Origin of the sequence: Ectothiorhodospira lacustris (assembly GCF_022227845.1) — a bacterium.
Lineage (GTDB): Bacteria > Pseudomonadota > Gammaproteobacteria > Ectothiorhodospirales > Ectothiorhodospiraceae > Ectothiorhodospira > Ectothiorhodospira lacustris.
Genome location: NZ_JAJNQN010000019.1, coordinates 1 through 57,671 on the forward strand (window position 1 = coordinate 1; position 57,671 = coordinate 57,671).

Annotated in this window: 52 protein-coding genes and 1 tRNA gene (1 of these 53 running past the window's edge); 31 read left to right on the forward strand and 22 right to left on the reverse strand. The window is 63.1% G+C overall.

Annotation, left to right across the window (positions count from 1 at the left end; genetic code table 11):
* From LQ956_RS12855 to LQ956_RS12885, 7 genes are all read right to left on the reverse strand, one after another.
* On the reverse strand, nt 1–224 hold a 224-nt coding region (locus tag LQ956_RS12855; protein ID WP_488349799.1), incomplete at its 3' end, for an aspartate-alanine antiporter-like transporter.
* Nucleotides 225–450: 226 nt separating this feature from the next.
* The gene (locus tag LQ956_RS12860; protein WP_238630102.1) at nt 451–1,335 is read right to left on the reverse strand and encodes a metallophosphoesterase family protein; all 885 of its coding nucleotides are present in this window, start codon (nt 1,333–1,335) and stop codon (nt 451–453) included.
* A gap of 104 nt (nt 1,336–1,439) precedes the next feature.
* Nucleotides 1,440–2,276 carry an energy transducer TonB gene (locus tag LQ956_RS12865; RefSeq protein ID WP_238630103.1) on the reverse strand — a complete coding sequence of 279 codons (837 nt, stop codon included), beginning with the start codon at nt 2,274–2,276 and terminating at the stop codon, nt 1,440–1,442.
* A 4-nt stretch (nt 2,277–2,280) separates the two neighbouring features.
* Complete coding sequence (gene tolR / locus LQ956_RS12870; protein ID WP_238630382.1) at nt 2,281–2,682, reverse strand: protein TolR; 402 nt, start codon at nt 2,680–2,682, stop codon at nt 2,281–2,283.
* A 44-nt stretch (nt 2,683–2,726) separates the two neighbouring features.
* On the reverse strand, nt 2,727–3,413 hold the full coding sequence (gene tolQ / locus LQ956_RS12875) for a protein TolQ (RefSeq protein WP_238630105.1): 687 nt from the start codon (nt 3,411–3,413) through the stop codon (nt 2,727–2,729).
* Between the two features lie 81 nt (nt 3,414–3,494).
* Nucleotides 3,495–5,330, reverse strand: a complete 1,836-nt coding sequence (locus LQ956_RS12880) for a phytase (protein ID WP_238630106.1) — start codon at nt 5,328–5,330, stop codon at nt 3,495–3,497.
* Nucleotides 5,331–5,541: 211 nt separating this feature from the next.
* Nucleotides 5,542–8,016: a TonB-dependent receptor gene (locus tag LQ956_RS12885; RefSeq protein WP_238630107.1), complete on the reverse strand. Its 2,475-nt coding sequence runs from the start codon at nt 8,014–8,016 to the stop codon at nt 5,542–5,544.
* Between the two features lie 389 nt (nt 8,017–8,405).
* On the opposite strand from LQ956_RS12885, the gene LQ956_RS12890 reads away from it, so the two are divergent.
* The 5 genes from LQ956_RS12890 to LQ956_RS12910 all read left to right on the forward strand — a co-directional run bounded on the left by LQ956_RS12890 (nt 8,406) and on the right by LQ956_RS12910 (nt 13,052).
* Nucleotides 8,406–9,323, forward strand: coding sequence for a GGDEF domain-containing protein (locus LQ956_RS12890; protein WP_238630108.1), 918 nt, complete (start codon nt 8,406–8,408; stop codon nt 9,321–9,323).
* Nucleotides 9,320–10,366: an AraC family transcriptional regulator gene (locus LQ956_RS12895; RefSeq protein ID WP_238630109.1), complete on the forward strand. Its 1,047-nt coding sequence runs from the start codon at nt 9,320–9,322 to the stop codon at nt 10,364–10,366. The genes LQ956_RS12890 and LQ956_RS12895 overlap by 4 nt, the downstream gene beginning before the upstream one ends.
* Before the next feature lie 426 nt (nt 10,367–10,792).
* Nucleotides 10,793–11,947: a baeRF3 domain-containing protein gene (locus LQ956_RS12900; protein WP_238621674.1), complete on the forward strand. Its 1,155-nt coding sequence runs from the start codon at nt 10,793–10,795 to the stop codon at nt 11,945–11,947.
* Between the two features lie 10 nt (nt 11,948–11,957).
* Nucleotides 11,958–12,275: an HPF/RaiA family ribosome-associated protein gene (locus LQ956_RS12905; RefSeq protein ID WP_238621675.1), complete on the forward strand. Its 318-nt coding sequence runs from the start codon at nt 11,958–11,960 to the stop codon at nt 12,273–12,275.
* 21 nt (nt 12,276–12,296) lie between these two features.
* Nucleotides 12,297–13,052, forward strand: a complete 756-nt coding sequence (locus tag LQ956_RS12910; protein ID WP_238621676.1) for an aminodeoxychorismate lyase — start codon at nt 12,297–12,299, stop codon at nt 13,050–13,052.
* A gap of 220 nt (nt 13,053–13,272) precedes the next feature.
* Here LQ956_RS12910 and pufA (LQ956_RS12915) read toward each other — a convergent pair whose 3' ends face one another.
* The 12 genes from pufA (LQ956_RS12915) to rsxA all read right to left on the reverse strand — a co-directional run bounded on the left by pufA (LQ956_RS12915) (nt 13,273) and on the right by rsxA (nt 24,142).
* The gene (pufA, locus tag LQ956_RS12915) at nt 13,273–13,446 is read right to left on the reverse strand and encodes a light-harvesting antenna LH1, alpha subunit (protein WP_238621677.1); all 174 of its coding nucleotides are present in this window, start codon (nt 13,444–13,446) and stop codon (nt 13,273–13,275) included.
* Nucleotides 13,447–13,527: 81 nt separating this feature from the next.
* Entirely contained in the window at nt 13,528–13,686 is a 159-nt protein-coding gene (gene pufB, locus LQ956_RS12920; protein WP_008933205.1) for a light-harvesting antenna LH1, beta subunit, read from the reverse strand.
* Nucleotides 13,687–13,994: 308 nt separating this feature from the next.
* Nucleotides 13,995–14,071: transfer RNA gene (locus LQ956_RS12925), tRNA-Arg, on the reverse strand.
* A gap of 43 nt (nt 14,072–14,114) precedes the next feature.
* Nucleotides 14,115–17,294, reverse strand: coding sequence for an efflux RND transporter permease subunit (locus LQ956_RS12930; RefSeq protein ID WP_238630110.1), 3,180 nt, complete (start codon nt 17,292–17,294; stop codon nt 14,115–14,117).
* On the reverse strand, nt 17,282–18,361 hold the full coding sequence (locus LQ956_RS12935; RefSeq protein WP_238621679.1) for an efflux RND transporter periplasmic adaptor subunit: 1,080 nt from the start codon (nt 18,359–18,361) through the stop codon (nt 17,282–17,284). Before LQ956_RS12935 ends, LQ956_RS12930 begins: the two co-directional genes overlap by 13 nt.
* 312 nt (nt 18,362–18,673) lie before the next feature.
* Nucleotides 18,674–18,940 carry an RnfH family protein gene (locus LQ956_RS12940; RefSeq protein ID WP_238621680.1) on the reverse strand — a complete coding sequence of 89 codons (267 nt, stop codon included), beginning with the start codon at nt 18,938–18,940 and terminating at the stop codon, nt 18,674–18,676.
* Nucleotides 18,941–18,970: 30 nt separating this feature from the next.
* Nucleotides 18,971–19,666, reverse strand: a complete 696-nt coding sequence (locus LQ956_RS12945) for an electron transport complex subunit E (protein ID WP_238621681.1) — start codon at nt 19,664–19,666, stop codon at nt 18,971–18,973.
* The gene (rsxG, locus tag LQ956_RS12950) at nt 19,663–20,331 is read right to left on the reverse strand and encodes an electron transport complex subunit RsxG (RefSeq protein WP_238621682.1); all 669 of its coding nucleotides are present in this window, start codon (nt 20,329–20,331) and stop codon (nt 19,663–19,665) included. The genes LQ956_RS12945 and rsxG overlap by 4 nt, the downstream gene beginning before the upstream one ends.
* Nucleotides 20,328–21,434, reverse strand: coding sequence for an RnfABCDGE type electron transport complex subunit D (locus tag LQ956_RS12955; RefSeq protein WP_238630111.1), 1,107 nt, complete (start codon nt 21,432–21,434; stop codon nt 20,328–20,330). Before LQ956_RS12955 ends, rsxG begins: the two co-directional genes overlap by 4 nt.
* Nucleotides 21,435–21,437: 3 nt before the next feature.
* Nucleotides 21,438–22,988, reverse strand: a complete 1,551-nt coding sequence (rsxC, locus tag LQ956_RS12960) for an electron transport complex subunit RsxC (protein WP_238630112.1) — start codon at nt 22,986–22,988, stop codon at nt 21,438–21,440.
* An 11-nt stretch (nt 22,989–22,999) separates the two neighbouring features.
* Nucleotides 23,000–23,539, reverse strand: coding sequence for an RnfABCDGE type electron transport complex subunit B (locus LQ956_RS12965; protein WP_238621685.1), 540 nt, complete (start codon nt 23,537–23,539; stop codon nt 23,000–23,002).
* A 21-nt stretch (nt 23,540–23,560) separates the two neighbouring features.
* On the reverse strand, nt 23,561–24,142 hold the full coding sequence (gene rsxA / locus LQ956_RS12970; RefSeq protein ID WP_090207743.1) for an electron transport complex subunit RsxA: 582 nt from the start codon (nt 24,140–24,142) through the stop codon (nt 23,561–23,563).
* Nucleotides 24,143–24,432: 290 nt separating this feature from the next.
* Here rsxA and nifL point away from each other — a divergent pair, with 290 nt between their 5' ends.
* The 13 genes from nifL (at nt 24,433) to LQ956_RS13035 (ending at nt 40,210) form a co-directional block, all read left to right on the forward strand.
* Nucleotides 24,433–26,010, forward strand: a complete 1,578-nt coding sequence (gene nifL / locus LQ956_RS12975) for a nitrogen fixation negative regulator NifL (RefSeq protein WP_238621686.1) — start codon at nt 24,433–24,435, stop codon at nt 26,008–26,010.
* A 20-nt stretch (nt 26,011–26,030) separates the two neighbouring features.
* Entirely contained in the window at nt 26,031–27,593 is a 1,563-nt protein-coding gene (nifA, locus tag LQ956_RS12980; protein ID WP_238621687.1) for a nif-specific transcriptional activator NifA, read from the forward strand.
* Between the two features lie 75 nt (nt 27,594–27,668).
* On the forward strand, nt 27,669–28,301 hold the full coding sequence (locus LQ956_RS12985) for a phosphoribosylanthranilate isomerase (protein WP_238621688.1): 633 nt from the start codon (nt 27,669–27,671) through the stop codon (nt 28,299–28,301).
* Complete coding sequence (gene trpB, locus LQ956_RS12990; protein ID WP_238630122.1) at nt 28,288–29,508, forward strand: tryptophan synthase subunit beta; 1,221 nt, start codon at nt 28,288–28,290, stop codon at nt 29,506–29,508. Before LQ956_RS12985 ends, trpB begins: the two co-directional genes overlap by 14 nt.
* The gene (gene trpA, locus LQ956_RS12995; protein WP_238621689.1) at nt 29,505–30,329 is read left to right on the forward strand and encodes a tryptophan synthase subunit alpha; all 825 of its coding nucleotides are present in this window, start codon (nt 29,505–29,507) and stop codon (nt 30,327–30,329) included. Before trpB ends, trpA begins: the two co-directional genes overlap by 4 nt.
* Nucleotides 30,330–30,371: 42 nt before the next feature.
* Nucleotides 30,372–31,355 (forward strand): acetyl-CoA carboxylase, carboxyltransferase subunit beta, encoded by a 984-nt coding sequence (gene accD, locus LQ956_RS13000; RefSeq protein ID WP_238630113.1) that lies wholly within the window; start codon nt 30,372–30,374, stop codon nt 31,353–31,355.
* Nucleotides 31,355–32,659, forward strand: a complete 1,305-nt coding sequence (folC, locus tag LQ956_RS13005) for a bifunctional tetrahydrofolate synthase/dihydrofolate synthase (RefSeq protein ID WP_238630114.1) — start codon at nt 31,355–31,357, stop codon at nt 32,657–32,659. The genes accD and folC overlap by 1 nt, the downstream gene beginning before the upstream one ends.
* A gap of 112 nt (nt 32,660–32,771) precedes the next feature.
* A complete protein-coding gene (locus LQ956_RS13010) occupies nt 32,772–33,242 on the forward strand; it encodes a Dps family protein (protein ID WP_238621692.1) in 471 nt (156 codons plus the stop codon).
* Nucleotides 33,243–33,576: 334 nt separating this feature from the next.
* Entirely contained in the window at nt 33,577–34,602 is a 1,026-nt protein-coding gene (gene bchI, locus LQ956_RS13015) for a magnesium chelatase ATPase subunit I (RefSeq protein WP_238621693.1), read from the forward strand.
* Nucleotides 34,599–36,386, forward strand: coding sequence for a magnesium chelatase subunit D (locus tag LQ956_RS13020; RefSeq protein WP_238630115.1), 1,788 nt, complete (start codon nt 34,599–34,601; stop codon nt 36,384–36,386). The genes bchI and LQ956_RS13020 overlap by 4 nt, the downstream gene beginning before the upstream one ends.
* Nucleotides 36,387–36,395: 9 nt before the next feature.
* On the forward strand, nt 36,396–37,274 hold the full coding sequence (gene bchO, locus LQ956_RS13025; RefSeq protein ID WP_238630116.1) for an alpha/beta fold hydrolase BchO: 879 nt from the start codon (nt 36,396–36,398) through the stop codon (nt 37,272–37,274).
* Nucleotides 37,275–37,553: 279 nt separating this feature from the next.
* Nucleotides 37,554–39,092 (forward strand): phytoene desaturase, encoded by a 1,539-nt coding sequence (locus LQ956_RS13030; RefSeq protein WP_238623095.1) that lies wholly within the window; start codon nt 37,554–37,556, stop codon nt 39,090–39,092.
* Nucleotides 39,089–40,210 (forward strand): phytoene/squalene synthase family protein, encoded by a 1,122-nt coding sequence (locus LQ956_RS13035; protein WP_238623088.1) that lies wholly within the window; start codon nt 39,089–39,091, stop codon nt 40,208–40,210. The genes LQ956_RS13030 and LQ956_RS13035 overlap by 4 nt, the downstream gene beginning before the upstream one ends.
* Before the next feature lie 60 nt (nt 40,211–40,270).
* Here the strand turns inward: LQ956_RS13035 and LQ956_RS13040 are convergent, their stop codons facing one another.
* Both LQ956_RS13040 and crtD read right to left on the reverse strand, forming a co-directional pair.
* The gene (locus tag LQ956_RS13040) at nt 40,271–41,185 is read right to left on the reverse strand and encodes a carotenoid 1,2-hydratase (RefSeq protein WP_347402086.1); all 915 of its coding nucleotides are present in this window, start codon (nt 41,183–41,185) and stop codon (nt 40,271–40,273) included.
* A complete protein-coding gene (gene crtD / locus LQ956_RS13045) occupies nt 41,179–42,681 on the reverse strand; it encodes a 1-hydroxycarotenoid 3,4-desaturase CrtD (RefSeq protein ID WP_238623089.1) in 1,503 nt (500 codons plus the stop codon). The genes LQ956_RS13040 and crtD overlap by 7 nt, the downstream gene beginning before the upstream one ends.
* 110 nt (nt 42,682–42,791) lie before the next feature.
* On the opposite strand from crtD, the gene LQ956_RS13050 reads away from it, so the two are divergent.
* The 13 genes from LQ956_RS13050 (at nt 42,792) to LQ956_RS13110 (ending at nt 56,585) form a co-directional block, all read left to right on the forward strand.
* Entirely contained in the window at nt 42,792–43,661 is an 870-nt protein-coding gene (locus LQ956_RS13050; RefSeq protein WP_238623090.1) for a polyprenyl synthetase family protein, read from the forward strand.
* Between the two features lie 7 nt (nt 43,662–43,668).
* Nucleotides 43,669–44,826 (forward strand): acetylserotonin O-methyltransferase, encoded by a 1,158-nt coding sequence (locus LQ956_RS13055; protein WP_238623091.1) that lies wholly within the window; start codon nt 43,669–43,671, stop codon nt 44,824–44,826.
* Nucleotides 44,827–44,925: 99 nt separating this feature from the next.
* Nucleotides 44,926–45,885 (forward strand): chlorophyll synthesis pathway protein BchC, encoded by a 960-nt coding sequence (bchC, locus tag LQ956_RS13060; protein ID WP_238623092.1) that lies wholly within the window; start codon nt 44,926–44,928, stop codon nt 45,883–45,885.
* 50 nt (nt 45,886–45,935) lie between these two features.
* On the forward strand, nt 45,936–46,907 hold the full coding sequence (locus LQ956_RS13065; RefSeq protein WP_238623093.1) for a chlorophyllide a reductase iron protein subunit X: 972 nt from the start codon (nt 45,936–45,938) through the stop codon (nt 46,905–46,907).
* A complete protein-coding gene (gene bchY, locus LQ956_RS13070) occupies nt 46,900–48,528 on the forward strand; it encodes a chlorophyllide a reductase subunit Y (RefSeq protein WP_255722515.1) in 1,629 nt (542 codons plus the stop codon). Before LQ956_RS13065 ends, bchY begins: the two co-directional genes overlap by 8 nt.
* Complete coding sequence (gene bchZ, locus LQ956_RS13075; RefSeq protein WP_238623094.1) at nt 48,528–49,982, forward strand: chlorophyllide a reductase subunit Z; 1,455 nt, start codon at nt 48,528–48,530, stop codon at nt 49,980–49,982. Before bchY ends, bchZ begins: the two co-directional genes overlap by 1 nt.
* Before the next feature lie 388 nt (nt 49,983–50,370).
* On the forward strand, nt 50,371–50,529 hold the full coding sequence (pufB, locus tag LQ956_RS13080; protein ID WP_008932826.1) for a light-harvesting antenna LH1, beta subunit: 159 nt from the start codon (nt 50,371–50,373) through the stop codon (nt 50,527–50,529).
* A gap of 91 nt (nt 50,530–50,620) precedes the next feature.
* Complete coding sequence (gene pufA / locus LQ956_RS13085; protein WP_008932825.1) at nt 50,621–50,806, forward strand: light-harvesting antenna LH1, alpha subunit; 186 nt, start codon at nt 50,621–50,623, stop codon at nt 50,804–50,806.
* Between the two features lie 149 nt (nt 50,807–50,955).
* Entirely contained in the window at nt 50,956–51,780 is an 825-nt protein-coding gene (gene pufL / locus LQ956_RS13090) for a photosynthetic reaction center subunit L (RefSeq protein ID WP_238622445.1), read from the forward strand.
* 15 nt (nt 51,781–51,795) lie between these two features.
* Nucleotides 51,796–52,773 carry a photosynthetic reaction center subunit M gene (pufM, locus tag LQ956_RS13095; RefSeq protein WP_238622446.1) on the forward strand — a complete coding sequence of 326 codons (978 nt, stop codon included), beginning with the start codon at nt 51,796–51,798 and terminating at the stop codon, nt 52,771–52,773.
* A gap of 5 nt (nt 52,774–52,778) precedes the next feature.
* Nucleotides 52,779–53,876: a photosynthetic reaction center cytochrome PufC gene (gene pufC, locus LQ956_RS13100; protein WP_238630118.1), complete on the forward strand. Its 1,098-nt coding sequence runs from the start codon at nt 52,779–52,781 to the stop codon at nt 53,874–53,876.
* 196 nt (nt 53,877–54,072) lie between these two features.
* Nucleotides 54,073–55,125, forward strand: coding sequence for an AI-2E family transporter (locus LQ956_RS13105; protein ID WP_238630119.1), 1,053 nt, complete (start codon nt 54,073–54,075; stop codon nt 55,123–55,125).
* A 47-nt stretch (nt 55,126–55,172) separates the two neighbouring features.
* Complete coding sequence (locus LQ956_RS13110; RefSeq protein WP_255722516.1) at nt 55,173–56,585, forward strand: mannose-1-phosphate guanylyltransferase/mannose-6-phosphate isomerase; 1,413 nt, start codon at nt 55,173–55,175, stop codon at nt 56,583–56,585.
* An 18-nt stretch (nt 56,586–56,603) separates the two neighbouring features.
* Here the strand turns inward: LQ956_RS13110 and mfd are convergent, their stop codons facing one another.
* Nucleotides 56,604–57,671, reverse strand: the 3' end of a protein-coding gene (gene mfd / locus LQ956_RS13115; RefSeq protein WP_238630120.1) for a transcription-repair coupling factor. It continues 2,409 nt past the right edge of the window; 1,068 of the gene's 3,477 nt are visible here — the last part of the coding sequence; its start codon lies beyond the right edge, outside the window; the stop codon is at nt 56,604–56,606.

Consider the following 57,671-nt stretch of genomic DNA (forward strand, 5'->3'; position numbering starts at 1 on the left):
CCACTGGCCAGGCCCACCAGATAGACGAATAGGGCCAAGCCCAGTTGCAGGACGAATTCCGGCAACCGCAGGGCTGGGTCCAGGGCGCCGAAGCCCAGTCCGGCAAACAGCACGGCGGCCATCCCGATGCGGGTGCCCAGCAGTCGGATGCTGCCCAGCAGCATCCCCGTGGCGGCCACGGCAAAGAGCAACAGCAGTGGATTGTCGGCGAGGATCTCGATCATGGCGCGGTCCGGTGTTCGTGGATTACAGACTCATCGGGTGACGCCCCCGCGGCTTGACCCGGTAGAGGACTTCGTCCGTGATAGGTGAATATGATGCAGTGATACTCTGGCCTGTTTTGCAGTTTGCGAAGATGGGATAGTGATTTCTGTTTCAATTGATCCTTGTTTCGCGCTGGCGGACCTTTGTGAACGCCCGCTTTCAGGTCACAGTTCAGGTTGATGTGGGTTACTCGAACAAGGTAAAGCGGTAGTCATGCCGCTCAAGTGGCGTATTGCCCGCACCGGCTTCATAGGTATCCACGACAACCTTGCCATCGGCGTACAGAGAAACCACGCGAAACATCGTGATATGCCTGGTTTCGTCCGGAATCTTGGTGCGTTCCAGGGCGGGAATGTGCAGATAGTGCACATGGCCAATCTTCTTTGAGTGTTGGACGCGATCCATATCCATGTGCAGATCACCGGAAATGATCGCGGCCAGATTCTCCTTGCGGGTGACGCTGTCAAAAGTCGTGTTGCGGATGCCCTTGTCCGCATTCTCCGGAAAGATACCCACCTGGGCGCCATGCACGACCAGGAAAACCGGCTTGGGATGCAGGTGGTCGATCTGTTCGGCGATCCATTGCACGCCGCTGTTGTCGAAGTCGCGGCCGTGATCCGGTGAGGCAAGGACCAGCGCCACCTGCTCTTGCTCTATGACGTAGCGGGCGTTGCCGATATGGGCCTTGTCGGCGTTCCAGCGATTGGCGTAGTGCAGGAAGCGGGCGACGCTGGCGTGGTGCTCTTCGTTACCCATGATCGGATAGAAGGGCAGGCTGAGACGTTCCAGCTCCAGGCTGGCATTGTCGTACTGGATCAGGGTGCCTTTGTGGGCAATGTCACCGACGCCGATAACGAAGTCCATCGGTTGCTCCGCGAGCAGCGTATTGACGTGATCGACGGTACTGGCCAGGCCTGGGAACTCGGCCAGGGGCTTGGGTTCGGCGTCGCCGAGCACGGCAAAACGCAGCACGGGTTCAGCGTCTGCGATCGAGCCGGCCTGCAGTGTGACCGGGCCGATCATCAACAGGAAAGCGGCCGCATAGGCTCGCGAATACGTAAAAATAGTCATATAACACCTTGTTTTCAATTTCATTCAGGTAGGGATGATTGAATCGGTGGTTGGTGAGGTGGATTAGGTCAGACGGCGAGGCCGCCTTTGCTCTGGAGGCATCTTCATTGCTCCAAACGAAAGCGGAAGGTGTTGCGCACGCCGGGCACCGCGACCGCCACGCCGTCGACCATCCGCGGCTTGTAGCGGAAGCTCCTGGCGGACGAAAGGGACGGACGGGCAAAAACCGGGTCATCACAACCACCCTCGACCACCACGGGGTTGTGCACCGTGCCCTGTGCGGTCACGGTATATTCCACGGTGCAGTCGCCTTCCTTGCGCTGGTCCAACGCGCGTTTCGGATAGGCTGGCGGCTTCTTGCTGATGGGCTGGTACTGAGTGAGGCGGGCGGCTTCTGCTCTGCGCCTCTCCTCTGCAGCCCTTTGCCGTTGTGCCTCCGCTGCCTGAGCCGCTTGTGCCGCGGCCTGTGCTGCAAGAAGCTGTTGTTGCTCCTGCTCTACTTGCTCCTGACGCCGCTGCTCGGCCATCCGGCGTTGTTCCTGGGCACGGGCCAACTCCCGTTGCTCGGCTTCCCTGGCTCGCTGGCGAGCAATGGCGCCCTGATCGATCGTCGGCTTGGGTGGCTCCGCCGGCCGTTCTACGACCGGGGCAGGTGAGGGCGTTGGTGCAGGCGCCTGTGGTGGCGGTGGCTCAACGCGCGGTATGGAAAGGGGGGCCGGCTCTGGTTGCGGGGCAGCATGGATCGTCACCCATTGTGTCTTCAGCAGTTTCTCGTTCGCCACGACCGGCTCACCCGGCGACCAGTGGCCCAGTAACAGGGTGAGGATTGCCCCGTGCAGCACCAGGGTGACGGCGGCTGGCCAGAGAAAATCCCCGAATTTTTCGGCTGGCGGTGCAGACGATGCCCGCAACGACGGGTGCGGTGGCAGCATGGCAGTCATGGTCTCAGGGCGCCTCGGTAATCAGGCCCAGCTGAGCGACGCCGCTTTGCTGTAACGCGGCCATGCCTGCCACGACCAGCCCGTAGCCAGCCTGGCTGTCTGCACGAATGAACACCTGGGTCTTGGGGTTGTCGGCGACCAGGCGGGCCACCCGTTCGGACATCTCCTGCAGATTGTCTGCGCTGTGGCTGTAACGCTCGGTATTGACCGTATCGCCCTGATTCCAGTGGAAGGTCCCGTCGACCTCGACCGATAGCGTGACGATGGTTTGTGTTTCTTGACTGGGCAAGGCCTCGCTGGCGACCTTGGGCAGTTCTATCTGAATGCCCTGGGTCAGCATGGGTGCGGTCACCATGAAGATCACCAGCAGCACCAGCATGACGTCGATGTAGGGCACCACGTTCATTTCTGCCTTCGGTTTACGTTTGTGCCTGACTGGACGCATGTCGATTACCTCTGCCCAGGGGTGTGCAGGCGACGATGCAGCTGGGTGGCCAGTTCGTCCGCCACGGTGTAATACCCAGCGATAATGTCCTCACTGCCTGCGGTGAAGCGGTTGTAGGCAATCACCGCAGGAATGGCAGCAAACAGGCCGATGGCGGTGGCAATGAGTGCCTCGGCGATGCCCGGAGCGACCGCCGCCAGGGTGGCCTGTTGAGCCTGGGACAGGCCGATGAAGGAGTTCATGATGCCCCACACCGTGCCGAACAACCCGATATAGGGGCTCACCGAGCCGACCGTGGCGAGGAAGGGCAGGTTCTTCTCCAGGCGTTTTTCTTCCCTGGCGATGGCGATCATCATGGCGCGTTGGGTACCTTCCATAACGGCCGCCGATTCGGTGGTGGCATGTTGGCTCAGCTGCTGATACTCGCTAAAGCCGACCCTGCATACCTGCTCGGCGGGATTTCTCTGCTCGGTGGGTTGGGCAAAGAGGCGATCCAGGTTGCCCTCGGCCCGAAACTGCGCCTCAAAACGTTGCAGTGAGCGTCGGGCAGAGGCCAACAGACGGCTACGCTGCACGATGACGAACCACGACGCGAGAGACGCCGCGACCAAAATCAGCATGACAATCTGCACCAGCACGCTGGCGTCTTCCACGAGTGCCCAAATGGACATACTGTCTACCGCGGTAGGCATGTTGTGTTGCTCCTGTCAGGGGCCAGGTGGAGGCCCCGTTAAGCCATTGAATGACGATCCCGTGACGCGTTAACGGGCGGGTCAATCCAGGTTCAGCGCCTCGGCAACGTCCTGCCAGGCCACATACTTGTAGTTCTGGTGACCCTCCGGCATGCGCTTGCGCCCATCCTGAAGCACCACAAGACCGCGGCTCCAGGGGCCGCCCAGGTCATGTGAGCTGACTTCCAGGCCGTCTGTTTCAGAGACGCCATCGATGCCGCGCTCGGCGTTGAGCCCGATCCGGAAGGCGCCACGCAAGGCGTAGGGGGCTTCGCCATCAAAGACCACGAAGCTGTCGTTGCCCTGACTGGAGATCACCAGATAGGGGTGCTCGGGGTGTTGATAGAAGGCCAGGCCCTCGATGTCAGCCTTGACCAGGCCGCCGATGCCGACCACTTTGTGCAGGGTGGTCGGGGCATCGGGGCCGGCGTCCAGGGCCCAGACCGCCACGTCCTCTTCACCGATAAAGAGTGTCTGGCGCTGATCATCCGCAACGCAGCCTTCAGGCTGGGTCTGGGTGGCGAATTCGCGCACCAGCTCGCCCCGTATCTGGTCGGTCTCGGCGGTGATCCGGTATTGCTGGAAACGGCCGTCCTTGTCGTTGGGGATCGCGTAGAGTTCGCCCTCGGGCGACTGGCTCATGCACAAGCCGTAAATATCGTTCAGGGAGGTGGGAATCTGGCCTATGTCGGTCAGTTCGCCGCTGGATGGGTCAATGGCGAACAGGTGCAGGCTGTTCTCGTCGCGGTTGCTGGCGACGGCCAGGTCGACGGTATGGCCAGCGAAGGTAAAGCCATAGCGCAGGTCGACGTTATTCAGCCGTCCCGCTGCGAGGAACTGCAATTCCTTGCCCTGCAGGTCGTATACGCCCAGCCCGGCGCGTTTGTCGGTGCCCAGCACGCGGCTCAGCTCGGGCTGTGCAGTATGGATCCAGATGGCAGGGTCGTCGGCCGCATCGCCAGTGGTAGGCACCGGGTCGGTATGCACCCGAGGCAACAACACGGGCAGGGTAGTTGGCGTCGCCGGTGGTTCTGGTTGCCACTGCCATTGGCCGACATGCAGGGCGACGTCGCCATCGTTGACCAGCAGCACGTCTACGCCCGTGGCCGTCAGTCGGCTGCTGATGCGTTCCGGTTCCTCCAGTCCGTGAAGCACAATGGAGGGTAGGGCAGACCAACCGCCGTCAGTCTGCTGATAGCGGTGCAGTCGTGCGGTCTTCGCATCCAGCACCAGCAGTGCGCCAGGGATGGACGACAGGCCTGCTGCGTTTCCTGCGATGGCGCCAAAGGGCGCAACCATGTCGATCGGTGTGCGACTCAGCTCGGCTTCCGGGTGTGCGCCATAGGCCCAGACGCCGACGGACTCTTCATTGACGAACAGCAGGTGCTGCTGATCATCCACAGCACAGAACTCGCTTTCCGGGGGCATGCTCAGGCGCCGCACCGGCAAGCCGCTGTCCAGCAGGTGCTGGTTACTGGCGGCCAGCCACTGTTCGCCCATGCCTTCTTCGCCCAGCAGGAACACGAACAGGTTGAGCGCCTCGTCCCTGTACAGACAGAGGCTTTCAATCTTGTAATTGGTTGCGGGCAGGTACAGGGGGTTGCCAAAGCTCAGGTCTTCCCGGTTCAAGTTAATCAGCATGGGCCGTCCGGTGCTGGTGTCGACGGTGGCCAGGGTCAGCCTGCCTTTGGACAGACGCAGGTCCAGGGTGGCGAAGCGCCCCGGCAGATGGGCCTGGACCTCACCCTGTGCATCCAGCAGCCACAGCCCACGACTGTCGGCGGCCGCACGGTCAATCTCACCGAAGTCGCTGCCGGTAGGTAGCCATTGCCAGCTTTCAGCACGCTGACCGGCTGCAGGTCGCCACTCGGCCAGCATCAGATCTGGTCTCCCTGTGAGGGCAGGGCTATCAACGGCGTCAGCGGCAGGTGGTTGCTTGCTGTTGCTTTGACTTTCGGCTGGGCTGCAGCCATTGAGCAGTAATCCGCCGGCCATCAGGGTGGCAGCCAGGGAGAGTGCGAGGCGGTGAGTCATTATCATCTCTCGTAAATACGGTGGGTCCGCGGCTGCCGATGGCCGGGGTCGCTGGTCAGAATTGGCTGAGTCTCAGCCCGACCTTATAGGTTGGGCCGTATTCTTCGTACTGGGCGTTGAAACGGCGGCTACCGGTGTAGACGTAGTAGGATTCATCGGTCAGGTTCTGCGCCTCGAAGAACACCTGAAGGGTGTCGGTGAGGAAATAGCTGGCGCTGAAATCGACGAACAGCTGGTCATCAACCTGATAGTCGTAGCGCTTGTCGAGGATATCGCCTACTTCGTCGAGGTAGGCGGACTTGTAGTTGCTGGACAGGCGCAGACTGAGCCTGTTGTTTTCCCAGCCGAGGGTCAGGTTGCCGGTGATGTCGGACTGGCCGGGCAGGCTGATATTACGCCCCCGTTCAGCACCCAGGTCCGGATCGAATTGGTCGATGCGCGCCTTTGAGCGGGTAAAGGTCGAGTTGCCACTGAGCAGCAGCCCGTTCCACGGACTAGGCAGCCAATTGAATTTCTGTGAATAGGCCAGCTCCAGACCGTATACCTTGGCCTTGTCGCCATTGATTGAGGTAAAGGCCTCATCAAAGTCGACAAAATCGCCCGTGCCGGCAACATCAGCGGCATAGATGAAGTTCTCAATGTCTTTGTAAAACACGAAGGCAGATACGGCACCGGCACGACCCATGTAGTGTTCGATACCCAGGTCGAAGTTGGTTGATTCCAGCGGCTCCAGTCGTGGATTGCCGAACTCGGCCTCGTCGCCGTCAAGTACAAAACCCGGGAACAGCTGGCCAAAGGTGGGGCGCACCACCGTGTTGGTCCAGGCGGCGCGAATCTGTGTGTCCGGGTTGAGCTGGTAGATGCCATGCAGTCCAGGCAGCCAGTGATGGTAGTCGTTGGTTATCCTGCTGGCTTCAAAGACGCCTTCGTTCAAACCCGTTCCGCGCGCATCAAGTTGGGTACCTTCATAGCGCACGCCGGCGATGATGCGCAGCGCGTCGATATCCAGGGTGTTCATGATATAGGCGGCGTTGATGTCTTCGCGAATATCAAAGTCATTGATACGTGACTTCTCTTCGTCAAAGAAGTCATCACGGGCAAGCCCACCAATCAGATTCTGTACGGCGTTCGAAGAGGCCCTGGGTCCGAAGCGTCCCAGCCCGGAACTCGCGTTGCCGTCGCTGAAGCGGGTCATATTGAGCTGTTCATCGCCAAAACCCAGCTCATCGAAATCCTCAAAGACCCAGACATCCAGGTCATTGTCCTTCTTGCGTCGGCTGACCTTGGCGCCAAACTGCAATTGGGACGGCATCGTGCCGGCGTAGAAATCGCGGCTCAGGTCGACGCGGATATTGCGCTCGGTATCGGTGGTGGTCTGCTTTTCCAGCTCGACCTCTTCCAGGGTAAAGTGGGAGGGGTCGTAAAAACGCTCTTCGATGCTCAGGCGCGGTTTGCGGGTGCCGTTGAATCCGGCAGCACTAAAGCCGTCATTGCCGACAAAGGCGGCATTGGCCAGACCTACGGGGCTCTTTTCGCTGGCCTGGCTGTATCCGCCCTGGGCGCTGAGCGTCCAGTCGCCCACACGCCGCTTGCCACCCAATACCAGGCTTTTGACTTCCTGGGTCTCCTCGCGGGCCTTGAGCTCACGGGCCGCCTCGGCCGTGCCCAATTGCCCCGACATCTGCGGTTCTTCAAACTCGACAATGCTGGCCTGGCGCACCTCGTCATCCTGGTAGCGGCTGTACAGGGTGCGCAGATAGATCTCACTGTCTTCATCCGGTCGGTAATCGAAGTTCAGGCCAAGGCCGGCGCGTTCACGGGTAATGTCGTAGCGACGCTGCTCGACCTCTTCCAGTCCCGGTCCGTTGTCAAAATCCCAGGCGCCCCCGGTTTCAACGTTGTCGGAGCCAAAATCGCGCCTCTGCCAGCTGAAGGCCGCGGCGACGGCAAGGTTATCAACCCCGCCGCCGAGGCTGAAACGGTTGCTGAAGGCGCCTGACAGCTTCGGACTGGTCTGGCTGGTGTTATCGTCGTAGCTGCCTTCGGCATTCAGGCTGTAGAACAGTCCGTCATGGTCGAAGCCGGACAGGCTCTCCACCTCGATGGTCCCACCTATCGAGTTGGCATCCATGTCCGGTGTCAGGGTTTTGACCACGGAGAGCGACTGAATCAGCTCACTGGGCAATACGTCCAACGCCACCGCCCGGCGATCGTCTTCTGGCGCCGGCACCAGGGTGCCGTTGATGGTCACGCTGTTGAGGTCCGAACCCAGCCCGCGCACCCGAACAAAACGTCCTTCGCCCTGGTCGCGCTCAACCGACAGACCTGGCACACGTTGGAGGGCTTCGGCGGCATTGTCATCGGGTAACTGGCCTATGCCATCGGCGTGAACAACGCTCTTGATGGCGTTGGAGCGGCGCTGGTCTTCGAGCGCCTGTTCCAGCTGAGCGGCCTGACCGATGACCTCGACGATCTCTGGCTGACGATCTGCAGCCCATGAGTGGCCGCACGCACCGATGGCGAAGGCCATCAGGCTGATCCTGAATCCGCTACCCCTAACCGCATACGTGTGTTCCGACATGGTCCTTTCCCCTAGTGGCTTGCCGCTGAACCCGGCGTGTTCAGCTTGCTGCCGACGGACCTTAGGGGCGGCAGATTTCACTGTGGTGACAGATGCGCCGACAAATCCCGGTTTTTGGGGTATTTGACCCACTATCGCGGCTGTTTTGAGCTTATTTGACTCACGAAAAACCTGTTTGCCCAACGCTTTTATGCGGCTTGGTGGCACTGGTGCCGGGTAATAGCCCTATTTGCGTAAGAGGCAACCGAAATCGCCTGAGCCAAATTGACCCGGGGGTTGCCATCTCCCTGTCATCTGCATCTGGTGTTGTGAGTCCCATGCTCTGGCCGGAGGACACCATGCCACCCTTGTTTGCGCTGCATCGCATGAAGCTGCTGACGCTGCTTTTAGTGTCGAATTTCGGTTTGATGCTGCACCTGTCCGCCGGCGACATGAAGCCGCTGTCGGTTTGGGATTGGCTGGATATTGTCGGCGAGGGCGGCTCAGCGATGCTGCTGCTGATATGGATAGGCCTACTGTTGAAGAGTCGTCCGGCAGGGCGGGTGACCGACCTGCTGTTCGCCGGGCTCGGTTGCCTGTTCTTTTCGTTATTGATGGATCTGGCCGACGAATTCGTGAGGATGCCGGACAGCGTCAGTTGGGACGCATGGCTGGAGTCCGGTCCCATGCCGGTGGGTTTTATCCTGCTTACGTTGGGTATCTATCACTGGCATCGGGAACAGCTGGCGATCAGTGCTCAGATGCGTAATCGGGAACGGTTGTATCGTGAACATCTTCACTTTGACACGTTGACGCCCCTGGGGGGGGCGACCTATCTCAAAAATCAGATTGAGATGAGTATCAAGCAGGCAGTGACAGAACGGCAGCCCTTGTCACTGATCATGCTGGATATCGACGCGTTCAGTGTGATCAACCGAGATTATGGTCAGGCTGAAGGTGATCGTGTACTCCAGGTGATTACCCAGCTGGTACTGCTGAATCTGCGCGAGCATGATCTGCTCTGTCGTCTGGCAGGCGATCGCTTCGTGATTGTCTTGCCCAATACGTTGGAGTCCCAGGCAGCGGCTATTGCCCACGATCTGGCGTTGTCGATCAAGCATCTGGCCTACCGAACCATCCTGCAGGGTGAGCGGCTGGCGCTGAGTGCCACCACCGTGGCCGTGATGGCCAGACAGGAAGGTGCGGAGTGCCTGCTGGAACGACTAAACACACGTCTGGCCCATGCCAAGCAGACGTCTTTGTTCCGTAGCGCATGAACGCGGGCGCGGTCCGGCAACGGGCATGGTATGAGCGGGAGGCGCGCTTTATTCCGGCGCATCATCAGCCTGCTGGCTTGATTGATCTGGCCCTGATGCGCGGGATAGAGAGCCATCGCCTGTTGCGCGGAACGGGCCTGTTTTACCAGGATATCCTTGGCGGTCGGCAATTCATCAGTGCGGAACAGTTCCTGCGACTGATCGACAACGTTCGGCAACTGCGGGGCGGTGATGACTGCAGCTTTCTATTCGGTCAGCAGTTGCTACCGGGCCACTACGGTCATGCCAGTCATGCGTTACGTCATGCACAGGACCTGCAACAGGCCCTGGATCGACTGGTGTTGCTGCGGCGCAGGCTTTCACCCTTGCTGACGCCACGCGTCAGAGTCGATGACAGGTACGTGTATCTGCACTGGTTTGACAGCTGTGGCGCGGGCGCGCGCGAGGTGTTTTTGATGGAGGCCTGCATGACCGCCGTGACCGCCATGTGTCGGTGGTTGTCTGGCGGTCCTTTGCCCTGGGAATACCAACTGCGTCATTCGCAACCTGATTATATTGAGCAGTACTGGGTGCACCTGAGTGAGGCGGTGCGCTTCGGCTGCCCGCAGAATGTGATGCGATTACCGTGCGAGTATCTGTTCAAACCCTGGCCGCACGCCTCCTTGACGGTGGGCCAGGTTGCCGAGCAAACCGGTCTTGATGAACTGGCTGCCGCAGACGAGATGGCCCCCAGCCTGCTCGAAGCCCTATTCGACTATATCCACAAGCACGTTCGCCAGCCGCTGGGGCTTGAACGCCTGGCCGAGGCCCAGGGTATGAGCGTAGCCACCCTCAAGCGCAAACTGAAGCACCACGACACGCACTTTCTGCAGCAACTGGACCAAGTCAGGACCTATGTGGCGCTGGATCTCTACCTGAGCAAGGGTTTTACCAGTGATGAGGTGGCGACCTATCTGAACTTTAATGACAAGGCGAACTTTCGCCGATCTTTCAAGCGCTGGACCGGCTTGCTGCCCAGCGAGGTGCCGGGCCGGTTGGCCTAAAAATCAACAGCCCCCCATCGAGTCAGCTTAAACGGGATATGGAGTTGGTAGGTGGTTGACAACCAGAGGCGACGGCCTTCTTCCTGGGTGTCTGTGGGCGGATGGAAAGTGACAAGTCCGATGCCTTAAAGTGGACCCCATCGTTGGACCCCTGACAGGCTCTGAGAAGTGAAATCCGGTGCCTCGGGGTTTCATGGATCCGGCATGGAGGTCCAGTGGACTTCATCCGGGGTTTGTTGGTCAAGTCCCCTGTGGGGCCGGTAGTTGTTGTTGAACTGGATGTGGTCTTCCAGCCCCAGCTCAGCATCACGCCCGAGTTGGTGGACGCCGTGTTCGACCTTGGCACTAAGCGCGATACCGCACATCAATGCTCGGGCTGACGTGCTATACCGATCATGCGCCATGTTGGAGGATTTCAGGATGCTAATGAACAGTGTCAACCAAGACGCCGCCGCGGGGCTATGGGATGAATGTGGTCCGCCTTGCCTTTCGCTTTTTCAACCGACGCACCGAAATCATCCGGACAATCAGCAGGATCCGATACGCTTCAAGAATCTGGTGAAAGTGCTGGAGGAATCCCTGCGGCAAAAGTTTGAGTGCGACGAGATCCAGCCCTTGCTCGAACCCATGCTGGCCCTCGCTGAAGATCACGACTTCTGGAACTGCACTTTCGACGGACTGGCAGTGTTGCGTGACAAAAATATGTTGCGGGTCTACAAGCTCCAGCGCCCCGTCGCCGAACTGGCGGTGGTGGCGGACAGCTTCCACACCAAGCCCTTGCTGCGCATCCTGCAATCAGCAGATCGGTACCAGGTACTGGCTTTGAACCGGCACGAGATGAGATTGTTCGAGGGGAACCGCGATGCCCTGGACGAGATCGCGCCCGCCGATGGCGTGCCGCGGACGATCACCGAGGCGCTCGGTGAAGAACTCTCTGATCCCCGCCAGACGGTCTCGGCCTACGGCGGCACCGGCGGCGGCCAGGCCCCCATGCACCATGGTCATGGCGGCAGAAAAGACGAACTGGATCATGACGCGGAGCGATTCTTTCGTGTTGTCGATCGGGCGGTCCTCGAACACCATTCCAAGCCCTCCGGCCTGCCATTGATTCTCGCCGCCCTGCCGGAGCACCATCACATGTTCCACAAGCTCAGCCACAACCCTTGTCTGATTTCCGAGAGCCTGGACGTGCATCCGGATGCGCTCGCATCGACCGACGAGTTTCGCGAGCGGGTCTGGCAAACCATTGAGCCCCGCTACCTCGCGCGTCTGGCGGGGCTGGTGGAGACTTTCGGCAGTCACAAGTCCAAGGGCCTCGCCGCCGACGACCTGGCAGAAGTGGCCCGGGCCGCCGTGGGCGGGCGCGTGGCTACCCTGCTGATTGAAGCGCGCCGGGAAATCCCCGGTCGGGTCGATGGGTCGACCGGGGAGCTTGAATTCGATGACCTCTCCCACCCGGAACTTGACGATGTGCTCGACGACTTGGGCTCAGTAGTGCTCAAGATGGGTGGAGAGGTGGTCGTCGTGCCGCCGGAACGGATGTCGACTGAAACGGGAATCGCCGCAATCTATCGCTACTGAGGCACGTGACATGCTCATTCAAATCAATACCGATGACAACGTCAGTCATTCCAATACGCTGATGGAGTGGATCGAAACCACGCTCACAGAGGTGCTGGAGCGCTTTGCGGATCAGGTGACGCGTCTGGAAGTTCACCTCAGCGACGAGAACAGCGACAAGAAATCCGGCGGCTCCGACATGCGCTGCCTGTTGGAAGCCAGGCTCAAAGGCCGCCAGCCCGTCGCCGTGACCGATGCAGCGCCGACCGTGGAGCAGGCTGTCGACGGTGCAGTACACAAGATGAGGCGTTCCCTGGACAGCACCTTCGGACGGCTGAATAAGCGCTGAACACCCACGGCGCCCCCCCACATGTCGACCGATCGCGTCATCTTCAGCTTTTTCCGTTATCCGCTCGGCTACAGTCCGGTCGCCTTCCTCTTTATGGGTTTTCGCCGCCTGTTCATCGGCCCGGATGTGCCCGTTGGCGATATCCGACTCATGGGCTGCGGCGGCGGCGATGGCTTTTCGATCCTGCCCGATCCGCGCACCTACTGCCTGTTAAGCGGGCTACCCGATCCTGCCGATGATCAGCGTCTACGGCAAAGTCGTTTCTATCAGCGCATCGCCGCACCCAGTCAAGCACAACTGCATATCGAACTGCAGCCGATCTCGGGTCACGGCACTTGGGATGGGCGCGAGCCGTTCGAGTACAGCGGCGAGCGTGCAACGGGTGGGCCAGTCGCGGTCCTTACCCACGCACGCGTGCGTAACAACCGGCTGCGGTCCTTCTGGCGCGCCGTGCCGGCGATCCGCCGGCACCTGCGCCAAACCCCTGGTTGCCGGTTCCATATCGGTTTTGGTGAGGGGCCGGTGCGCACGCTGGCCACCTTCAGCCTGTGGCAGGATGCCGAGCAGATGCGCGCCTTCGCCTACCACGAGAGCCCGCACCATCGCACCCTGCGTGCAGCACGTCAGGAGGATTGGTTCTCGGAGTCAATCTTCGTGCGTTTTCGGGTGCTGAATGTTACCGGCGATCTCAGTGCCTGGTCGCCGCGCTCAGCGCGAGAGGCGTTGCCTGCTCAAGGAATCGATCCACACGTTGTGAGAACGACAGCCGATGACTAGGTGGGTTGTGACAGGGTCGGGTCGGGGGGGCATTGCACATGGTCAGCTCAGCCGCTGGCTAAGTGGCTTATAGCTGGATGACTGGGGGCAGGCTGTGAATATTCATGCTTCGAAATCACTGACGCACTAGCGCAGCTACCAAGCGGGATGCAAATTGCACAGCCATCCCGCTCGGAAGCGTAGGCATCAGACGATTTCAGGCCAGGCTGAAATTATTTGTCTAAGCCTGTACTGCGACTTGCTCAGTCGTATCGATCAGGGAGGCGCTGTGCATCCAGTTGAAGCGCTCGGTGCTCAACAGGATGAAGTGGATCAGAAGAGCCAGTACGGCCAGGAACGTAAACAGGGCAACCAGCGCTCTGCGTGGATCGAACAGCAGCCAAGTACGCCACATATTGAAATCTCCTATATCGGAAAGAAACTGCTTTGCCTAAAGTACAACTTGAGACTTGATTCGCCGTTCAGGCGAAAAGTCTTACCAAGCCACACCCCAGGGACGCCACATCCAGGCCAGAACGTGGGCGACGGCGGCAACCGCCAGAAAACCCATCATGCTGGTCATGAAGACACCATGAAACTCCATGGCCTCATCTTCGCTGAGCCCCGAGAGTGAACCTTTCGTTTCATCAACCATTTAAATTCCCTCCAAATGAGGACGTATTGGCAAACACCGCGTTGATTGGACGCGATCATGTAGGTCGCAACGAACAGTACACTACGACAAGTTCCACGATCGTGATCTAGCACAAGTAAAATCCAAAATCGGGTCAAAGCCATCCGGGAGCGGTGGCTTTGCTGTTCCAGCGTCGGTGGGGTTCGGGCGGTCAACCGGCCGTGGGCGGGTGATGCGGGGATGGGGGTAAGCGTGAGGGCAGTTTTCGGCTTTTGGCCGAAAACGAAAAAAGGCTTAGCACCTGAATGATGCTAAGCCTTTGATCTATATGGCGCGCCCGGAAGGATTCGAACCTCCGACCACCTGGTTCGTAGCCAGGTACTCTATCCAACTGAGCTACGGGCGCTGAACAACTGAAGCGCGCATTCTATGGACGAGGTTGGGGGGTGTCAAGGGGTTTTTTGCGGGGCCGTGAAACTTTTTATGGTTGACGGGTTTTGCCCGGTCAGGGCCTGTTTCAGGCGCAGGGCGTTGCCCGCCAGGATCAGGTACAGGCAGGGGACCACCAGCAGGGTGAGCAGCATGGAGACCAGCAGGCCGCCGATCACGGTCAGGGCCAGGGGTTGCATGATCTCCGTGCCCTGGCCGATGCCGACGGCCAGCGGGGTCATACCCAGGACGGTGGTGGAGGTGGTCATGAGGATGGGCCGCAGCCGCACACCGCCGGCACGGACCACCGCCCGGGCCATGCCCAGGCCCTGTTCCCGTTGCCCGATCTCGATGTATTCCACCAGCAGGATGGCGTTGTTCACCACGATGCCGATGAGCAGGACCACGCCGATCAGCACCGGTGCGGAAAGCGAGGTCTGGGTCAGCCACAGCATGCCCACCACACCCATCAGGGACAGGGGCGCGGCGGCCAGGATCACCAGGGGGTTGCTCAGGCGCTCATACTGGACCGCCAGCACTACGAAGACCAGGAACACCGCCAGCAGGACCACCGTGAGCAGTTCCCGCCGGGTCTCTTGGATGGTCTCCCACTGGCCGGAGAAGATCAGGCTGTAGTCGTCAGGCAGGTCCAGATCCGACAGGCGGGATTCCACCGCGGTCATGACCGTGCCGATATCGGCGACGGCGGTATTGATGTCGCCGTTGACCCGGGCGATGCGAGTCTGGTTTTCCCGTTCGATGTGGGCCGGTCCTTCTCCCAGTTCGAAGCGGGCGATGTCCCGCAGCAGGATGGGTTCGCCGCCGGCCCGGAACAGCAGCAGGCCGCCCAGGGCCTCGGTGTCCGCCACCTGTTCTCGGGGCAGGCGCACGCGGACGTCGTATTCCTGGTTCCGGGTCAGGAAACGGGTGGGCACGGCCCCGTCCACCGCGTCGCGGATGGCCCGGCCCACGTCCGCGACCCGCAGGCCCAGGTCCGCGGCCCGTTCCCGGTCCACCCGGATCCGCAGCAGGGGGCTGCGGTCCTCCCGGCCCACCTCCACCCCTTCCAGGCCAGGGATCCCCTCCAGGCGGGCGCTGATCTCCTGGGCCAGGCGCTGGAGCTGGTCCAGGTCCTCCCCGACGATGCCGATGGACAGGTCCGCATCCCCGGCGGTCAACCGCAGGCCCTGGATGGCGGGCGGTCTCACGCTGATGCGCGCACCGGGCAGGTCCAGCCGGTTGAGGGCATCCTGGGCCATGGCCACCCATTGGCCGGCGGGCAGGTCGGGTCGGCCGCGGGCCGGCGTGAGCTGCACCCGCAGATTGGCGGTGCCCGGGCGCTCGTTGATGATGCCGCCGCTCAGGTGGCCGCCCACCATGCTGAACACGGTCTCCACGTGGGGCAGTTCCTGGAGCAGGGCCTCGATGCGGCGCACGGCGGCATCGGTCTCCAGGGGCGGGGTGCCGGGAGGCAAAACCATGCGGACCCCCACGTTGCCGTCATCCACCTGGGGCAGGAACTCATTGCCCAGCTGACCGGCAATGTGGATGCTGCCCGCCAGTCCCAGGGCGGCCAGGGCCAGCACCGCCCAGCGCAGCCTGAGCAGCCGGGGGAGTCGGCGGCGGTAGCCGTGTCGTAGCCGATCGATCCCCCGGTTGAAGTATCGCAGGGGCGGGCTCTGTTCCAGGCCGCTGTGGAATTCGATGCGGCTCAGCAGGGCCGCCAGCATGGGCACCAGGGTGAGTGCCGCCGCCAGGGTGGCGATGATGGCAAACGATAGGGTGAGGATCAGTTCCCGGAATACCAGGGCTGCCAGGCCGGTGATGAGCAGGAAGGGCAACACGGCGGCCAGGCTGGTGAAGGTGGAGGCGGTGATGGCCGAGACCACCTCGCGGGCGCCGTCGTGGGCGGCATCCAGGGGGGATTTGCCGAACTGTTCCCGGTGGCGGTAGATGTTCTCCAGCATGACGATGGCATTGTCCACCAGCAGACCCACCCCCAGGGCCAGCCCGCCCAGGCTGATGATGTTCAGGGTCAGACCGCTGGCCCCCATAAGGGCGAAGGCGGCCATGATGGCAATCGGGATGGACAGACCGATGATAAAGCCCTTGCGCAGGCTGCCCAGGAACAGCAGCACCACAAGCATGGCCAACACGCCGCCGAGGATGGCCGCCGTGGCCACGCTGGTGATGGCGCCGCGGATGAAGAAGGCGGGATTGCCCACGACCTGGTAGCGAATATCCTCGGGGATGAAGCCGGATCGCTCCAGCCGTGCCAGGGTGGCCTGGATGTGGTCCACCACCTCCACGGTGTTGGCCTGGGGCAGCTTGAATACGGTGATCTGGGCGGCGGGGATGCCGTTCAGGCGCACGAACAGCCGCTGTTCCCGGTGACCGTCCCGCACCATGGCCACCTCGGACAGGCGGATGTGCCGCCCCTGGCCGCCGGGCAGATCGATGAGGACGTTCTCGATGTCCTCCACGTCGCGGAACAGGCCGTCGGTCTTGGCCATGACGTCGAAGCTGCTACCGGTGATCCAGCCTGAAGCGATGTCCACGTTCTCGGCCGCCAGGGTGGTGGTCAGGTCGGTTAGGGTAAGACCGTAGGAACGCAGTCGGGCCTGGTCCACGATGATCTCCATCTCCCTGACCATGCCGCCGGCGGCGGTGACGCCGGAGACCCCGTGGATGGCCAGGAGCTGGGGAGCCAGACGATGTTCCACCCAGTCCCGCACCTCCACTTCGGAGCGTAGGGTGGAGCTGAAGCCGGCGATCCAGACCGGGTCCTGGGAGGGATCGAACTTGTACAGACGCGGGGGTTCGATGTCCGGCGGCAACTGGGTGCGAGCCAGTTCCAGATAACGGGAGGCATCCTGCAGAGCCAGGTCCAGGTTGGTGCCGTACTCGAACGTCAGATTGACGTTGGTGCGTCCTTCCGAGGCCCGGCTGTCGATGCGGGTGAGGTTTTCCGTGGCCGCCAGGTTGCGTTCCAGCACTCGGGTGACCTGCTGCTCCATCACCTCCGGGGCCACGCCGGGGTAGTTCACGGTGACGCGGATGTGGGGGTATTCGATGCCGGGCAGCAGGTCGATGGGGAGACGGTCGACGAAGAACAGCCCCAGCACGAAGACCACCGAGGCGATAGCCAGGGTGCCCACCGGCCGTCGGATGGCCAGGTTGGACAGGCTCAGCCGCGCCATCCGACGATCCGTACCCGCTGGCCCTCGCGCATGTCGATGGGGTTGGTGGCCAGGATGATGTCACCGGGGGTCAGGCCCTTCAGGATCTCGGTCCAGGGTCCTCGGGTCACGCCAATGTCCACGGTGCGCCGTACCAGGTGCTCTTCCTCAATCACATAGAGATAACGTCCCTCGCTGTCTTCGCCGATGGCGGCGGCGGGCACCGCCAGGGCCTCGGGGCGGGGATCGATGGGGGTCTGGATGCGGCCCAGAAAGCCCGGACGCACGCCGCCGGTCGAGGCCGATGCCGGCAGGGCCACTTCCACGGTGACCAGGCGGCTGGCGGCATCGGCCATGGGGAAGATGCGCCGGATACGGCCTTCAAGGACCCGTTCCGGCAGGGCATCCAAGCGGATGGGCAGTGTCTGGCCGACGCTCAGGTGGATCACGTCCATTTCGGAAACCCCGGGCCGCATCACCAGTTCGTCCAGGGCGGCCAGCTCGAACAGGGTGTCCTGGGCCTCCACCGCCTCGCCGGGTTCCACATGGCGGGCGGTGACCACGGCATCCAGGGGGGCGGTGACCCGTCCGTAGGCCACCCGGGTCTCCCACAGCTCCCGCTGGCTGCGGCTGATGTGCAGGGCCACCCGGGCGCGCTGGTAATCGGCGTCACTCACCACGCCGCTGCTCCGCAGCTCCCGGGCGCGGCGATAGTCCAGGGTGGCCTCTTCCTCCTCGGCCCCGGCCCGGGCCAGTTCGGCCTGGTGTTCCGACAGATCCAGTGCCAGCAGCAGGTCTCCCTGCCGCACCCGGTCGCCGGCCTCCACGGTGATGCGGTCGATGGTGCCGCTGGTGCGGCTGGCCAGCCGGATCACCACCCTGGGTTCTACGGTGGCCGACAGGGACAGGCTGCGGGACAGATCCCGAGGCTGGACTTCCATGGCGGCGATGGGCGCCCCGCGTTCGACCCGTGGGGCATCGTTCGATGCCGGGGTATCGCCTCCGCAGCCGATTGCCGACAGGGTGGCGGCCAGCAGCAGGAGGGAAAGGCAGCGGTATTTCGAGGCTGTGAATGGGCGTAAGGGCATGACGGGTCAATATTGAGAACCGTTTTCGTCCCGGATGCAAGCCCGTCGGTCATGACCACGGCGTTCATTGCCCCGGCGCTGGTGCCGGTGACGCTGCTGATATGTATGCGGGGATCCGCACCGGAAGAATGCCCAGTCCTTGGGGGTGCTCTCCCGGCCACCGTCACTCCCACTCCCGAGAAAGCGGGAGCCCAGTTTTACACTGGATTCCCGCCTGCGCGGGAATGACGATTCACTTTCCCCGGTGCCTCAGGGTGGTGGTCCGGATGCCTGCTTTCGCGGGGATGACGATTAAGATGGGTGCTGGCCAGCTCAATCATCATCATCATCGTCGTCACCATCGGACAGATCCACGGTGATGGGACGGTAGATCTCCACCCGGTCTCCTTCCTGCACCAGGTTGTCCAGCTTGCAGAATTTGCCGTAGATGCCCACCTTCTGGGTGTCCAGGTCGATGTCCGGGAACCGCTTGAGGATGCCGGACTGCTCAATGGCCTGCTGCACGGTGGCCCCTTCCGGCAACTCCACCTGCAGCCAGGCCTGGCCGTCGGGTTTACTGTAGGCTACGCCGACTTTCATGAATCTGTTCCTCTCAAGCCCGTCATGTCATCAGGATGTGGCCGGAGCTGCTGCCGCCGGGGCGGTCCGTGCCGCCAACCGAGCATCCAGCACCCGCTTGCCCGCCAGGATGAAACCCAGGGCCAGGAAGGCGCCGGGGGGCAGGATCATGAGCAAAAAGCCCCGGTAATCGGGAATCAGGGTCAGTTCCATCCAGGCAAAGCCTTCTCCCAGCAGCAGCTGTGCATCGGCGAACAGGGTACCGCTGCCGGGGATCTCGCGCACGGCCCCAAGGACCACCAGGATCACAGTGAACCCCACCCCCATGGCCAGGCCGTCCACCATGGCCCGGTGCACCGGCTGCCGGGAGGCGAAGGACTCGGCCCGCCCCAGGATGGCGCAGTTGGTGACGATGAGGGGGATGAACAGGCCCAGGGCCTTGTGCATCTCGTAAAGATAGGCGTTCATCACCAGGTCCACCAGGGTCACCAGACTGGCGATCAACAGGATGAATACCGGAATCCGCACCTCGGGTGTGATGATGGTGCGAAACATCGAAACCAGTAGCCCCGAGGCCACCATGACGAAGGTGGTGGCCAGGCCCATGCCCAGCCCGTTGGTGGCGGTCCCCGTGACCGCCAGCAGAGGGCAGAGGGCCAGCATCTGGGCCATGACCACGTTGTTGTCCCAGATACCGTCCCGGAACAGACGGCGATAGTCTTCAAGTAATGCCTTGGCCTGACTCATGACTCGGTCTCCGGCAGGTTCTGTGCGGGCTGCGCCTCATCTGGTGCCCGTTGCAACAGTTCCGACTGATGGGCATGGAACAGGGTCAGCCCGTCCCGCACCGCGTTCACCACCGCCCGGGGGGTGATGGTGGCCCCGGTGAACTGGTCGAAGGGGCCGCCATCCTTTTTCACCGCCCAGCGGGGGGCGGGCAGGGCATCGAAGCTCAGGCCGTCGAAGGACAGGATCCACGGATCACGGTTCACCTCGATCTTGTCGCCCAACCCTGGGGTTTCCTTGTGCTGCAGGACCCGCACGCCCAGAACCTCGCCGGCGGCATCCACGCCCATGAGGACATGGATGGGGCCGGCATAGCCCCGGCCCTGGACCCGGAAGGCCACGCCGGATACCCGACCCTCCTGCCTGGCCCGGTAGACCTCCAGGGAACGTCCGTCTTCGATGCGCAGGGTATGGGTATCCTCCTGGGGGCGGTTGTCATGCATCTGTGCGGGCAGTACCTGCTCCAGGGTGCGGCGAAAGTCCTCGGCGCGGCGCTCGGCGATGGTGTCCCGGGTCTGCAGGTCGGCAATCACCAGCACGGCGCTGGCCAGCAGGGCGATGCCCCCCAGCAGGGTGGCCTGGTAGCCGACCCGCTTGCGATAGGTGGGTTGTGCCAGGGTGGTCATGGGCGTTTCTCCTGGGCCGGTGCCGTCGCTTCCGGACTTTTCATCGGCAGGGGCTTCCCGCGCCGGGTGCGGCCATAGGTACGGGGGCGCAGGTAGTGATCGATCAGGGGCGTGAGGGCGTTCATGAGAATCACGGCAAAGGCCGCGCCTTCCGGATAGCCGCCCCAGGTGCGGATGACATAGATGAGCAAGCCGCATCCGGCGCCGAACAACAGCCGCCCCCCCACGGTACTGGGCGAGGTGACCGGGTCGGTGACGATGAAGAAGGCCACCAGCATGGCGGCGCCGGAGAATAGGTGCAGACCGGGTCCGGCATAGCGTTCCGGGTCGATGAGCATGAATACGGTGGACAGGATCACGAGGGTGCCCAGCATGGCCACGGGGATGTCCCAGGTGATGATGCGCCTGGCCATGAGCAGAAGCCCCCCCGCCAGTAGCAGCAGGGCGGAGCCTTCACCCAGGCTGCTGGGTACGAAGCCCAGGGCCTGCTGAAGCGGGGCGTAGACCCCGGGCAGGGTCTCGGACAGCCCCAGATCCCGGCTGAAGCCGGTCTGGGTCTCGCCCAGCACGGTGGCGCCGGTGACGGCGTCGGGAACGGCGGTCAGGCCGAAGGTGATGGCCAGCCCTTCCAGAAAGCCGGGGGCGCCCGCTGAAAACAGAGGGGAAGGCGTGATCCAGGTGGTCATCTCCAGGGGAAATGACACCAGCAGGGCCACCCGCGCCAGCATGGCCGGATTGAACAGGTTCTGTCCCAGGCCGCCGAAGACATGCTTGCCGACGATGATGGCAAAGGCCGCCCCCAGCACGCCGATCCACCAGGGCGCCCACGGCGGCAGGGTCAGGGCCAGCAGCAGGCCGGTGACGATGGCCGAACCGTCCATCAGGAACGGCGACACCGGGCGCCCGGCAATGCGCAGGGACAGGGCCTCGAACAGGACGGCGGCCAGGATGGTGATGAGCAGCAGGTTCAGGGCGGGCCAGCCGAACAGGTAGACGCCGAAGGCGGTGGCCGGGAGCAGGGCGAGGGTGACCCAGCCCATGTTCCAGGCCACGCTGCCGGGGGCATGGGTGTGGGGTCCGCTGACGGGGGTGGTCTGAGTCATGGGTTAGGCCTTTGCCTCATCGGCGGCGGGGGTCTTGGGGGTCTCCTTGGCGGCGGCGGCCTTGGCGGCGCGGGCCGCCTTGGCTTCGTCGGCCTTGCGCTTGGCCGCCTCACGCTCGGCCTTGCGCCGTTCCGCCGCCTCGGCCTTGGCCCGGGCCTCCGCCTCCTGGCGTTCCCGACGTTGCTGGGCCAGGCGCTTGATCTCTTCCTGGCGGCGCTGCTGTTCCCGCCTGGCCCCCAGCACGCCCTTGGCGTGGTGGAAGAACTGCACCAGTGGGATATGGGAGGGACAGACATAGGAACAGGAGCCACAGGCCACGCAGTCCATCAGGCCGTAATCGACGGCGCCGTCCATGTCCTCCTTGCGAATCCTTGCCGCCATCTCCAGGGGCATGAGCCCGCAGGGGCAGGCGGCCACACAGCGTCCGCAGCGGATGCAGGGCATGGTTTCCCCGATGTTGATCTCTTCCGCGGTGAGGGCGATGATCCCGTTGCTGCCCTTGATGATGGGGACCTGGGCGTGGGGCATCACCTGGCCCATCATGGGGCCGCCCATCAGCAGGCGGGCCGGCGGTTGCCGGGTGCCGCCGCAATGGGCGAGCAGGTCCTCCACCCGGGTGCCCAGCAGGACCTCCAGGTTGGCGGGGCGCTGGACTGCGCCGCCGCCGACGGTGACGATGCGGGAAATCAGTGGACGGCGCATGCGCACCGCCCGATGCACCGCATAGGCGGTGCCCACATTGTGGACGATCACGCCGATGTCGGCCCCCAGCTTGCCGGCCGGGATCTCGCGGCCGGTGACCGCCTTGATCATGTGTTTTTCCGAACCCATGGGATAACGGGTGGGCACCGCCATGGCTTCGATGGTGTCCATCTCGTAGAGGCGTGCCTGCAGGGCGGCCAGGGCCTCGGGCTTGTTGTCCTCCACCACCACCAGGGCCCGTCTGGCCCCCAGGGCGTGACGTATGATGCGAATGCCGTCCACCACCTCATCGGTACGTTCCCGCATCAGGCGGTCATCGCAGGTGAGGTAGGGCTCGCATTCGGAGCCGTTGATGATGAGGGTGTCGATGTGATGTCGGGACCCCAGGTTCAGCTTGATGGCGGCGGGAAAGGTGGCCCCGCCCATGCCCACCACCCCGGCCTCGGCCACCCGCTGGGCGATGATTTCCGGTTCCAGATTCAGGGCATGTTCCGGGTCCGGCTCTTCCTGCCGGCGATCCTCGCCGTCCGGCTCGATGACGATGGTCTCCACCGGCAGGCCGCTGGGGTGGGGCGCGGGATGGGGTTCCACCGCCAGGATCCGTCCGGAGGTGGGGGCATGCACGGCCGCCGATACGGCGCCGTCGCCGCGGGCGATCATCTGGCCCTTAAGGACGGTGTCGCCGGCGGTGACCACCGGGCGCGCGGCGGCACCGATATGTTGCTGCACCGGCAGATAGAGCCGTGCCGGCAGGGGCAGGGGCTCGATCGGCAATCCGCTGGTGGCCTGTTTGCGGTCATCGGGATGGACACCGCCCTTGAACGCGGGCCGCTTGCGCATAAAAAAGAACATGGGGAGCACCTTCAGGCCGATTTGGGTTTGGGCCAGTGCCAGCGGCGCAGGCTGGGGGCTTCCGGCACCAGGGTCAGGCCCTGGGTAGGACAGACCTCCACGCATTTGCCGCAGCCGTTGCAGGCCTCGGTGAAGACCGTATGAATCTGCCGATTGGCACCCATGATGGCGTCGGTGGCGCAGACCTTGTAGCAGCGGGTGCAGCCGTTGCAGTGGTCGGGATCGATCACCGCAAAGGCGGGGACTTCCTCGCCCATGGCAGACAGGTCCACGGTGATGTCCAACTTGTCGGCCAGTTGCTGGGCCAGGAGCTTGCCGCCCGGCGGACACAGGGTCACCGGAGCCGTGCGGCTTGCCAGGGCCTGGGCGGCACTGGGGCAACCGGGCAGGCCGCACTGACCACAGTTGGTCCCAGGCAGCATGGCCTCGATCTCGTCAACCAGCGGGTCCTTTTCCACCCTCAGGTATTTGGCGGCCATGCCCAGGCCGTAGCCCAGGAGCAACCCCATGGTGGTGAGGATGAAAATGGCGGAAAGCAGGGAAGGTTCCATCGGAAGTACCTCCTGTCGCGGTCAGGCGAAGTTGAGTCCGGCGAATCCCATGAAGGCCAGGGACAACAGGCCGGCGACGATGAAGCCAATGGGGGCGCCGGCAAAGGCCGCCGGCACGTTGCTGATGGCCAGACGTTCCCGCAGGGCGGCAAAAATCACCATCACAAGAGTGAAGCCCAGGGCCGCGCCCAGACCGAAGGTCACGCTCTGCAAAAAGCCGTGGCCCTCCTGCACGTTGAGCAGGGCCACGCCCAGCACGGCGCAGTTGGTGGTGATGAGCGGCAGGAAGATCCCCAGCACCTGATGAAGGGCGGCGCTGGTCTTGCGGATGACCATCTCGGTGAACTGCACCACGGCGGCGATCACCAGGATGAAGGACAGGATGCGCAAAAAGCCCAGGTCCAGCGGTGCCAGCACGAAATACTCCAGCAGCCACCCCGCCACGGAAGCCAGGGTGAGCACGAAGGTGGTGGCCAGTCCCATGCTCAGGGCGGTGTCCAGCTTGTTGGAGACACCCATGAAGGGGCACAGCCCCAGAAATTGCACCAGCACCACGTTGTTGACCAGGGCGGTGCCCACGAGTAGCAGCATGAACTCTGTCACGGTCGGATCCTTCGGTTCGGTTGTCGAAGAATCTGCATCTTGTGTGCCACTTGGTGAATGCGCGTTTCAGGTGCGCAAATCAACGGGTTTTGCGGGAGATTGCACCGTGCTGGTGCGGATTTTCCTGTGGGGATCGTGACAGTGAGCGTGGGGCAGGGCGGGTTCTGTGGGGAATCCGACAAAGACATACCCCTCCCAATCCCGGGGAAAGCTCCGACATTGTTGCTGGCCCGGATTTTGCTGGATATTCGTCAGGAACCCAGCCCAACTCACCCGGGAGATACACCCCCATGAGCCAACCCGATCAACCCGCCGTCGCGGGCCTGGCCGATACCATCCGCACCCCGGAGGGGATGCTGCCGGCGCGCCTGTTCTTTGAAGCGGTGGAGCAGTCCTCGGTGGCCATCTCCATCACCGACACCAAGGCGAGCATCCTCTACGCCAATCCGGCCTTCGAGCGGGTGACCGGTTACGGGGTGGGCGAGGTGATCGGGCGTAATGAATCCATCCTTTCGGACCGTCACACCCCCGGGTTGGTCTACGAGACCCTCTGGGGTCGGCTGCGTCAGCTCAAGCCCTGGTCCGGGGTGCTGGTCAACCGGCGTAAGGACGGCAGCCGCTATCTGGCGGAACTGAGCATCGCCCCGGTGCTGGATGCCCGGGGCCAGCTCAGCCATTACCTGGGCATGCATCGGGATGTGACCGAGATGCATCAGCTGGAACAGCAGGTGCGCAATCAAAAGGCTCTGATCGAGTCGGTGGTGGATGCGGAACCGGTGGCCATTGCCCTGCTGGATGAGGCCGGTCAGGTCGTGCTGGACAACCAGGAATACAAGAAACTGACCGGCGACATGGGCGGGCGCGAGCCGGCCCGGGAATTTCTCACCGCCCTGGCCGAGAGCATGGGTGATGCCTTCGAGACCGCCCGCAGCACCGGGGAAGGCTTCGTCGACCGGGAGGTGCAGTTCGATCCGGGCGGCGGCGCAGCCCCCCGCTGGTTTTCCTGTTCCGGTACCTGGTTCAAGGAACGGGACACCAGCGCGGATTCCTTTTTCGAGGCACGTAAGGCCAATTATCTGGTGCTGGTGGCCAAGGAGGTCACCGAGATCCGCCGGCGGCAGGAAGAGATGCGCATGAATGCCCTGCGCGCCCTGACCGCCGAGGGCGAGCTGGTGGAGAGCATGCGCGAGACCCTGGCAGGCGCCATCTACCAGATGCAGGGCCCGGTCAACATGATTGCCGCCGCCGCCCAGCTGCTGGAGCGTCGCCGTCAGGGGGAGGGCGGTACCGATCCCTTGCTGAATGTGCTCCAGGATGCCCTGGCCGCCGGGCGCCGGGCCTTGCAGACCCTGGAAGACTCTATGCCGGAGGAGCGGGATGAGCCCTTGGCCCCGGTCAACATCAATGCCCTGTTGCGGGAGGTGCTGGGGTTGTCCACCCGGCGCCTGCTGGCCGCCGGGGTGGTGGTGGACTGGCAGCCGGCGCCGGTACTGCCCAGTGTGCTGGGCCGGGAGGGGCGGCTCCGGGGCATGTTCAAGCAACTGGTGGACAATGCCCTGGACGCCATGGACAGCGCCACCGGCGGGCGCCGGGAGATCCGCATCCTCACCGAGTCCCGGGGCGATGCGGTACATGTGAGCATCCAGGATTCCGGCCCGGGCATCCCCGAGCATCTGCGCTTGCGGGTATTCGAGCCCTTTGTCAGCACCAAGGGCCGTTCCGGCGGTCGCGCCGGGATGGGCCTGCCCATGGTCCAGGAAGTGGTCAACCAGCATGCCGGTCTGATCGAGATTGATCCCGGCTGTCATGAAGGCTGCCGTATCCGCCTGCAGTTCCCCACCGCCGCACGACGACAAGACCCGAACTGACCCAGGGAAGCCTCATGGTAATGTCTTCTTCAGCCTTAAGAGAGAATGGCGGGCAGCGCGCCGATTTGGTGGAGATGCAGCTGGACGCCCTCTACCAGGTGAGTCAGGTGCTCAGCCGTTCGGCGGATCTTCACGAGATCCTGTCCGACGTACTCCACGTACTGCACGAAGCCGCCGACATGCAGCGGGGAATGGTGTCGCTGCTGGACCCTTCCAGCGGTGAACTGATGGTGGGTGCCGCTCACACCGGCCATCGTGAGCAACTGGAAAAGGTGCGTTACCGTCCCGGTGAGGGCGTGGTCGGGGCGATCCTCAAGGAGGGCGATACCCTGGTGATCCGACGTATCGCCGATGAGCCCCGGTTTCTGGATCGCTTGCGTCTGTATGTGCCGGAGTTGCCCTTCATCGGCGTGCCCATCCAGGTGGGGGACGAAGCTCCCATCGGGGTGCTGGCCGCTCAGCCGGCTGCCGATGATGGGCTGCTCACCGAGCGGGCCCGTTTCCTGGAGATGGTGGCCAACCTGTTGGCGCAGACCGTGCGCCGTGCCTGGGACCTGGAAAAGGAGCGCCAGGCGCTGACCGATGAGCGGGACCGTCTGCGCCGGGAGGTGCGCAGCGGGTATCACCTGGATAACGTGGTGGGACATTCCCGGGAGATGCGCCGGGTGTTCGAACAGGTGCGTCAGGTGGCCAAGTGGCATACCACGGTGTTGATCCGGGGGGAGACCGGCACCGGCAAGGAATTGATCGCCAATGCCATCCACTACAATTCTTCCCGGGCCAATGGTCCCTTCATCAAGCTCAACTGCGCCGCCCTGCCGGATAACCTGCTGGAAAGCGAGTTGTTCGGCCACGAAAAGGGGGCCTTTACCGGTGCCGTGGCCCAGCGCAAGGGGCGCTTCGAGCAGGCCGACGGCGGTACCATCTTCCTGGACGAGATCGGCGAGATCTCCCAGGCCTTTCAGGCCAAATTGCTTCGGGTGTTGCAGGAAGGTGAGTTTGAGCGGGTAGGAGGTACCCGTACCCTCAAGGTGGATGTGCGGGTGGTGGCGGCCACCAACCGCAATCTGGAAGACGAAGTGGAGCAGGGGGAGTTTCGCGAGGATCTGTATTACCGCCTCAACGTGATGCCCATCTTCCTGCCCGCCCTGCGCAAGCGCACTGAGGACATCCCGGATCTGGCCCGTTTCCTGGTGGGCAAGCTGGCCAGGGCGCAGGGGCGCCCCCTGGATATCACCGATGGTGCCATCCGCACCCTGATGCGCCATGACTGGCCGGGCAACGTGCGTGAGCTGGAAAATTGCCTGGAACGGGCGGCCATCATGAGTGAGACGGGAAGTATCGATCTGGATGCGATCCAGCTCACGGGGCTGGAAGAGAAGCTGCCGTCGGCGCGCAAGGCCGTCGCCCCGCCTCCGGAAACGGATCTGGATGATCCGGAGCTGGACGAGCGGGAGCGGGTGATCGCCGCCCTGGAACAGGCGGGCTGGGTGCAGGCCAAGGCGGCCCGTCTGCTGGGGATGACCCCGCGCCAGATCGCCTATCGGATCCAGACCCTGAAGATCCGCGTCAAGCAGTTCTGAGACCGGCCGGCAACCAGCTGATGCCCGTTCCCTTTTCTGGTACGCTTGGCGACTCGGTTCACCAGGCTGGCCTTCATGCGCACCCGTATCAAGATCTGCGGCATCACCCGACCTGAGGACGCCCGGGCCGCCGTGCAGGCGGGCGCGGACGCCCTCGGGCTGGTGTTCTACGCGCGCAGCCCGCGCGCCGTCACCCCGGACCAGGCCCGCGCCATTGCCGCCGTGGAAGCCCCGTTCGTCACCCGGGTCGGCCTGTTCGTGAATGCCGATGCCCAATGGGTGCGCCAGGTGCTGGCTCAGGTCAGCCTGGACCTGCTGCAGTTCCATGGGGACGAACCCCCCGATTACTGCGAGTCCTTCGGCCACGACTACCTCAAGGCCATCCCCATGGCCGAGCCTGTGGCCGTCGGCGAGTACATGGATCGTCATCCCAGGGCTCTGGGCTTTCTGCTGGACAGCCATGGCGCCGGCCAGGTGGGCGGGACCGGCAAGACCTTCGACTGGTCCAACTGGCCTACCCGGGCAACGCGCCCCCTGGTCCTGGCCGGTGGACTCCATCCGGACAACGTGGCCGCAGCCGTGCAACAGACCTGCCCCTGGGCGGTGGACGTGAGCAGCGGCGTGGAGTCGGCCCCGGGCCTGAAGGACCCGGAACGCATGACCCGATTCATCAGCGAGGTAGTACGTGTCGACCGTGATCAAGCCTGAACAGACGCCGGACTGGCGCGCCTTCCCGGATGCCCGCGGGCACTTCGGACCCTATGGCGGCCGTTTCGTTTCCGAGACCTTGATGGAACCCCTGCTGGAGTTGCAGGAGGCCTATCAGCGTTATCTCCAGGATCCCCAGTTCCTGGATGAGCTTGACCGGGATCTGGTCCATTACGTGGGGCGTCCCAGCCCCCTCTATTTGGCCGAGCGCCTGACTCGGGAGCTGGGTGGGGCCAGGGTCTATCTCAAGCGGGAAGACCTCAATCACACCGGTGCCCACAAGGTGAACAACACCATCGGCCAGGCCCTGCTGGCCAAGCGAATGGGTAAGACCCGCATCATCGCCGAGACCGGCGCCGGTCAGCACGGCGTGGCTACCGCCACCGTGGCGGCCCGCCTGGGGCTGGAATGCGTGGTCTACATGGGCGCCGAGGACATCCAGCGCCAGGCCCCCAACGTCTATCGCATGCGCCTTTTGGGTGCCCGGGTGGTGCCGGTCACCTCCGGTTCCCGCACCCTCAAGGATGCCCTCAACGAGGCCATGCGGGACTGGGTCACCCACGTGGACAACACCTTCTACATTATCGGCACCGTGGCCGGCCCCCATCCCTATCCCGCCATGGTGCGGGATTTCCAGGCCATCATCGGCCGCGAGGCCCGCGAACAGTACCAGGCGGCCGAAGGCCGGCTGCCCGATGCCCTGGTGGCCTGTGTGGGCGGCGGTTCCAACGCCATCGGTCTGTTCCATCCGTTCCTCGCCGACGAGGGGGTGGCCATGTACGGTGTGGAGGCCGCCGGTGACGGCATCGACACCGGGCGCCATTCCGCACCCCTGTGCGCCGGCAAGCCCGGTGTGCTGCACGGCAACCGCACCTATCTGATGGAGGACGAGGACGGTCAGATCATCGAGACCCACTCCGTCTCCGCCGGTCTGGATTACCCGGGGGTGGGTCCCGAGCATGCCTGGCTCAAGGATGTGGGTCGGGTGCAGTACGTGCCCATCACCGACCGCGAGGCCATGGAGGCCTTCCACCGCCTGACCCGCACCGAGGGCATCATCCCGGCCCTGGAATCCAGTCACGCCATTGCCTATGGCCTCAAGCTGGCGCCTACCCTGGACCCGGCGCAGGGCATCATCATCAATCTGTCCGGTCGGGGCGACAAGGACATCAATACCGTAGCCCGTCTGGAGGGGATCGAACTGTGAGCCGCATCGCCGCCCGTTTTGAAGCCCTTAAGGCCCGGGGTCGAAAGGCCCTGATCCCCTATATCACCGCCGGTGACCCGGAGCCGGGCAACACCGTGCCCCTGATGCACGAGATGGTGACCGCCGGTGCCGACATCATCGAACTGGGGGTGCCCTTTTCCGACCCCATGGCCGACGGCCCGGTGATCCAGCAGGCCTGCGAGCGGGCCCTGAAACACCGTACCAGCCTGCGCAAGGTGCTGGAGATGGTGCGTGAGTTCCGTCGCGACAACATCGAGACCCCGGTGGTCCTCATGGGCTATCTCAATCCGGTGGAGATCATGGGCTATGAGACCCTGGCCGAAGATGCCGCCCGGGCCGGCGTGGACGGTGTGCTGACCGTGGACCTGCCGCCGGAAGAGAGCGCGGAGTTGGCCGGCGCCTTGAAGCGCCACGGTATTGACCCCATCTTCCTGCTGGCGCCCACCAGCCATGAGGGGCGCATTCGCAGCGTGAGCGAAGTGGCTGCCGGGTTTGTCTATTATGTCTCCCTGAAGGGCGTCACCGGGGCGGCCACCCTGGATGTGGATGCCGTGGCGGAGAAGCTGGCCCTGATCCGTCGCCAGACCGCGCTGCCGGTGGGCGTGGGTTTTGGTATCGGCGATGCCGAAGCCGCCGCCAAGGTGTCCCGGATCGCCGATGCCGTGGTGGTGGGCAGTGTCCTGGTCAAGCGTATTGCGGCCAATGTCGATGATCCCGCCGCCGGGCGTCGCGAAGTGGCCCAGGTGCTGGCCGACATGCGCCGCGCCATGGATCAGGCCACCACCACGACCCCAGCCTGAGCCGGGATCCCGATTCATTCATCAAAACGTTGACGATCGCCCATGAGCTGGTTTGAAAAACTTGTTCCTTCCCGGATCCGCACCGACGCCACCAACAAGCGGGCGGTGCCCGAAGGCCTGTGGCTGCGCTGTGACGGCTGTTCCGCCACCCTGTATCGCCCCGAGGTGGAGCGTAATCTGGAGGTCTGCCCAAAGTGCGGTTTCCACATGCGCATCAATGCCCGGCGGCGCCTGGAGGCCTTTCTGGACGAAGGCGAGCGCCGGGAGATCGGTGCTCAGATCGAACCGGTGGACATGCTGAAATTTCGTGACAGCAAGCGCTACAAGGATCGCTTGGTAGCGGCCCAGAAGACCACGGGCGAGAAGGATGCCCTGGTGGTTCTGCAGGGCCAACTGTTCGGCATGCCGGTGGTGGCGGCGGCCTTCAACTTCAATTTCATGGGTGGCTCCATGGGCTCGGTGGTGGGCGAGCGCTTCGTGCGTGGCGTCAATGCCGCCATTGAGGCCCGCTGCCCCATGGTCTGCTTTTCCGCCAGTGGCGGCGCCCGCATGCAGGAGGCCTTGTTCTCCCTGATGCAGATGGCCAAGACCAGCGCCGCCCTGGCGCGCCTGAAGGAAGAGGGGCTGCCCTTCATCTCCGTCATGACCGACCCCACCATGGGGGGCGTGTCCGCCAGTCTGGCCATGCTGGGTGATGTCAACGCCGCCGAACCCGGTGCCCTGATCGGGTTTGCCGGTCCCCGGGTGATCAAGCAGACCGTGCGCGAGACCTTGCCGGAAGGCTTCCAGCGGGCCGAGTTCCTGGTAGAACACGGGGCGGTGGATCTCATCATCGATCGCCGGCAGATGCGGCCCCGCCTGGGCAAGCTGCTGGCCATGCTGACCCATCAGCCCGCCCCGGACGTGCCGGTACCGGTGGAGGAAGAAGAGCAGGCGGAGGGCGGTGCGGCAGAGAGCGGCCATGGCGCGGCGGATGGCGGTAGTGAAACGGGTACCCAGCCTTCGCCCCAGGGGCAGGGTAGCTGATGACCGCCCCGGCCATGGCCCGGTCGCGTCACCCCACGTTGGCGGCTTGGCTGGCCTGGCAGGAACAGGCCCATGCCCGGCCCATTGACCTGGGCCTGGACCGGGTGGCCCAGGTGGCCGATCGGCTGCAACTCAGGCCTGCCGGCGTCCCCGTCATCACCGTCGGCGGGACCAATGGGAAGGGCTCCACGGTGGCCATGCTGGAGGCTATTTACCAGGCGGCGGGATATCGGGTGGGTTGCTATACCTCGCCCCACCTGATCCATTACAACGAGCGCATCCGCATCGACGGCCTGCCCGTGCCGGACAGTCCCATCTGTGAGGCCTTCGAGGCCATTGATCGGGCCCGGGGCGAGATCAGTCTCAGCTATTTCGAATTCGGCACCCTGGCCGCCCTGTGGCTGTTCCACCGCGAACGGGTGGACGTGATGGTGCTGGAAGTGGGGCTGGGCGGGCGCCTGGACGCGGTCAATATCCTGGATGCGGACGTGGCTGTGGTCACCGCCGTGGGGATCGATCATCAGGCCTTTCTGGGGGATGATCGGGAGTCCATCGGGTTTGAAAAGGCCGGCATCTTCCGGTCGGGCCGGGTCGCCGTCTGCGGTGACGCCGATCCCCCCGGCCGCTTGCTGGCCCATGGCGCCCGGATCGGGTCCCGTCTGTTGCTGGCCGGGCGGGACTTTGCCCCGCTGACCGGATTGCGCATGGACACATGGCAATATCGGGGTGCGGGCCTGGTCCTGGAGGGTTTGCCTGCGCCCGCACTGTCCGGCGGTGTGCAGTATCGCAACGCCGCATCGGCGATCACGGCGGTGCTGTCCTTGCGTGAACGCCTGCCCGTGACGCAGGAGGCGGTCGGTCAGGGATTGACCGCAGCACGCCTGCCCGGCCGTTTTCAGTTGCTCCAGGAAGCCCCGGCGCTGTGGGTGGATGTGGCCCATAATCCCCAGGGCGCGGAAAGCCTGGCTATGAATTTGCTTGGCGTGCCCTGCCGGGGCCGTACCCTGGCGGTCATGGGCGTGATGGCCGACAAGGATGTCAACGGCATCGTGCAGCCCTTGCTGGATGTCATGCGCGGATGGCATGTGGCGGCCCCCCGCACGGAACGCGCCCTGGGGGCTTCGCAACTGGCAACCTGCCTGGCGACACTGACGCAGCAACCGGTGCAATCCCATGGGTCGGTGATCCAGGCCTGTCAGGCGGCGCTGGCGGAGGCGGGACCCGAAGACCGGGTAATCGTTTTTGGCTCCTTCTATACGGTGGCCGAAGTGCTTCAAGGGGATTTTTCCGGTCCGCCACGCTGACCCATCATGGGTTATGATTGGGTATATGCCCATATCGGCCGGAATTTTCAGGCACCTTCAAGGTCTTTTCCATGTCTGGCCAATCCACCAACACCAACCAGGAGTACAATCCGTGACCCAGATCGATATCGGTATCAAAGAACAGGACAGAGTCGAGATTGCCGAAGGCCTCAAGCGTCTGCTGGCCGATTCCTACACCCTCTATCTGCAGACCCACAATTTCCACTGGAACGTGGTGGGTCCCCAGTTCCGTGACCTGCACCTGATGTTCGAGGAGCACTACACCGAACTGGCCACCGCCGTGGATGACATCGCCGAGCGCATCCGCGCCTTGGACGTGCCCGCGCCGGGAACCTACAAGGAATTCGCCCGCCTGAGCAGCCTCAAGGAAGTGGAAGGCGTGCCTCCCGCCAAGGAGATGGTGGATCTGCTGACCGTAGGCCATGAGCAAGTGGTGAAGACCTGCCGCGACGTGCTCAAGCTCTCCCAGGAAGCCGGTGACGAATCCACCTCTGCGCTGGCCTCCGATCGCATGCGCACCCACGAAAAGACCGCCTGGATGTTGCGTGCACTGAACAAGTAAGACCGCACCCGGGTCCCTCGGGCGTGCCGAGGGACCCGGTGCTTGTGCGGTCGGCATGAATTTTCCCTTCTTTTTCCTTCAAAGTTCCGCATCACCCCTCCCGCGTCATTTCCATGGCAATCGCCCTTTGTCTTTTTGTGCCAATTAGGGGAACATTACGCCCTTGATCTGGGAATGGGTCCCCGGGGCCGGCTGGGCCGGGATCCATATGGGGTATCTCTCAACGCTCGGCGTTGACCCGGTGCATGACCGGGCCAGGGCGGAGCCTCATCCCGGCATGGGCGCCGCTTGCGGCGGTTGCCCGGCCGCTACCTTAAGGCAGAACAGACAGACTATGGCTTTGACGTTTCCGTTTTCAGCGATTGTCGCGCAGGACGAGATGAAACTCGCCCTCCTCATCTCTGCCATCGACTCCAGTATCGGCGGTGTGCTGGTATTCGGGGATCGAGGCACGGGTAAATCCACCACGGTACGTGCACTGGCTGCGTTGTTGCCCCCCATGGAGGCGGTCGTCAATTGCCCCTATGGCTGCGCTCCGGAAAAGCGGGCCGGCCTGTGCGGCGTCTGTGAAGGCCCCGGTGCCAAGGACAAGCCCAAGAGCCGCAAGGTGCCGGTGCCCGTGGTGGACATGCCCCTGGGTGTGACCGAGGACCGGGTGGTGGGTGCCCTGGATCTGGAGCGGGCCCTCACCCAGGGTGAGAAGGCCTTCGAGCCGGGCCTGCTGGCCCGCGCCCACCGCGGCTTCTTGTACATCGACGAGGTCAACCTGCTGGAAGACCACTTGGTGGACCTGCTGCTGGACGTGGCCGCCTCCGGCGAGAACGTGGTGGAGCGTGAAGGCCTGAGTATCCGTCACCCCGCCAAGTTCGTGCTCATCGGCAGTGGTAACCCGGAAGAGGGTGAACTGCGTCCCCAGTTGCTGGACCGCTTTGGTCTGTCCGTCGAGATCACCACCCCCACCGACCTGCCCACCCGTATCGAAGTGGTGCGTCGCCGTGATGCCTTCGAGAAGGACCCGGAAGGGTTTACCCAAAAGTGGAAGCGCCATGACGCCAAGCTGCGCAAGCAGATCGTTGACGGTCGTGCCCTGCTGCCTGAAGTGGTGGTCCCCGATGCCGCCCTGGAGCGGGCCGCTCAGCTGTGCCTGAAACTGGGTACCGATGGTCTGCGCGGCGAGCTGACCCTGATCCGCGCCGCCCGCGGCCTGGCCGCCTTTCTGGGTGACAGGGAAGTGACCGACGCGCATCTACGGCGTATCGCACCGCCGGCCCTGCGTCATCGTCTGCGCCGTAATCCGTTGGACGATGCGGGTTCCACGGTGCGTGTGGAGCGGGCCATCGCGGAAATGTTCGACGCATGACCGATCTGCGCGCACCCGAACTGACACCGTGGGCGGCGGCCGCCATTGCGGCCGGTCTGTTTGCCGTCGATCCGGCCGGTTGCGGTGGTCTGGTGCTGCGTGCTCACGCCGGCCCGGTCCGTGAACGCTGGCTGGAACAGCTGCGTCAGCTGCTGCCGTCGACCTCTCCTATGCGCCGTCTGCCGCTGCACATCGCCGATGGCCGTCTGCTGGGCGGGCTGGATCTGGCCGCGACCCTCAAGGCCGGCAAGCCCATCGCCGAGCGTGGGCTGCTGGCGGAATGTGACGGTGGTGTCGCGGTGGCGGCCATGGCTGAGCGCCTGACCGTGGCCACCGCCGGTCGTATCGCCGCGGTGATGGATTCCCATGAGGTCCTGCTGGAGCGGGACGGCCTGGGTCTGCGGGTGCCCACCCGATTCGGGGTAGTGGCCCTGGACGAAGGTGTCACCGATGACGAGGTGGTGCCGGTGGTGCTTACCGACCGGCTGGCCTTCCAGGTGGATATCGTGCCCGTGGGTATCCGGGATGTGGACGAGCCCTTCTGGACCGTGGACGACATCGTTGCCGCCCGCAATCTGCTGCCTCAGGTGGAAGCGGGAGACTCGGTGCTGGAGGCCCTGTGCGGGGCCGCCATGGCGCTGGGGATCGCTTCCCTGCGCATCCCGTTCCTGGCCCTGAGGGTGGCCCGTGCGGCCGCCGCCCTGGATGGCCGCACCCAGGTCTCCGACGAAGACGCCACCCTGGCCGGGCGGTTGGTGCTGGCGCCGCGAGCCACTCGACTACCGCCCATGGAGCCGCCGGAGGATCAGCAGGAGGAGGCGCCACCGCCGGAGCAGCAGCCACCGGACGAGCCACCGCCGGAAGGGGAGGATCAGCAGACCCAGCAGGATCTGGACAAGCCCCTGGAAGACCGGGTGCTGGAAGCCGCCAAGGCCGCTCTGCCGGCGGGATTGCTGGCCCAGTTGCAGCTGGGCGCCATGCGCAGCCGCTCCGGTTCCGCCGGCAAGGCCGGGGCCTTGCAGCAGGGCAAGTCCCGGGGCCGCCCCATCGGCACCCGCCGGGGCGAGATCCGTGCCGGTGCCCGACTCAACGTCATCGAAACCCTGCGGGCCGCGGCCCCCTGGCAGCCTTTGCGGCGTGCCCAGGCCCTGGCCGGCGGCACCGTCAAGGGGCCGCGGGTGCATGTGCGACGGGATGATTTTCGCATCACCCGCTTCAAGCAGCGCACCGAGACCACCACCATCTTTGCGGTGGATGCCTCCGGTTCCGCCGCCCTGCATCGGCTGGCCGAGGCCAAGGGGGCGGTGGAGCTGTTGCTGGCGGACTGCTACGTGCGTCGTGACCGGGTCGGCCTGATCGCGTTTCGGGGGCAGGGGGCCGAGTTGTTGCTGCCGCCCACCCGCTCCCTGGTGCGGGCCAAGCGCAGTCTGGCCGGGCTGCCGGGCGGCGGTGGTACGCCTCTGGCCGCAGCCATCGATGCCGTGCGTGAACTGGCCGAGGCGGTGAAACGCCGGGGCGAGACCCCGGTGGCGGTGTTCCTGACCGATGGTCGGGCCAACATCGACCGCGAAGGCAAGCCCGGTCGGCCCAAGGCCATGGAGGACGCCGTGGCCGCGGCGCGGGTGCTGGCGCAGGAGAACTTCACCACCATCCTGGTGGATACTTCTCCCCGACCCCAGCGTTCCGCCCAGGAACTGTCCCAGGCCATGAACGCCCGCTATCTGCCCTTGCCCTACGCCGATGCGGCCACGCTGTCCTCGGCGGTGCAGGCGGCCAGCAGTTAAGGGGTCGTCATGACAGGCCGGCTGGACTGGACGCGGGATGGTCATGATTGGCCGCACCGTGACGCCAGCCGGTTTGTCGAGGCCGGTGGTCTGCGCTGGCATGTGCAGTGTCTGGGGGAGGGGCCGCCGATCCTGCTGGTTCACGGCACCGGTGCCGCCTCCCATAGTTGGCGTGACCTCATGCCCCTGCTGGCCCATCACTTCACGGTGATCGCGCCGGATCTGCCGGGGCATGGGTTCTCCTCTCCACCGGCGCGCTTTGCCGGGTTTGCCCTGCCGGGCATGGCGGCGTCCCTGGCGGCACTGCTCAAGCAGATGCATCTGTCTCCGGTCCTGGTGGCCGGGCATTCCGCCGGGGCCGCGGTGCTGGCCCGGATGTGTCTTGACGGACACATCGCGCCCCGGACCCTGGTGAGCATCAACGGGGTCATGCTCCCCTTGCCGGGCACGGTGAGCCTGTTCTTCAGTGCCTCGGCGCGTGTCCTCTCCATGATTCCCTTCATTCCCCATTACGTGGCCTGGCGGGCCACGGATCGCCGCGCCCTGGAGGGCTTGTTGCGGGGGACCGGTTCGCGGTTGGATGCCCGGGGCCTGGAGTTGTACGGGCGTCTGGTGCGCAGTCCCGGGCATGTGGGCGGGGCCCTCAACATGATGGTGAACTGGGACCTGCATCCCCTGGCCCGGGATTTGGCCCGCCTGCCGGTGCCGTTGGTTCAGGTGGTCGGCGGCAATGACCGTACCGTGCCGCCCTCGGAGTCGCGACGGGTGCAGGCGCTGCTGCCTCAGTCACGCCTGGTGACGTTGCCCGGCCTGGGGCATCTGGCCCATGAGGAGCGCCCCGACCTGGTGGAGGCCCTGTTGCTGGAACAGTTTCCGCCATGTTCATGAATGAACATTGAACAAGTCCTCTGCCGTCACTTCTACGTCCACCGTCATTCCCGCCTACGCGGGAATGACTGCCATATCGTGCAAAGCGTCCATGGCAAAGTCCTTGGATTCCCGCTTACGCGGGAATGACTTTTTCAGGGCATCCTGAAGGGAATGACGTGCCTCATGTAATGTGCATTTACCGCCCTCCAAGGTTCGATTTCCATATGGTGTGCCCCGTATCCCCCTGCTAGACTGTCAAGCAATACTTACAGTTGATAGGGTTGCTCTGTGTCCACGGTGGTAGAACCTCATTCCGCAACAGCCTCCTCTCACGCCAACCCGGATGCCCCTCATGCCGTGGTCATCGGCAGCGGTTTCGGCGGCCTGGCCGCCGCCATCCGCCTGGGCGCCCGGGGATACCGGGTGACCGTACTGGAAAAGCTGGATGCACCCGGCGGTCGCGCCTATGTCTTCCGCAAGGACGGCTTCACCTTCGACGCCGGTCCCACCATCGTGACGGCCCCCTTCGTGCTTGAAGAGCTTTGGCAGCTGTGCGGGCGGCGCATGGAAGACGACGTGGACCTGCGCCCCATGGACCCCTTTTATCAGATCCGTTTCCATGACGGCGAGGTCTTCAACTACTGGGCCGACGTAGAGGCCGTGCGCGCGGAAGTGGCGCGTTTCTCCCCCGACGACCTGAACGGTTACGATGCCTACATGCGCGACAGTGAGGCCAACTACCGGGTCGGCTTCGAGAAACTGGCCCATATGCCCTTCAATTCCTGGACCGACATGGCCAAGGTGGTGCCGGAACTGCTGAAGTTGCGGGCTGATCGCAGTGTCTGCGGGCTGGTGGCCAAGCACATCAAGAACCCCCGTCTGCAGCAGGTACTGAGCTTCCATCCCCTGCTGGTGGGCGGCAATCCCTTCAGGACCACCTCGGCCTATTCCCTGATCTCCTATCTGGAGCGACGTTTCGGTGTTCACTCCGCCATGGGCGGAACCGGGCATATCGTCAAGGGTCTGGTCGGTCTGATCGAAGGGCAGGGCAATGTGGTGCTTTGCAATCAGGAGGTGCGGCAGATCCTGGTGGAGCATGGCCGCGCCACCGGTGTGCAACTGGCCTCCGGTGAGACTATCGCCGCCGATGTGGTGGTCTCCAATGCCGATTCGGCGTCCACTTACCGCTATCTGGTACCGGAAACCGCCCGTCGTAAGTGGACCAACCGGCGGGTCGAGCGTTCACGTTATTCAATGAGTCTCATGGTCTGGTATTTCGGTACCAAGAAGCGCTATGAGGATGTCCCTCACCACTCCATCATTCTGGGGCCCCGCTACCGGGAGCTGCTGGATGACATCTTCGATCGCAAGGTACTGGCGGAAGATTTCAGCCTCTATCTGCATCGTCCCACCAAGACGGATCCTTCCCTGGCCCCGGAGGGTTGCGACACCTTCTATGTGCTGTCGCCCGTCCCGCATATGGAAAGCGGGGTGGATTGGCAGCAGCAGGCCGAACCCTATCGTCGCAAGATTGAAAAATATCTCTCGGAACACGTGCTGCCGGATCTGGAAAACCAGGTGGTGGCCTCCCACATGATTACTCCGCCGTATTTCCAGAACACCCTCTCTTCCTTCAGGGGGGCAGCCTTCGGGCTGGAGCCGATCCTGACCCAGAGCGCCTGGTTCCGTCCTCACAATCAAAGCGAGGATGTGGATCGGCTGTATCTGGTGGGTGCCGGCACCCACCCCGGGGCCGGGATGCCGGGAGTCATTTCCTCGGCCAAGGTGCTGGATAGGGTGGTGCCGGATGCAGCGACTATCAAAGGTGCCTCATGATCAAGCTCAGATCCTCCGAAAAGCGCATGTCCCGGCGTGCCGCCGATGCGGCTGCCTGTCGGTCATTGCTGTGTGACGGCTCCCGGTCGTTCTATGCCGCTTCCATGTTCCTGCCCCAGCATATCCGACGGCCGGCAACCGCCATGTATGCCTTCTGCCGCCTGGCCGATGACGCCATCGACCTGGACGAGCGGGGGGATGGCCTGGAGCGCATGCAGGAGCGTCTGGATCGCATCTATGACGGCAATCCCCTGGATATTTCGGCAGATCGCGCCTTTGCCGAGGTGGTGCGGCGCTATTCCATTCCGAAGGCGCTGCCCCAAGCCCTGCTGGAAGGATTTGAATGGGATACCCAGGGGCATCGCTATCCTGATTTGGCATCGCTGGAGGCCTATGGCTCCCGGGTGGCCGGTACGGTCGGTGCCATGATGACCCTGGTGATGGGGGTGCGCTCGCCCGACGCCCTGGCCCGGGCCTGTGATCTGGGGGTGGCCATGCAGCTCACCAACATCGCCCGTGATGTGGGTGAGGATGCCCGCAATGGCCGTATCTACTTGCCACTGAACTGGCTGCAGGAGAAGGGGATCGACCCGGAAGAATTTCTGGCCGATCCGCGTTTTACCCCGGAGATGGGGGAGATCGTGCAGCGCCTGCTCAAGGCGGCGGATGTACTCTATGAGCGGGGGGCCGTGGGGATTCATGCCCTGCCGCCGTCCTGCCGCAAAGGCATGCAGGCCGCCGCCGCCCTCTATTCCGAAATCGGTCGGGAAGTGGAGCGCAATGGGTGTGATTCCATCTCCCGGCGTGCGGTGACTTCTCCCGCCCGCAAGGTGCTGGCCCTGTACACCATGTCCCGACGCTGGGGCAGGGATGAGCTTCGAGTGATCAAGGAGATCCTTTCGGAGGACCCGCTGGAGGCCAATCGTTTCCTGGTGGATGCGGTGCGGGAGCAGGAAGTGCTCAAGCAGGAGATTCGTCCCCAGGGCGTCGGCATGGGGCGCGTGGAGGATCGCATCATGTGGCTGCACAACTTGTTTCAGCGGCTTGAGCAGCAGGAGCGCCGTTCACCACGGACTGCCCGCGCGCCCCGCTCCGGCAGGACGCCGGTAGCCGGTTGAGCGGCTTTGTCCCACTGAGCGTGAACGTCGGGCCGGGTCTTGTACCCGGCCCGAATCGTTTCAGCCCCTTGCCCGGCGAGGCATCCGGAACGGCAGCATGAGTTGCACCACGGCGGTCTCGAAGCGTTCCAGGGACAGGCTTTCATGGAATGCCAGCCCTGGTTCCCCTCCAATACGCGTGTCCAGCAGTGAGCGTACGTAGAAGGGGGTATCCGTCAGGGTCTGCCTGACGGCGGCGCGGCCATCGTCCGCACGGGTGGCCCGGTTGACCCGCCATCCCGAGATCGGGAGCCCCTGGCGTGGTGGTGGCTCGATATCCCGCACCCCGCCCCGAGGATCAAAGCGCAGAGTCAGCATGCGCTCCCGGTCGTCCCTTTGCGTGGCTTCGTAGAGCACCACGGTATCTCCGTTGGGCATGACGGCTCGTGACCAGTCCCAGTACCGAAAGCCCTGCTCCAGGGGTTCGGTCCCGATGTTGCTGTCCATGTAGCCGTGGCCCTGCCAGCGCAGCCCGGGTTGCTGCAAATCCACTTCCACTCGCGCACAGGGGGCGATGGGGCGCCACTGATGGCGTGCCTTTTGGTCCAGGGCATAGTGCCTGGTCGCCATGGCCTCGGGATGGAGCCGAATGGTGCCGCGAATGCGGCTGGGGAGCGGGGCGCTGACCTCGTTCAAGTGGACGGTCAGACCGTCCGGCCCCCATTCCAGGGCGCTGGGACCGATCACCAGATTGTCCTTGTCCCGTTGCAGATCGCCACGCCCGCGCTCGGTCATGGCCCAGCGCCGGGGTGTGTTGCCGTATAGGGCGACGTTGATCGACACGTGATGGCTGGGGTCTGCCGTGCCTCGCCGCCGGGCGAGGGCGTAATAGGGCGAAAAGACGCTGCCGACGAAGGCAATCAGGGTGATGCCGTGGCAGCCGTCATCACTCCATGCATCCAGGTACCACCACAGATAGCCACCCGGAGTCACCACTTCCGAGAAGTCAGGTCCTGTATCACGGTCCGTGCCGCCAGTCGCCCCGACAGCGTTGCCATGGGAACGCCCGCTCCCGGATGCACGCTGCCCCCCGCCAAGTACAGCCCCGGGACTTGGCTGCGACTCCCCGGCCGGTCGAACGACGCTCGCCATCCATGGCTCGCCCGGCCGTAGAGTGCGCCCCCCGTCGCCGGGAACAGGTGTTCGAAGTCCGTCGGTGTGGTGATCAGATGCGGCGATTCGTTCAGGTCGATCTTCAGACCACAGCGAGCCAGGAGCCTGAAGGTGCTCTCCTCGCATTGGGCAATCTCCGTGGGTTTGTAATGGTGTTGATCGCCGATTGGCGGGGCATTAACCAGGCAGAGTAACCGCTCCGCACCGGATTGTCCGTGACAATCATCATCCTGGCGATCCTGGGCGCAGATATAAACCGTGGGTTCCTTGGGTAGGCGGTGATGTTCGAAGATGTCCCGAAACTCCGCCTGATAATCACTGGAAAAAAAGACGTTGTGCCTGATCAGGGGGAAGCCCTGGGGGGCGGCCTTCAGGCTCCAGGTCAGGGCCGACAAGGACCGTTGTCCTGGTTCCGGTCCCTGCACGGCACCGGCCACCTCGATCCCCAGGCGCCCCCGGGACAGGGCACCGATGTCTCCGTTGAAGACGACCAGATCGGCATCCAGTGATTCGTTCTCGTCGAGGGTGACCCCACAGACGCGCCCGGCCCGAGCGTTGATGCGGCTGACCGGGGTGTTAAAGAGAAACTGCACACCCTGGGCGGCGGCCAGTTTGTAAAGTGCTTCAGGCAGGCGGGACATGCCGCCCTCCACGCTCCAGACTCCCTCCTGTTCCACGTGGGTGATGAGCATCAGGGTGGCGGGTGCCTGATAGGGAGAAGAGCCGCAATAGGTGGAATAACGACCGAACAACTGACGCAGTCGGGGGTTGTGAAAATGCCTGCCCAGGGCGTGCCAGAGGGTGTCATAGGGGGATATCCGGATCAGGTCGCCGATGCCCCTGAGGCCGGAGCGGCTTACCAGGCCGGCAGGGGTGGGGCGGGAATCGCGGATGAAGGTGTTTTCAAGGGTCCGGTAGGTTCGCCTGGCCCGCTGGCAGAACTCCTTGAACCGGCGCGCCTCGCCGGGGCCGGCGAATTCCCCGATGGCCGCAGCGGAACGCTCCGGGTCTGCAAACAGGTCCAGTCTCTCGTCCTCGCTCCAGGCGTGACGCGCCAGGATTTGAAGCGGTCTGAGGCAGAGATGATCGTCCAGACGAGTGCCTGCGGACTCAAATAGTTCATCGAATACCCAGCGCATGGTGAAGACGGTGGGACCCGAATCGATGGGGACGCCGTCCACCATGACTTCCCTGATCTTGCCCCCGGGGGTGGCGGCCTTCTCCAGGACGAGAACCTCTATGCCTTGTCGGTTTAGTTCCAGTGCTGCAGACAGTCCGGCGATACCGGCGCCGACGATGATTGCCTTGGGATTTTGCACCTGAATTGCTGCCTCCTGCAAAGGCCTTTGACTCGGCCGGGGGTTGTGTCTATGCTGAGCACCAAGCATAAGTGACAACCTAACCTTACACTACGGGGCGGAGGCAAACCATGGATGCCATGACGCGGATTGAGCAGGCTTTGAACCAGGCGCTGGCCCGTGGGGAGACCCCGGCCTGTCCGCCGCTGCTCGCTGAGGCGTTGAGGTATTCGGTCTTTCCCGGCGGTGCCCGGATCCGGCCCCAGCTGTGTGTTGCCGTGGCCCAGGCCTGCGGCGATGATGCGCCGGAGCTTGTCGATGCGGCGGCTGCTTCCATTGAACTCATGCATTGCGCCTCTCTGGTGCACGACGACCTGCCCTGTTTCGACAGTGCCGACATGCGTCGCGGCAAGCCCTCGGTCCACGCGGCCTACGGTGAGCGTCTGGCCGTGCTGGCGGGCGACGCGCTGATCATCATGGCCATGGAGGCGCTGGTGCATGGCGCTACCCGCAGGCCCGAGCGTCTGGCGCCATTGCTGCTGACCGTGGGACAGGGTGTCAGTGTGCCTTCCGGCATCATCCCCGGGCAGGCCTGGGAATGTGAACCGTCAGTGGATCTGGCCCAGTACCAGCGTGCCAAGACCGGTGCCCTGTTCGCCGCCGCCACCATGGCCGGGGCCGTAGCCGCAGGTCATGAGGCTGCTGGCTGGCGGGCGTTGGGCGAGAAGCTGGGTGAGGCCTTCCAGGTGGCGGACGATCTGCGCGATGTGGCGTCCAATCCGGAAGAGTTGGGCAAGCCGGTGGGTCAGGACGAGGCCCTGGGCCGTCCCAATGCCGTGGCGACCCATGGCATCAAGGGGGCCACCAAGTACCTCAAGCAGTTGCTTGATGAGGCCATGGCCTCCATCCCTTCCTGTCAGGGCGAGGCGGAACTGCGCGTGCTGCTGATGAAGAAGGCCGCCAAGTTCCTGCCCAAGGAACTGGCCCAGCAGGCGGCCTGATCCGATCATGGCGCACAGGCCAGGGAAGGTGAGGGCCTTTTCCCGGGGCCCTGTCTGGCGGGGTCATTTCCTGGCCCTGCGCAACCGTATCCTTTCCAGTCCCCGTTTCCAGCGCTGGGCTGCCGCATTCCCCCTGACCCGTCCCGTCGCTCATCATCGGGCCCGCCGGATGTTCGATATCGTGGCGGGCTTCGTCTATTCGCAGGTCCTGTACGCCTGTGTCCATCTGCGGATTATTGAGTTACTGCATGAGTCGGGGCCGTTGACCATCGAAGAGCTGGCCGCCCGGGTGGATCTGCCCGAGGAGTCCTGCCTGCTGCTGGCAAAGGCGGCGGCGTCATTGGAACTGATGGAGTACTACGGGCGAGGGCGCTGGGGGTTGGGGCGGCAGGGTGCGGCCATGATCGCCAATCCCGGGGTGGCTGCCATGGTCGAGCACCATGTCATGCTGTATGAAGATCTGCAGGACCCCGTGGCCCTGCTGCGGGCCGGCAAGAACGGGCAGACGCGGTTGGGCCGTTTCTGGGCCTATGCCGGACAGGAGCCGCCTGGTGGTCTGGATGGCGGGCGGGTTGACGAGTACACACGGCTGATGTCCGTCTCCCAGCAGCTGGTGGCCGAGGAGATTCTCGATGCCTTCACACCCAGGGGTTACACCCGGTTGATGGATCTTGGCGGCGGGAACGCCACCTTTCTCTCCGCGGTGGCCGGCAGGCTGCCGGATCTGGAGCTGGTGCTGTTCGACCTGCCGGCAGTGGCCGAGAAGGCCCGAACCCGTTTTGCCGAGCTGGGCCTGGCGCATCGGGCCACGGCCATCGGCGGCGATTTCTTTTCGGATCCGCTGCCCCGGGGGGCGGACCTGATATCCCTGGTGCGCGTGGTCCATGACCACAATGACAATCACATTCTCGGGCTCTTTCGCTCCATTCGGGAGGCATTGCCGGATCATGGCGCATTGCTGCTGGCCGAGCCCATGTCCGGCACCTCGGGGGCGGAACCCATGGGTGATGCCTATTTCGGCATGTATCTTTTTGCAATGGGGCGAGGACGTCCCAGAACCCCTTCAGAGCTGGAAGAAATGCTTTTTAAATCAGGGTTTACGCGTGTTCGCCTGATTCCCACCAGAACACCTTTATTGACACGTGTCATGTTGGCTCAACCCTGACCTGGGGTGAGTGTTAGTTTGGGTTGACAACATCCGGGGTCACGCTAGACTTACACGCATATCTTGTAGGGCCAAGTCCGGTCACAGGCCAATATCCTTATGAAAGCGACAGCCGTCGTCATCCAACAACCTGAATCCCTTGAAATCCGCGAACTGGAGCTGACCGCTCCCGGTGCGGCGGATGTGGTTGTGGCAATCGACTGGAGCGGGATCAGCACCGGCACCGAAAGGTTGCTCTGGACCGGCAAGATGCCCAGTTTCCCCGGTATGGGCTATCCCCTGGTTCCCGGTTACGAGTCCGTGGGCCGGATCACTCAGGCAGGCCCTGACTCCGGTCGTCAGGAAGGCGAATGGGTCTTTGTCCCCGGCGCTTCCTGCTACGGTGAGGTGAAGGGGCTGTTCGGCGGTGCTTCGTCCCGCGTGGTGGTGCCCGGCAGTAAGGTGGTGCCCATCCCTGACCGTCTCGGCGAGGAAGGCGTGCTGCTGGCGCTGGCTGCCACCGCCTACCATGCCATTTTTCAGGGTCAGCCCGCGGATGAGGCGGCGTCTTTCCGGTTGCCCGACCTCATCATCGGTCACGGCGTTCTGGGTCGTCTGCTGGCGCGCGTCGCCGTGGCGGCCGGTGCTTCCCCGGTGGTCTGGGAGCTGAACGAGTCCCGTGCCGCCGGTGCCGAAGGCTATGCCGTCATGCACCCGGATCAGGATGGGCGTCGCGACTATCACACCATCGTGGATGTGAGTGGTGATAGCGCGCTGCTGGATACCCTGATTGCCCGCCTGGCACCGGGGGGGGAGGTGGTCCTCGCCGGTTTTTATAGCCAGCCGCTTTCGTTTGCCTTCCCGCCCGCGTTTATGCGCGAAGCCCGGATCCGCTGTGCTGCCGAATGGCGCGCGCCCGATCTGGCGGCGGTGAAGGCGCTCATCGATTCCGGCCGACTGTCTCTGGGCGGCCTCATCACACACCGCCGTCCCGCAGCTCAGGCCGATGAGGCCTATCGGACGGCATTCGGTGATCCCGAATGCCTGAAAATGGTGCTGGACTGGAGAGCCAGCCAGTGAGTGGTGGCGGTCATACGACTTCCGTATCCGTTGATAGGCTCAGGGAACCGATGGGTTCCGGAGCGGCGGGGACGATCCTTTCTGAAGGGGATGAGCGCGTGCAAAGTAGTACAGCCAAAGAAACCCAGATCATCGCAATCTATGGCAAGGGTGGTATTGGCAAGAGTTTCACCCTGTCGAACCTGTCCTACATGATGGCCCAGCAGGGCAAGCGCGTCCTGCTCATCGGCTGTGATCCCAAGAGCGACACCACCTCTTTGCTGTTCGGCGGCAAGGCCTGTCCCACCATCATCGAGACCGCTGCCCGCAAGAAGCTGGCGGGTGAGGAAGTGGAGATCGGCGATGTCTGCTTCAAACGCGGCGGCGTGTTTGCCATGGAACTGGGTGGCCCTGAAGTGGGTCGTGGCTGCGGTGGTCGCGGCATCATCCATGGTTTCGAAATCCTGGAAAAGCTGGGTTTCCATGACTGGGGATTCGACTACGTGCTGCTGGACTTCCTGGGCGACGTGGTTTGCGGCGGTTTTGGTCTGCCCATCGCCCGCGACATGTGCCAGAAGGTCATCGTTGTGGGATCCAATGACCTGCAGTCCCTTTATGTGGTGAATAACGTCTGCTCCGCAGTGGAATATTTCCGTCGTCTGGGCGGTAATGTGGGTGTGGCGGGTATTGTCATCAACAAGGATGACGGCACCGGCGAGGCCCAGGCCTTCGCCCAGGCGGCCGGCATCCCCGTCCTGGCCTCCATCCCTGCCAACGAAGACATTCGCAGAAAGAGCGCCAATTACCAGATCGTCGCCCATCCGGACGGCGAGTGGGGGCCGCTGTTCGAGGCTTTGGCGGCCCAGGTGGCTGAAGCACCGCCGCAGCGGCCCAAGCCGCTGACCCAGGATGAATTGCTGGGGTTGTTCTCCAGTGATGCCGTGGGACGGGACGTGGTACTTGAACCGGCGACCTGGGAAGATGTCCATGGCCATGCCATGGTCAAAAAGCCCTCCCTTGAGGTGATCTATGACGATGTCTGATCGACATCGCCACCTCATGGAGGCCAGTGATCCCGATGTCGGCCGTGCCGGCGGTGGTGCTGGGTCTCCGGATCATCCGCAAGATACCAAGCCTTCCGTGAAGATCGACCAGATTCCAGTGACCATTGAGACGAAGGCTTCTGCAAAAGATTCCGGTTGCCATGGCGGCCAGGAAACCTTGCGTGCGGCTGCACGGGCCGCCGGTCAGAGCGAAACCCTGGACCAGTACGCCAGGGATTATCCGGCTGGCCCCCATGATCAGCCGCAAAGCATGTGCCCGGCCTTTGGCTCGCTGCGTGTGGGTCTGCGCATGCGGCGTACGGCCACGATCCTGTCCGGCTCTGCCTGCTGCGTTTATGGCCTGAGCTTCACCTCGCATTTTTACGGCGCGCGCCGCACCGTCGGTTACGTGCCCTTTGATTCTGAAACCCTGGTCACCGGCAAGTTGTTCGAGGATATTCGGGAATCCGTGTATCAGGTGGCTGATCCGGCAGTCAATGACGCCGTGGTCGTCATCAATCTCTGCGTACCCACCGCCTCCGGGGTGCCCTTGCGGCTGCTGCCCAAAGAAATCAACGGGGTGCGTATCATCGGGATTGATGTCCCGGGATTTGGCGTGCCCACTCATGCCGAGGCCAAGGATGTCCTGGCCGGTGCCATGCTGCGCTATGCCCGCGGCGAGGCCGAGCAGGGCCCGGTGCAGGCGCCTCGGGACGGACGCAAGGACAAGCCGACGGTCACCCTGATGGGCGAGATGTTCCCGGCTGACCCGGTGGGTATCGGTGCCATGCTGGAGCCCTTGGGGCTTGCTGCCGGCCCGGTGGTTCCCACCCGCGAGTGGCGTGAACTCTATGCCGCCCTGGACTGTGCGGTGGGTGCGGCCATCCATCCCTTCTATACCTCATGTGTGCGTGAGCTGAATGAGGCGGGACGCGAGGTGGTCGGTTCGGCCCCCGTGGGCTACGACGGTACCGCCGCATGGTTGGAGGCCATCGGCGAGGCCTGTGGTGTGGCCAGAAGCGCCGTGGACAGCGCCAAAAACCGCTTTCTGCCTGCCATCAAGGGCGCTCTGTCGGCCGCGCCGATCAAGGGCCGCATCACATTGTCAGGCTACGAAGGCTCCGAGCTGTTGGTGGCGCGCCTGCTGATTGAAAGTGGTGCGGATGTGCCCTACGTCGGTACTGCCTGCCCCAGAACCCGCTGGTCCGATCCGGACCGCGAATGGCTGGAGAGCAAGGGTGTCCGTATCCAGTTCCGTGCATCGCTGGAGCAGGATCTGGCCGCCATTGAAGAATTTGGTCCCGACCTGGCCATCGGCACGACGCCGGTGGTGCAAAAGGCAAAAGAGAAGGGTATTCCTGCCTTGTATTTCACCAACCTCATTTCCGCCCGTCCCCTGATGGGGCCTGCGGGCGCGGGTTCTTTGGCTCAGATCGTCAATGCCGCCCTGTCCAACCAGGCTCGCTTCGATCGCATGAAGGCCTTTTTCGAAGGTGTCGGCGAAGGCTATACGACCGGTGTCTGGGAAAAACTTCCGCAGGAGTACCCGGAATTTCGTGAGCGCATGAGACGTCAGCGGCAGCGTGTCGCCGGACAGAACGGTCCGGGGGAGATGAGCTGATGTTCATCCTGGATCTGGATCGTGCGGGTGGTTACTGGGGTTCTGTCTACGCCTTTACCGCCATCAAGGGGCTGCAGGTCATCATTGATGGCCCCGTGGGGTGTGAGAATTTGCCGATCACCTCGGTACTTCACTACACCGATGCATTGCCGCCCCACGAACTGCCGGTCGTGGTGACCGGGCTGGGTGAGGAAGAACTGGGGCAGACAGGGACCGAGGCCGCGATGAGGCGTGCGCACCAAGCCCTGGATCCGGATCTGCCGACCGTGGTGGTGACGGGCTCCATTGCCGAGATGATCGGCGGTGGTGTGACCCCTGAAGGCACAAATATTCAACGGTTTCTTCCTCGTACTATTGACGAGGATCAGTGGCAGAGTGCCGATAGGGCTCTAAACTGGCTGTGGACTGAATTTGGTAGCAAGAAGAAGGTGCCGGCCCCGAAAGCACGCAAGGCTGGCGAAAAGCCGAAGGTCAATATCATCGGTCCCATGTACGGCACCTTCAACATGCCATCCGATCTGGCGGAGATTCGCCGCTTGGTGGAAGGCATCGGTGCTGAGGTCAATATGGTCTTCCCTCTGGGGAGCCATCTGGCCGAGGTATCCGGATTGGCGGATGCGGAAGTCAACATCTGCATGTATCGGGAGTTTGGCAGGATGCTGTGCGAGACCCTGGATCGGCCTTATCTGCAGGCGCCCATTGGCCTTCATAGCACCACCTTTTTCCTGAGGAAACTGGGTGAATTGCTTGGATTGGATCCGGAGCCGTTCATCGAAAAGGAAAAGCACACGACGGCCAAACCCCTGTGGGATCTGTGGCGGTCGGTGACACAAGATTTCTTCGGGACGGCGACCTTCGGGATCGTGGCGACCGAAACCTACGCCAGGGGTATCAGACACTTCCTGGAGGAGGAGATGGGAATGCCTTGCAACTTTGCCTTTGCGCGCAGCGCCGGGGCAAAACCCGATAACCAGTCGGTGCGCAAGGCAATCCATGAAAAGACGCCGTTGGTGCTGTTCGGCAGTTACAACGAACGCATGTATCTGGCAGAAATTGGAGGGAGGGCGATGTATGTGCCGGCCTCTTTCCCCGGGGCGATCATACGGCGCCATACCGGCACCCCCTTCATGGGCTACGCCGGAGCGACGTATCTGGTTCAGGAAGTGTGCAACGCGCTATTTGATGCGCTGTTCCACATCCTGCCCCTGGGGACGGAACTGGACAAGGTGGATGCCACCCCATCGCGACTCCACCGGGAACTGCCCTGGGATGATGAGGCCAAGGCAGCCCTGGACAGACTGGTTGAAGCGTATCCGGTGCTGGTTCGAATCTCTGCCGCCAAGCGTCTCAGGGATGCCATTGAGGCAGACGCAAGACGCGAAGGCGAAGAAAGAGTCAGTGTGGACAGGGTCACCAAGACCCACGCGGACGTGGCTGCCGGCAGGGCAGCCTGACCCAGACACAAGCAGCAGGGCAGGGTAATTGAGCGCTGCCTTGAGACGGAAAAGAATGATGAAGTAACCACCGGGCAGAGGAAATTGCCGGTGTCAAGGTAACAGATTTGCGGTTTTCTGGGCGTCGCCGCCTGTGCGTGCAGTACCGCGAGGCGAAGTCGCCCCGACCTCCCAAAGTCTGGGGGGTTATGGGTCGATCGTGAATGTGCTGTGACGTGTATCTAGCTTGTTCATGTCTTCAGCCATCACCCGTTAGCCGAGTACTTAAACGGTATGACAGGTGACACGGTCGTGAGTTTCGTTGTGGAGGCAATTTTTTCCACGACGGTCGTGATCGCGTTGAGTCAACGCGGTATTTGCCAATAAGGCTCATTTGGAGGGTATTTAAATGGTTGACGAAACGAAAGGTTCGCTCTCTGGGCTCACCGAAGACGAGGCCATGGAGTTTCATGGTGTCTTCATGACCAGCATGATGGGCTTCCTGGCCGTTGCTGCCGTTGCTCACGTTCTGGCTTGGATGTGGCGTCCCTGGGGCGTGGCTTGGTAAGACTGCACACCCTTTTGGTGTGTTAGTCAGTACCGAGTCTTTCGAACCGAAGTTGTAAAAGTAGTTCCCTAAAAACATAGGAGATTTCAACATGTGGCGTGTTTGGCTGCTGTTCGATCCGCGCAGAGCGCTGGTTGCCCTGTTCACGTTCCTGGCCGTGCTTGCACTGCTGATCCACTTCATCCTGTTGAGCACCGAACGCTTCAACTGGATGCACTCTGCGTCGGCTGTCGAAGCGACTCTGCAGGCTCAGGAAGGCGGTTCAGCACTGTCCTGATAGCGTCTGTAGCCACAGGTGATGGGCGGGGGCCGGCAGCGATGCCGGCCCCGCCCGGCATCCGCGGCCCTTCGCTAACAAGCGTGTTGAGAGTATAGGGCTAGGGCCGGAATCTCCGGCCTATGCCTTACTGACCGGAGGTTCTAGGAATGTCCATGCTGAGCTTTGAGAAAAGATACCGCGTACGCGGGGGGACGTTGATCGGAGGCGACCTATTTGACTTCTGGGTCGGGCCTTTCTACGTCGGATTTTTTGGGGTCCTAACGGCGTTTTTCGCGTTGTTGGGTACACTCCTGATCGTCTGGGGTGCGGCTATGGGCCCAACCTGGAACATCTGGCAGATCAGCATCAATCCCCCCGACCTGAGTTACGGCCTTGGCTTTGCACCCCTGGCTGAGGGTGGTCTTTGGCAGATGATCACGATCTGTGCCTTGGGCGCATTCGTCTCCTGGGCGCTACGCCAGGCTGAGATTGCCCGCAAACTGGGCATGGGTCTGCATATCCCGATCGCCTTCTCTGTGGCGGTCTTTGCCTATTTCACGCTGGTTGTCATTCGCCCGGTGCTGCTGGGTGCCTGGGGCCATGGTTTCCCCTACGGCATCATGAGTCACCTGGACTGGGTGTCCAACACTGGTTATCAGTTCCTGCATTTCCACTATAACCCGGCTCACATGCTGGCCATCGCCTTCTTCTTCACCACGGCTCTGGCGCTTTCACTGCATGGTGGTCTCATCCTGTCCGCTACCAACCCCAAGAAGGGTGAACCGGTCAAGACGCCTGAATACGAAGATACCTTCTTCCGTGACGTCGTCGGCTATTCCATCGGTGCCCTCGGCATTCACCGCCTGGGTCTGTTCCTGGCCCTCAGCGCCGCCTTCTGGAGTGCCGTCTGTATCGTCATCAGCGGTCCTTTCTGGACGCAGAGCTGGCCGGAATGGTGGAACTGGTGGCTTGACCTTCCTATCTGGGCTTAATGTAAGGGGACCACAATGGCCGAATACCAGAACATATTTAACCGGGTGCAGGTCCAGGCAGAGCCTGAGGCTGGCGTACCCTTGCCGAATGGTGATCGCGAACGCATCGGGAAACCGCTGCTGTTCTATTGGGCCGGCAAACTAGGTAACGCCCAGATTGGGCCGATTTACCTGGGCTGGACCGGATTGGCATCCATCATGTTTGGTTTGATGGCAATCCTGATCATTGGTTTTAACTTCCTGGCCCAGGTCAACTGGGACGTCATTCAGTTCATCCGCCAGCTCTTCTGGCTGGGACTGGAGCCGCCGCAGGCGCAGTATGGTCTGGGCATTCCTCCGCTGGCCGAGGGCGGCTGGTGGCTGATGGCCGGCTTTTTCCTGACCACCTCCATCCTGCTGTGGTGGGTACGGATGTATCGTCGTGCACGTGCGCTGAACATGGGTACCCATGTGGCCTGGGCATTTGCCGCGGCGATCTTCCTGTATCTGAGCCTTGGCTTCTTCCGTCCGATCCTGATGGGCGACTGGTCCGAAGCAGTACCGTTCGGCATCTTCCCGCACCTTGACTGGACCACGGCATTCTCTCTGAAGTACGGCAACCTGTACTACAACCCGTTCCACATGCTCTGTATTGCTTTCCTGTATGGCTCTGCTGTGCTGTTTGCCATGCATGGTGCAACGGTGCTGGCCGTGGGCCGGTATGGTGGTGAACGCGAGCTTGAGCAGATCACCGACCGTGGTACGGCTTCCGATAGAGCAATGCTGTTCTGGCGCTGGACCATGGGCTTCAACGCCACCATGGAATCCATCCATCGCTGGGGCTGGTGGTTCGCGGTTCTCGTACCGATCACCGGCGGCATTGGCATTCTGCTCACTGGCACGGTAGTCGACAATTGGTATCTGTGGGCGATCGACCACGGCGTGGCGCCGTCTTATCCGATCGTACATCCGAACGTCGAAGATCCGGCCATGCTTCAAGGGATGTCTCAATGAAAACGATGACGCGTAAAACGACGACAGTGGCGGCACTTGCCGGTGCCGCACTCCTGATGACCGGCTGCGAACTGCCCATCGGGATCGAAACCGAGCAGACCGGTTATCGCGGTCTGGGTATGGAGCAGGTGACCAAGCGGCATCTGGAAGCCATGAAGCGCAGCGGCATGGAAATTCCGGAGCCTGAGCGTCCCGCGGCTGCCGCCGGTCCCCGTGCCGGTGACATCTACGAGAACGTGAAGGTGCTGGGTGACCTGAACATCTCCGAGTTCAACCGTCTGATGAACGCCATCACTGCCTGGGTGGCTCCGGAAGAAGGTTGTAACTACTGTCATACGCCGGGTAACTTCGCAGACGAAGACGTCTACACGAAGATTGTCTCCCGTCGCATGCTGGAGATGACCTACACCATCAACAACGAGTGGACCGCCCACGTGGGCGAAACCGGTGTAACCTGTTACACCTGCCATATGGGCAACCCGGTACCGGAGAACATCTGGTATGAAGATTCGGGCATCAAGCATGCCGGTGGCCTTGCCGCCAGCCGCATGGGTCAGAATCTTGCGGGTAGCAACGTGGCTTCCACTTCGTTGCCGAATGATGTCTTCACGCCCTTCCTGCAGGGTGATGGGCCGCAGAACATTCGTGTGACGCCGCGGACTGCCCTGCCGATGGGGGACAACCCCTATAACCTGGTGGACGCTGAGTGGGTGCATGGTCTCATGATCCACTTCTCGAAGGCCCTGGGTGCTAACTGCACCACCTGCCATAACACGAACAACTTCCCGGAATGGCAGACCAGCCCTCCGCAGCGTGTGACGGCATGGCAGGGGATCGAGATGGTTCGTGCGCTGAACAATCAGTACCTGAACCCGCTGCAGCCCGAGTACCCGGATTACCGTCTGGGTCCCACGGGTGACGCGCCCAAGACCAACTGCGCCACTTGCCACAACGGCTTCCAGCTGCCGCTGGATCGTGCGCAGATGCTGAAGGATTATCCGGAACTGAATCGGGTGATCCATCGTGGTGACGAGCCTGCGGCCGCCACCAGCGCTGCTGCCGAACCTGCCGGTGATGCAGAAGGCGAGGCTGTTGAAGGGTAATTTCACAGTTGTATCAACTGAATGACCCGGACGGAACCGGGTGGACAGGGGACCTTCGGGTCCCCTGTCTCGTTCCGGCCCGGAAACGGGTGCAAGGCATCATGGCTTTGTGTATGTTTTAGCGGCCTGAAGCTGACCATTCAGCCCTGACAGGCGCAGACGAGTGATGGCCCGAGCGGCCTTGTGAGGGATAGCAGTGGTCGGAAACCGAGGCGTGGGGATTGACGGCTTTACCAGCTGGCACTGGCTGCTGGGCGCTGCGGCGATGGTGATCGTGCTGGGGGGGCTCAAGGCCGTCAGCCATATTCTCACGCCGTTTCTGATGGCGGCGTTTCTGGCCATCATCTGCGCGCCGCCACTGGCCTGGATGCAGCGTCGAGGTGTACCCGGTGCCGTGGCGGTCATCATTTTGTTTTCCGTTGTCGGCTTCACCTTTTTTCTGCTGTTTCTGGCGCTCAGGGATGCGGCGGAAAGCCTCGCCGTTCAGGCTCCGGTATATCAGATGCGATTGACAGGGTGGTTGGAGCACTTGCGGGCCATCGCTGAAGCCCGTGGTTTGCCGGCGGATTTGTTACCGGAAAAACCGGCATTGCCCGCCACTGCGACCATTACCAATGCGGCCAGGGCGGTTGCCGGCGGAGTGGGGCAGTTTACCGCCAGTACCTTTCTGGTACTGCTGGCCTTCATGTTCCTGCTGATGGAAGAAAGGGCTCTGGAGGCCAAGCTCACTGCGGCTTTTCCCGGTCGCCGCCGTGCTCGTGTACGGATGCGGCGTTTTCTGCGCTCGGTCTATCGCTATCTGGCCATCAAGACGGGTGCCAGCGTGGTTACCGGGTTGCTGGTGGGTATCGGGCTGACGCTCATTGGCGTGGACTTTGCCATTCTCTGGGGCATCCTGGCCGGTTTGCTCAATTTCATTCCGACCATCGGTTCGATCATCGCGGCAGCCCCGGCGGTGCTGATTGCACTGCTGGGCATGGGGGTGACGGAGGCTGTGCTGGTCCTGATCCTGTACGTGCTGGTCAACGTGGGTATCGGCAGCGTGCTGGAGCCCAAGTTCATGGGGCGCAACCTGGGCCTGTCGCCCCTGGTGGTGCTGGTATCCTTGCTGGTCTGGGGCTGGGTGTTTGGACCGGTGGGCATGTTACTGTCGATTCCTCTGACCATGATCGCCAAGCTGGCACTGGAGTCCAAGTCGGATACCCGATGGATGGGTATCCTCATGAGTGACCGCGCCAGGGGGAGCTAGTCGCCGGGGTGACCGGCTCTGTACATGATTTTCCCAGGAGATCCAAATTGATTCCCTTGATTCTTTCAGGTGGTGCAGGTACTCGGCTCTGGCCCATGTCGCGCCAGTTGTATCCCAAACAGTTTCTACCTTTGGCGGACCCTCGGCGGACCCTCCTGCAGGCGACCCTTGAGCGCCTGCCCCAGGGCGATGATATGGCCCGTCCGGTGGTGGTGTGCAATGAAGAACACCGCTTTCTGGTCGCTGAACAGCTACGCGCCATGGGGGTGCAGCCGGCTCGGATCATCCTGGAGCCATTGGGACGCAATACCGCGCCGGCGGTGGCGCTGGCTGCTCTGGAACAGGTACAGGAGGGTGCGGACCCGGTGCTGTTGGTGATGCCGGCGGACCATGTGATCATCGACGTGGAGGCCTTCCGCCACGCGCTGTCCATTGCCCGGGTGCGGGCGGAAGCCGGGGACATGGTGACCTTCGGCATTGTCCCTTCCGAGCCTCATACCGGCTACGGCTACATCCGTGCCGGCGCCCGGAGTGAGGTGGAAGGTGCCGTACCAGTTCTGGAATTTGTCGAAAAGCCGGATCAGCAGACGGCGGAAGGTTATCTTGCCACCGGCGAGTATTACTGGAACAGCGGCATGTTCGTGTTTCGGGCCTCGGTGTTTCTGCAGGAGATGGAGGTCCATGCACCGGACATCCTGGCCGCCTGCCGCAAAGCGGTGGAGGGTGCGCAGGCTGATCTGGATTTTTTGCGTGTGAACCGGGAGGCATTTGTCGCCTGTCGCAGCGAATCCATCGACTATGCAGTCATGGAAAAGACCACCCGAGCCGTGGTGGTGCCGTTGCAGGCCGGCTGGAGCGATGTGGGCTCCTGGACCTCTCTGTGGGCCGTGGGGGAGAGGGATGTTGACGGCAACCTGGCCCAGGGAGACGTCATCACGGTGGGGGCCAGAAACTGCTACGTGCATGGTAACCAGCGTCTGGTGGCCGCCGTGGGGGTTGAAGACCTGGTGATCGTGGAAACGGCGGATGCAGTGCTGGTGATGCACAAAGACTGCGACCAGGAGGTCAAGGAGGTGGTCGCCCGACTGAAGTCCGGCGGCCGGGATGAGGCGGAGATCCATCGCTGCGTGGCCCGGCCCTGGGGCACCTATGAGTGCATTGATGCCTCGGACCGTTTCCAGGTGAAGCGCATCACGGTCAAGCCGGGACAGACCCTGTCACTACAGATGCATTATCACCGGGCGGAACACTGGATCGTGGTCCGGGGCACGGCGCGGATCACCCGGGGTGAAGAGATATTCGTGCTCACCGAGAACCAGTCCACCTTCATTCCCCTGGGCGTGACCCACCGCCTGGAAAACCCGGGCAAGATCCCCCTGGAACTGATCGAGGTGCAGTCGGGGAGTTACCTGGGCGAGGATGACATCGTGCGCTTCCAGGATACCTACGGTCGCAGCTGAGGCCGAAGCGGCGCCGCCTCAGGCGGCATCCCGCTTCTGGCTCAAGGCATTGACCAGTCTCAGCACCGCCTGCACCCGCTGTTCCAGTGTGTCCATGGACTCAAAGAACCTCAGCTTGTCGGGGCCGTCGAGTCGATAGCCCTGAGGATCGGACTGAATCAGGCGGATGACGTCGGCCGGGTCCACGGCCGGGTCCGGGTGGAAGACCAACCGACCGCCCTGTGGGCCCAGTTCCAGCTTGCGAACGCCCAGTGGCTGCAATCTGAGCTTGAGACGGGCGGCTTCCACCAGATTTTTCGCCTGGGCCGGCAGCAGTCCGAAGCGGTCGATCATCTCCACTTCCATTTCGCGCAACTGCTCCTGATCGCGGCAACTGGCCAGCCGCTTGTAGAGGATCAGGCGGCCGTGGACATCCGGTACATAGTTGTCCGGTAGCAGGGCCGGCAGCCCCAGGTCCACCTCGGTGGTCTCGCCGGCGCCGGTTTCCAGGTCCGGGATCTTGCCTTCCTTGAGCGCTTTCACCGCCCGTTCCAGCAGTTCGTTGTAGAGGGTGAAGCCGATTTCCTGAATCTGGCCGCTCTGTTCATCGCCCAGCAGTTCGCCAGCGCCCCGGATCTCCAGGTCATGGCTGGCCAGGGTGAAACCCACCCCCAGATCTTCCAGGGATTCGATGGCCTCCAGACGCTTGACGGCATCCGGCGTCATGCCGGAGGGATGCGGCGTGATGAGATAGGCGTAGGCCCGATGATGACTGCGTCCGACACGTCCCCTGAGCTGATGAAGTTGTGACAGGCCCAGCTTGTCTGCTCGGTCAATGACGATGGTATTGGCCGTGGGTACGTCGATACCGGTCTCGATGATGGTAGTGCATACCAGGATGTTGTAGCGCCGGTGGTAGAAGTCCAGCATCACCTGTTCCAGTTCCTTCTCCCGCATCTGTCCATGGGCGATGCCGATGGTGGCGGAGGGAATCAGTTCTCCCAGTTCCCGTGCCGTCTTCTCGATGGTGTCCACCTGATTGTGTAGGTAGTAGACCTGACCGCCGCGCCGGATCTCGCGCAAGCAGGCCTCCTGGATCAGGGCGTC

Bases quoted from the DNA above. Each gene is read 5' to 3' on its own strand.
- LQ956_RS12860 (WP_238630102.1), bottom strand. From the start codon at position 1,335: ATGACTATTTTTACGTATTCGCGAGCCTATGCGGCCGCTTTCCTGTTG.
- LQ956_RS12865 (WP_238630103.1), bottom strand. From the start codon at position 2,276: ATGACTGCCATGCTGCCACCGCACCCGTCGTTGCGGGCATCGTCTGCA.
- tolR (WP_238630382.1), bottom strand. From the start codon at position 2,682: ATGAACGTGGTGCCCTACATCGACGTCATGCTGGTGCTGCTGGTGATC.
- tolQ (WP_238630105.1), bottom strand. From the start codon at position 3,413: ATGCCTACCGCGGTAGACAGTATGTCCATTTGGGCACTCGTGGAAGAC.
- LQ956_RS12880 (WP_238630106.1), bottom strand. From the start codon at position 5,330: ATGCTGGCCGAGTGGCGACCTGCAGCCGGTCAGCGTGCTGAAAGCTGG.
- LQ956_RS12885 (WP_238630107.1), bottom strand. From the start codon at position 8,016: ATGGCCTTCGCCATCGGTGCGTGCGGCCACTCATGGGCTGCAGATCGT.
- LQ956_RS12890 (WP_238630108.1), top strand. From the start codon at position 8,406: ATGCCACCCTTGTTTGCGCTGCATCGCATGAAGCTGCTGACGCTGCTT.
- LQ956_RS12895 (WP_238630109.1), top strand. From the start codon at position 9,320: ATGAACGCGGGCGCGGTCCGGCAACGGGCATGGTATGAGCGGGAGGCG.
- LQ956_RS12900 (WP_238621674.1), top strand. From the start codon at position 10,793: ATGAACAGTGTCAACCAAGACGCCGCCGCGGGGCTATGGGATGAATGT.
- LQ956_RS12905 (WP_238621675.1), top strand. From the start codon at position 11,958: ATGCTCATTCAAATCAATACCGATGACAACGTCAGTCATTCCAATACG.
- LQ956_RS12910 (WP_238621676.1), top strand. From the start codon at position 12,297: ATGTCGACCGATCGCGTCATCTTCAGCTTTTTCCGTTATCCGCTCGGC.
- pufA (WP_238621677.1), bottom strand. From the start codon at position 13,446: ATGTGGCGTACTTGGCTGCTGTTCGATCCACGCAGAGCGCTGGTTGCC.
- pufB (WP_008933205.1), bottom strand. From the start codon at position 13,686: ATGGTTGATGAAACGAAAGGTTCACTCTCGGGGCTCAGCGAAGATGAG.
- LQ956_RS12930 (WP_238630110.1), bottom strand. From the start codon at position 17,294: ATGGCGCGGCTGAGCCTGTCCAACCTGGCCATCCGACGGCCGGTGGGC.
- LQ956_RS12935 (WP_238621679.1), bottom strand. From the start codon at position 18,361: ATGCCCTTACGCCCATTCACAGCCTCGAAATACCGCTGCCTTTCCCTC.
- LQ956_RS12940 (WP_238621680.1), bottom strand. From the start codon at position 18,940: ATGAAAGTCGGCGTAGCCTACAGTAAACCCGACGGCCAGGCCTGGCTG.
- LQ956_RS12945 (WP_238621681.1), bottom strand. From the start codon at position 19,666: ATGAGTCAGGCCAAGGCATTACTTGAAGACTATCGCCGTCTGTTCCGG.
- rsxG (WP_238621682.1), bottom strand. From the start codon at position 20,331: ATGACCACCCTGGCACAACCCACCTATCGCAAGCGGGTCGGCTACCAG.
- LQ956_RS12955 (WP_238630111.1), bottom strand. From the start codon at position 21,434: ATGACTCAGACCACCCCCGTCAGCGGACCCCACACCCATGCCCCCGGC.
- rsxC (WP_238630112.1), bottom strand. From the start codon at position 22,988: ATGTTCTTTTTTATGCGCAAGCGGCCCGCGTTCAAGGGCGGTGTCCAT.
- LQ956_RS12965 (WP_238621685.1), bottom strand. From the start codon at position 23,539: ATGGAACCTTCCCTGCTTTCCGCCATTTTCATCCTCACCACCATGGGG.
- nifL (WP_238621686.1), top strand. From the start codon at position 24,433: ATGAGCCAACCCGATCAACCCGCCGTCGCGGGCCTGGCCGATACCATC.
- nifA (WP_238621687.1), top strand. From the start codon at position 26,031: ATGTCTTCTTCAGCCTTAAGAGAGAATGGCGGGCAGCGCGCCGATTTG.
- LQ956_RS12985 (WP_238621688.1), top strand. From the start codon at position 27,669: ATGCGCACCCGTATCAAGATCTGCGGCATCACCCGACCTGAGGACGCC.
- accD (WP_238630113.1), top strand. From the start codon at position 30,372: ATGAGCTGGTTTGAAAAACTTGTTCCTTCCCGGATCCGCACCGACGCC.
- folC (WP_238630114.1), top strand. From the start codon at position 31,355: ATGACCGCCCCGGCCATGGCCCGGTCGCGTCACCCCACGTTGGCGGCT.
- bchI (WP_238621693.1), top strand. From the start codon at position 33,577: ATGGCTTTGACGTTTCCGTTTTCAGCGATTGTCGCGCAGGACGAGATG.
- LQ956_RS13020 (WP_238630115.1), top strand. From the start codon at position 34,599: ATGACCGATCTGCGCGCACCCGAACTGACACCGTGGGCGGCGGCCGCC.
- bchO (WP_238630116.1), top strand. From the start codon at position 36,396: ATGACAGGCCGGCTGGACTGGACGCGGGATGGTCATGATTGGCCGCAC.
- LQ956_RS13035 (WP_238623088.1), top strand. From the start codon at position 39,089: ATGATCAAGCTCAGATCCTCCGAAAAGCGCATGTCCCGGCGTGCCGCC.
- LQ956_RS13050 (WP_238623090.1), top strand. From the start codon at position 42,792: ATGGATGCCATGACGCGGATTGAGCAGGCTTTGAACCAGGCGCTGGCC.
- LQ956_RS13055 (WP_238623091.1), top strand. From the start codon at position 43,669: ATGGCGCACAGGCCAGGGAAGGTGAGGGCCTTTTCCCGGGGCCCTGTC.
- bchC (WP_238623092.1), top strand. From the start codon at position 44,926: ATGAAAGCGACAGCCGTCGTCATCCAACAACCTGAATCCCTTGAAATC.
- LQ956_RS13065 (WP_238623093.1), top strand. From the start codon at position 45,936: ATGGGTTCCGGAGCGGCGGGGACGATCCTTTCTGAAGGGGATGAGCGC.
- bchY (WP_255722515.1), top strand. From the start codon at position 46,900: ATGTCTGATCGACATCGCCACCTCATGGAGGCCAGTGATCCCGATGTC.
- bchZ (WP_238623094.1), top strand. From the start codon at position 48,528: ATGTTCATCCTGGATCTGGATCGTGCGGGTGGTTACTGGGGTTCTGTC.
- pufB (WP_008932826.1), top strand. From the start codon at position 50,371: ATGGTTGACGAAACGAAAGGTTCGCTCTCTGGGCTCACCGAAGACGAG.
- pufA (WP_008932825.1), top strand. From the start codon at position 50,621: ATGTGGCGTGTTTGGCTGCTGTTCGATCCGCGCAGAGCGCTGGTTGCC.
- pufL (WP_238622445.1), top strand. From the start codon at position 50,956: ATGTCCATGCTGAGCTTTGAGAAAAGATACCGCGTACGCGGGGGGACG.
- pufM (WP_238622446.1), top strand. From the start codon at position 51,796: ATGGCCGAATACCAGAACATATTTAACCGGGTGCAGGTCCAGGCAGAG.
- pufC (WP_238630118.1), top strand. From the start codon at position 52,779: ATGACGCGTAAAACGACGACAGTGGCGGCACTTGCCGGTGCCGCACTC.